This is a genomic window from Thermanaerothrix solaris, assembly GCF_032334255.1.
GTDB lineage: Bacteria > Chloroflexota > Anaerolineae > Anaerolineales > Anaerolineaceae > Thermanaerothrix > Thermanaerothrix solaris.
The window spans coordinates 517,121-572,319 of the sequence record NZ_JAUHMF010000002.1 but is presented as its reverse complement, the minus strand read 5'-3'; the positions used below and the strand labels follow the sequence as shown (position 1 = coordinate 572,319).

Genomic DNA, 55,199 nt, shown 5'->3' with positions numbered 1-55,199 from the left:
AAGCCCTGCTGACAAAGCGCGGGATTGATAATTCCCGCCCCAATTTAGACGGCATGGCCTTCAACCTCACCCCACCGGCCGGCGGCCAGCCTGCCGAGCGCATCTTTGCCCGCTTTTCCGGCGCCATCTACAACCGCTGGGATTACGACCCCACCAGCGGGCGTTACCAGCGCTATGTGGATAAAGAAAACGACGTGGATCAGCGCAATGAGGTCTATGAACTATTGACCGATGCACTGACCAACCAGCCCATCCAGGCCGACAACGTGGTTATCCTCTTCGTGCGTTACGAAGAGGTGGATCCCCGCCCAGAGGTTGAGGTACTGGACTTCAAACTTCTCGGCACCGGCACTGCCTACCTGGTGCGGGATGGGCAAATCTACAAAGTCAACTGGCAGCGCCTGCGTGAAGAGGATGTGCTAACCCTGGTGGACGATGCCGGCCAACCGGTGCCCTTTAAGCCCGGCCAGACCTGGTTTGAGGTGATGGGGCTGACCACCCGCGTCCAGAACGAAGGGGCTACCTGGCGCTTTACCTTTGGCCGCGACTGGTAACCCTGTATAAGCCCCGGCCGCCAACGGCTTGACAGCCCCCTGTTTTTATGGGATACTGACCTTAATGCAGGGCCCGCCCTGCATTCGGAAATGCCATCCCAAACGAGAGGAGGTGATGTCGAGCAATGGACAGTAGTCGTCAACCTAGGGCTGCGGCATCCCTCCTCATGATCGTTTAAGGGAGCCGCAGCCCGCCCCCCGGCAGACCGCCCACCCTGGGCGGTTTGCCTTTTAAAGGCGGCGCACTGCCTCGACCGTCAACCAGAACAGCCGTTCACGATCGCTACCGCGCCGGTACCATTCGCGTTCATCCCAGCCCTCCGGGATAACCAGATCACCCCCATAGAGCACCTGCCCCAAAGGGACCCCGCGGAAGCGGGCCACGGCCATCAACGCCGCTGCTTCCATCTCGACCACCACACAACCCTCATCCACCCGCCGCGCCCGCCGTGCCACCGTCTCCCGATACAACCCATCGGTTGTCCAGGTTTTACCCAGGCGATAGGGTACCTTGTGGTATTCCAGCGCTGCAACCAGCGCCGCCACCGCCTGCGGATCGGCTATCACTTCGCGCGCAGGGGGTAAATAGTGATACGATGTGCCTTCATCCCGCACCGCTGCTGTCACGACGATCACGTGCCCGGCGGTGATCTTCGGGGTGAGCGCACCACAGCCCCCACACGCCATCACCTTGCGCACGCCCAGAGCAAGGATCTCTTCCAGAAAGCCCGCTGCCAGCGGAGCTCCAACCCCCGGGTGAAGCACTAACACCGGTTCGTTCTCTTCCTCTTCGAGCAGGTAGAGGGGGTTTGGGCCGATCTCGGATTTCAATTGACCGATGACGCGCAACCGCCCCCGCGCGCGTAGCCCCTCCAATACCTCTTGGAAAAAGCACAACACCGCCCGCTTCGGAACCGGCGCTGCGGGCAAAGGGGGTTGAGGTTCTAAAATGGCGCGCGGATCGGGATCATACTCTAAAATCGGCCAGGAAGTGGGGCTTTCTGACATGCCATTCCTCCTTCAAGGGGTTTCCGGCAACTCCGGGACAACCCACACAATTCCCTCCAGGCCGGCAAAGCGCTGCCGCATCACCGCCAGGGCTTGGGGATTGTTATCTATTAAGATAAAGCGCCGCCCCAATTCCAGACACGCCGCACCGGTGGTGCCGCTACCGGCGAAGAAATCCAGCACCAGGTCGCCCGGGTTCGATGAGGCCTGAAGGATACGCCGCAGGATGCCCAACGGCTTCTGAGTGGGATAACCGGTGCGTTCACGGCCGTTGGTCGGCACGATGGTATGCCACCAGGTATCGGTGGGAAACTTGCCACGCGCCGCCTTCTGCGGCCCCACCAACCCCGGCGCCATATACGGAATGCGCTCCACCGCCTCGTAGTTGAAGGTATAGTGCCTGGGATCTTTGGCATAAAAAAGGATGTTATCGTGCTTGGGTGGCCATTTGCGCCGCGTCCGAGCGCCGTAATCGTAAGCCCAGATGATTTCATTGAGAAAGCATTCCCGCCCGAAGATGCTGTCCAGCAAAACTTTACAGTAGTGCACCTCGCGGTAGTCAATGTGAAAGTACAGGCTGCCGTGCGGTTTGAGCAGGCGATACGCTTCGCGCAGGCGCGGCTCCAGAAAAGCCAGGTAGTCATCGAAGATATCGGCATAAGCCTGGTGACCCAGTTTAACCGTCAGGTAGCGCCGCCCCCCGAACCCTACCCGGTCACCGCTCTCCGCTTGAATAGTGCGCAGGCGCGGGCGTGCCTGTACCCGCCCGGTGTTGAAAGGGGGATCAATGTAAATGAGATCTACCGATTCGGCGGGTAAGGACTGCAATATCGGCAGGTTATCCCCAAAATACACCCAACCGCGCGGCGCTGCATCAGCCGTCATTCCGATCCTTACTCCCCGATAATCTTGACCAGCACCCGCTTCGGGCGGCGGCCATCGAATTCGCCGTAGAAAATCTGCTCCCAGGGCCCGAAATCCAATTTACCATTGGTAATCGCCACCACCACCTCGCGTCCCATCACCTGGCGCTTGAGATGGGCATCGGCATTATCCTCACCGGTGTCATTATGGCGATACTGGGAAATCGGCTCATGTGGAGCAAGGTGTTCCAGCCAACGCTCAAAATCCTGGTGCAGGCCGGGCTCATCATCGTTGATGAACACCGAGGCCGTAATGTGCATGGCGTTCACCAGGACTAATCCCTCTTTGATCCCGCTCTCGCGCACGCAGGCTTCCACCTGTGGCGTGATGTTGATGAAAGCCCGCCGTGAAGGCACATTGAACCATAATTCCTTGCGATAACTTTTCATCGTCAACCCCTCAGTGGCAAAATCAACGGCGCAGACACGATCTGCGCCGTTGGATTTTAACATAACTTACGCGGATTGAGGCCCTATGCACCAGCAGCCGCCTCCTGTCCCAACAGGGCGTTCAAAACTGCCGGTAGCAACCCACCCTGACGATAATAGCGGATCTCATTGGCAGTATCCAAGCGCAAGAGGACATCAAAGTGCACCTCGCTGCCATCGGCGCGGCGCGCCCGCACCTGCACCCGCCCACCGGGATGCAGATTCTCGGCCAACCCCAGCAGGTCATAGGTTTCCTCGCCGCTCAAACCCAGGCTTGAGGCATTTTGCCCGGGCAAGAACTGCAATGGCAACACTCCCATGCCGGCCAGGTTGGCGCGGTGAATCCGCTCAAAGGATTCAGCAATCACCGCACGCACTCCTAACAGGCGCGTGCCCTTGGCCGCCCAATCGCGGCTGGAGCCGGTGCCGTATTCCTTACCCGCCAGGATGAGTAGAGGCACCCCCTCGGACTGGTACCGCATGGCCGCCTCATAGATGGTCATCTGCTCTCCGTCGGGAAAGTGACGGGTAAACCCGCCTTCCACCCCCGGCACGAGCAGATTCTTCAGGCGGATGTTGGCAAACGTGCCGCGCACCATCACCTCATGGTTGCCGCGCCGCGAGCCATATGAATTGAACTCCGAAGGCGGCACTCCCCGTTGGATCAGGTATTGCCCGGCGGGGGTATGCACCGGAATGCTGCCGGCCGGGGAAATGTGATCGGTTGTCACGGAATCGCCCAATACAGCCAGCACTCGTGCGCCGTGAATATCGGCCACCCAGGTCGCCGTCTCCGGCGGATCGTAGAACGGCGGGGGTTGCAGGTAGGTTGAACCCTCATCCCAGGCATAGAGCACCTCTTCCTTACTCTCAATGGCGTTCCACAGCGGGTTGGCGGCGTACAAATCGGCATAATCGCGGATAAACAACTCCGGCCGGATGGCTCGTTGGATGGTTTCAAACACTTCCTGGCTAGAAGGCCAAATCTCGCGCAGATAAACCGGCCGGCCTTGTGGATCGTACCCCAGCGGCTCGCGGGAGAGATCCCGCCCAATCTCGCCAGCCAGGGCATAGGCCACCACCAACGGTGGCGATGCCAGGTAATTGGCTCGGGTGTGCGGACTGATGCGCCCCTCAAAATTGCGGTTGCCCGAAAGCACCGCCACCGCTATCAGATTGTTATCTTTGATGGCATTGACAATCGGTTCAGGCAAGGGGCCCGCATTGCCAATGCAAGTCGTACAGCCAAAGCCAACCAGGTGGAAGCCCAACGCCTCTAATGGCTTGAGCAGACCGGCTGCGGCCAGGTAGTCAATCACTACCCGTGACCCCGGCGCCAGGCTGGTCTTGACGTAGGGCGGTGTGCGTAAACCACGTTCAACCGCTTTTTTTGCCAGCAGGCCAGCGGCGACCATGACAAAGGGGTTCGACGTGTTGGTGCACGACGTGATGGCCGCGATCACGACCGAGCCATGGCGCAGGGTTGCCGTCTGCCCATCCAATGCCACCGTGACCGCGGTCTCTTGCTCCGCCTCGGGTATGCCAAATCCGTTTGCCGTGCGTGGTGCCGTCAGCGCCTGGCGGAAGTTGGCTGGCACTTCGCTCAGGGCCACTCGATCCTGCGGACGGCGCGGTCCGGCCAGGCTGGGTTGCACCCGGCTCATGTCCAGTTCCAGCACCGCCGTGTAGGTAGGGGTAGGCGTTTCGGCCGTGCGGAAAAGATGCTGGGCTTGATAGTACGCTTCTACCAGGTTCACCAAGTCCTCGGGACGACCGGTGAAGCGTAGATAGTCCAACGTTTGCGTATCCACCGGGAAATAGAGCATGGTCGCGCCGCTTTCAGGTGCCATATTGGCAATCATCGCGCGGTCGGCCAGCGTCAGGTGATCCAAGCCGGGACCGAAGAACTCAACCACTTTATCCACCACGCCAAACTGCCGCAGCATCTGGATGATGGTCAAGGTCAAATCGGTCGGGGTCGTACCCTCCGGCAAGTGGCCGCTTAAGCGGAAGCCGATCACATCTGGGATCACAATTTCAATCGGCTCGCCCAGCATGGCGGCAATGGCTTCAATGCCCCCCACCCCCCAGCCGACCACGCCCAGGCCGTTGATCATCGTGGTATGCGAATCGGTACCTACCAGGGTATCCGGATAGGCCAGGGGTAGACCATTGGGACCTTCTGCGGTTAGGACACCCCGCGCCAGGTATTCCAGATTGACCTGGTGCACAATACCTGAGGCCGGGGGCACGATACGCAGGTTCTTGAAGGCACGCTGACACCAATGCAGGAACTCGTAGCGCTCACGGTTACGCTCGAATTCTTTTTCAGCGTTTAGACGGAAAGCATCCGGCGAGCCGTAGTAGTCCACCTGCACCGAATGGTCAATGACCAGATCCACCGGCACCCGCGGGTTGACACTGGCAGGATCACCACCCAGCCGTGCCACGGCGGCGCGCATGCCGGCCAAATCGTTCAGCACCGGTACGCCGGTAAAATCCTGCATCACCACCCGGCCGGGGAAGAACGGCATGCTGGGACGTTGCTCGGCCTGAGGTTGCCAGGCAATGAGATGAACCAGGTCTTGGGGCTCTGCCCGTCCCTGAGCCACGTGCCGTGTCACGCCCTCTAGAAAGACGCGCATGACAAAGGGCAACTGCGCCAACCGTTCCGGGCTGAGCCCGGGCAAGGCGGTAAGAGGATAATAGTGATAGGTCTGTGCTCCCACGGTCAGTGTTGCTAACGAAGGTAAAGCCATCATCCGTTCACCTCTCAACAATCATGAAGGACTCACACCTTTGGCTCTTGAGATTCTCGGATCGCCGTTACCAGCGCCCGCGTAAATTCGGATGTTTTCAGCAATGTCGCGCCTTCGGTCAGATGATACAAATCCTGCGTCAACTGGCGCGCCGCGATCACCCGTTCCAACGCACCGATTACCAGGTCCGCTGCTTCGTGCCAGCCAATATAACGCAGCAGCATCTCACCCGAAAGGATGAGCGAGGTCGGGTTGACCAGGTCCTTTCCGGCCAAAGTGGGTGCTGTACCGTGGGTAGCTTCAAAGATCGCAACGCCGGTCTCTTCGTTGTAATTCGCACCCGGGGCGATTCCCAAGCCACCCACCAGCGCCGCCAAAGCATCGGAGAGGTAATCTCCGCTTAAGTTAGGAGTTGCCAGTACATCAAACTCGTGCGGGCGGGTGATCGCAATCTCAAAGGCAGCATCGGTAATTACCTCTTTCACCCACAACTTACCCGCCGCCAGCGCCGCCTGACGTTCTTGGTTGGCGGTTTCTTCATCGTAGGCCAGGCGGGTGCGTTCCCACTGGCGCTGGGTGTAAACACGATCACCAAATTCACGTTCGGCCAGGTCGTAGCCCCAATTCCGAAACGCCCCTTCGGTCATCTTCATGATGTTGCCCTTGTGCACCAGGGTGACGCTGCGGCGACCATTGGCCAGCGCCCAACGGATCGCCGCACGCACCAAGCGCTCGGTGCCGCGGCGCGAAATCGGCTTAAGGCTGAACGCCGTGCTTTCCGGGAAGAGCAGGCGGGTATAGGCTTCAGGATAATGTGTCTGTAACCAGGTTTGAAAGGCGCGGTTGATCTCGCTCTCGGCCGGGAATTCAATTTCTGCATACAAGTCTTCGGTGTTCTCACGAAAGACCACCATATTGACCTTCTCGGGGTGGCGCACCGGTGAGGGCACCCCGGGCAGCCAGCGCACGGGACGCTGGCAGACATAGAGATCCAGTGTGCGCCGCAGTGCCACCGTCACCGAACGCACGCCCTCGCCGATGGGGGTCGCTAGTGGGCCCTTCACACCGACCTTATAAGTCTCAAACGCGCGCAGGGTCTCTTCCGGCAGCCATACCCCAAAGCGCTGAAACGCTTTCTGGCCGGCAAACACCTCATACCATTGGATCTGGCGGCGGCCACCATAGGCGGCTTCAACCGCTGCATCCAGTACGGCACGCGTCGCCCGCCAGATCTCCGGGCCCGAGCCATCGCCCTCGATGAAAGGTAAAATCGGGCGGTCGGGCACGTGAAAGCGCCCATCTATACGGGTGATGGGTTCACCTTGAGCCGGGGGAAGGGGATAATCGTAAGCCATGCCCAAATTATAGCGCGAAAGTGGAGCATTTGGGTCGTAATGAAAGAAAGCCCATCTTTTCGATTGAGTGGTAAAATGTCTGGCAAATGCTGGTTATAAGGAACGGAGGTGACTCTCATGAATGCGGAAAAAGGCACATTCAAAGTCAAGGTTGGGCTGGCGCAGATGCTCAAAGGGGGAGTCATCATGGATGTAGTTACACCGGAACAGGCGCGCATCGCCGAAGACGCCGGTGCGGTGGCAGTGATGGCGTTAGAACGGGTCCCAGCGGATATCCGCGCCCAGGGTGGAGTTGCCCGCATGAGCGACCCGGAATTAATCTTAAAGATCATGGATGCGGTGAGCATCCCAGTCATGGCCAAAGTGCGCATTGGGCACTTTGTCGAGGCCCAGATCCTGGAAGCCATCGGCGTGGATTATATTGACGAATCCGAGGTGCTCACACCCGCCGATGAAGAGCATCATATCAATAAGCATGCCTTCAAAGTCCCCTTCGTATGCGGCGCACGCGACCTGGGCGAAGCTTTACGGCGCATTGGGGAAGGCGCAGCGATGATCCGCACCAAGGGCGAAGCCGGCACGGGTGACGTGGTGGAAGCCGTACGCCATGCTCGGCGCATCTTGGGGCAGATTCGCCATCTGCAGAGCCTGCCCGAGGAAGAGGTCATGGCCTATGCCAAGGAAATCGGCGCCCCCTACGAATTGGTTATGGAAACCCGCCGTCTGGGCCGTTTACCGGTGGTTAACTTCGCTGCCGGCGGTATCGCCACCCCTGCCGATGCCGCGCTAATGATGCAACTGGGCATGGATGGTGTTTTCGTCGGTTCGGGCATCTTCAAATCAGGCGACCCGGCCAAACGGGCCGCTGCCATCGTCAAAGCCGTGACCCACTACAACGACCCGCACATCCTGGCTGAGGTCAGCCGCAACCTGGGCGAACCCATGGTCGGGCGCACCGTTGCCAGCCTGGCCGAGCGCGAACTGATGGCCGGGCGTGGCTGGTAACGTTGCCGGGAGGTAACCATGAATATCGGCATTTTGGCCCTTCAAGGGGATTTCATCGAGCACCAACAGGTTCTGGAACGCCTGGGGGTAAGCACGCGCCAAGTGCGCCTGCCGGCCCACCTGGAAGGGCTGAATGGTTTGATTATCCCCGGCGGCGAATCCACGACGATCGGCAAACTGGCGACCGAATTCGGACTGATGGAGCCGCTACGCGCCTTTGCCCTCAGCCACTCCGTATGGGGCACCTGCGCCGGCGCCATCTTTCTCTCCAAAGATGCACGCCGTCCTCAACCGCTGCTCGGCCTGATGGATATCGAGGTGCAGCGCAATGCCTTCGGGCGGCAAGTTGAAAGTTTTGAGATTGATCTCGAGGTGCCTGCCCTGCGCCGGGTCAGCGATGATGTGCGCCCCTTCCATGCCGTGTTTATTCGTGCCCCGTTAATTGAGCGCGTTGGGCCAGAGGTGGAAATCCTGGCGACCCTGCCAGATGGACGGATTGTCGCCGCCCGCCAGGGGCATTGGCTGGCCACATCATTCCACCCCGAACTAACGGATGATGCCCGTTTTCACCGCTTATTCCTGCAAATGGCGGCTGAAACTGCTCGTTTACCCCTGGACACGGCATTGTCCCATTGAATAGGACAAAAATTACCTTAAAAAATTCTGTCAGCGGTTGACAAAGACCGCATCCTTTGCTATAAAAAGGTCATGTTATTCCAGGCCGAAGCCAAGCGTCAACCAAAGCCACAACCCCCTTCCCACGGAAGGGCAGGTGCCGTTTGGCTGAAGCCATAACCAATGAGTTCAAACGTAGCGCAGCAAGCCCTTCCGTAGCCAAAGGAAGGGCTTTTATATTTATGAATTGTCTGGAGGAGACAGAACATGAAAACGTTGCGCGTTAGTATTATGGTCCTGGCCTTGGCCGCCCTTTTATTGGCTGCCTGCGCTCCCGCCGCCACACCTTCCCCAACCCCAGCCCCATCCCCTACCTCTGCCCCGGCACAGCCTGAGCCTACCGCAACCACTGCCGCGGCTCAACCCGAGGGCTGTCTGGGTAGTGCTGAAACGGCTCTGGTGGATCTGAACTGCCGCAAGATCACCATCGCGGTTGAAAATGCCTATCCCCCCTTCAACTACATTGCCACCGACACCGGCCAACCTGGCGGTTGGGATTACGACGTCTGGCGGGAGATTTGTACCTTGCTCCACTGTACCCCGGTCTTTGTTGAGGCCGCCTGGGATGGCCTGATTCAAGCCGTCTCGTTGGGACAGTATGACGTCGCTGCCGACGGCATCACCATCACCGAGGATCGCAAGCAGGTAGTGGATTTCTCTGACGGTTATCTGCAAATCCAGCAGCGTTTATTGGTACGCAAAGGCGAAAATCGTTTCGATAGCCTGGAATCTTTCGTTGCCAATGACAGTTTGATCCTGGGCACCCAAATTGCGACCACCAATTACGAGACCGCCGCCAAATACCTGCCCGAAACCCGCATCAAGGGTTTTGAACAGTTCCCCTTTGCCGTCCAGGCTCTGCTTTCAGGGGATGTGGACGCGGTGATCATGGACGAGGTGATTGGATTAGGCTATGTGGGCGAAAATGCCGACCAACTCGAACTGATCGGTCCGCCCATCTCCAGCGATGAACTGGGGTTTGCTTTCCCTAAAGGCAGCGATCTGGTCGAACCGGTGAACAAAGCCATTGCCGCGCTCAAAGCCAGTGGCAAACTCGAGGAGTACAACCTCAAATACTTTGGCCCCGATTTCAAACAACCCTGATGATGCCCTTACCCTGCCGCCTGCTAGGCCCGCAGGCGGCAGGCCCTAATGGTGACGGAGGTTACCATGCTTAATCGCCTCTCCCTCAAATGGTTTGAAGCCATCTTCGGCGTATCGTGGCCCCGCCTGCGCGTGGGTGCCCGTCTCAAAGCCATCCCCTGGTGGTTGATTGCCATCGCGTTCATCGCCGTTTACACAGCCCTGACGATCTACAACCGCCCGACCTACCGCCAGGCATTTGACTTTATAAAAGTAGGGCTAAGCATTACCCTGACCACCACCCTCTTCGCATTTGCCATTGCCGTAGTCTTGGGTCTAATTACCGGTCTGGGGCGCCTTTCCAACAACGTGTTACTCAAGAACGCCGCCACGCTCTATATTGAAATTGTGCGCGGCATCCCCATGCTGGTATTGATTTTCTACATTGCGCTGGTCGGCATGCCAGGAGTGGTCAGCGGGCTGAATCAGTTGGGACATTGGTTGATCGGTCTGGGGATAACCAGCCTGGGCAGCTCGTTAAGTGGGTTGGAAAACAACGCCGTTTCGATGGGCGTGCGTGCCATTGTCGCCCTTTCTATCACCTACGGTGCCTTCTTAGCCGAGGTCTTTCGCGCCGGCATTCAATCCATTCCCAAAGGGCAAATGGAAGCTGCGCGTTCATTGGGGATGACCTACGGACAGGCGATGCGCTTCGTCATCCTTCCCCAGGCCATTCGTAACATCCTGCCGGCACTGGGTAACGATTTTATCTCCATGCTTAAAGATTCCTCCCTGGTTTCGGTGCTGGCCGTGCGCGATATTACCCAGGTAACACGCCTCTACGCCGCCCGTTCCTTCCAGTACCAAGAAGCCTATACCACCCTGGCGGTCATGTACCTCACCATGACCATGGTGCTCTCGTTCATCGTCAAGGGAATTGAAAAGCGTCTGCACCGCGTTTGAGCGTTTTTGCACAAATAGGATGATTTTGGTTGACTTTTACTTGGGGTCTCTCTATAATGTGTTTAAGTCAATGGGACAGTGTCCCTCTCTTCGGGACGCCCAATGACGAGGAGGGTGATCCGTGTTACCGGAAAAAGTGCAACTCTTGGAACGCATCGCCTGTATCCTGGATTGCTTTAACGCCGAATCGCGCCAAATGGGCGTGCGACAGGTCGCGCGTAAGATCAACCTCTCCGTCAGCACGACCGGCCGGCTAATGCAAGCGATGCGTGAGATGGGGCTACTGGTGCAGGACCCCACCACCTCCCTCTATGGCATTGGACCGCGCGTTCTTTCTTGGGCCGATGCCTATCTGGCCAACTTAGATGTGCGCACACTTGCTCTTCCTCACTTGCAAGCCCTACACCGCGAAACGATGGAAACCATCAGCCTCTACATCCTGGATGGGGATGCGCGCATTTGCGTCGAACGCCTGGAAAGCCCCCACAGCCTGCGCCTGGTAGCACCTCTGGGGCAACGCCTACCCCTCTACGCCGGGTCCGCCGGGAAGGTGCTGCTGGCTTTCTTGCCCCGCGCCGAGCAAGAAGCCCTGCTAGAACAGATGGATTTGCAACCTCTTACCCCCTATACCATTACCGACCGCGGTGTTCTTTTACGCGAACTGGAAACGATCCGCGCTCAGGGTTATGCCATCAGCCACGGGGAATGGATTGCCGAAGCCAACGGGGTTTCGGTGCCTATCTTTGACCGTAACCATACCATCCATGCTGCCATTACTATTTCCGGCCCAGCCCAACGCCTGACCGATGAGAAAATTGCCACTTTTTTGCCTCAACTGCTGGCCGTCGCCCGTGAGATTTCATTGGAGATGGGTTGGCGTCCTCTGACTACCATGACCTCCCTAACTGCCGAGGAAACGTATGCACGTACTCTCGAACGCTAACTTTTCTGCCCTGTCCTTGCTATCCCCCTATCCTTTTACCCGGAGGAGTAACGCATGAGCCATCGCATGAAAGAACGCCTGGCCTATCATCTTAACGAACAACGCCAGCGCATTGAGTATCTCAAAAAACATTACGGCCAGTTTAAAGTCAGTGAGGTCACGTTGGACCAAATCTTCAACGGGATCCGCGGCGTCACCTTGCTGATTACCGATACCTCGTATGTGGATCCACACCAGGGCATCCGCATCCGCGATTTCACCATCCCCGAACTACTGCGCGTCCTGCCTAAAGCCCCCGATTCAGCCTTTCCCCTCGCCGGTGGGTTGTATTACCTGCTGATGACCGGCGAGGTGCCCGATGAGGCCGAGGCCTGGGAGGTCGAAGCCACCTGGAAGGAACGCATGACCGTGCCAGAGCACGTCTTTCGGGTGATTGATGCCATGCCCCGCGAAACCCACCCTATGACCTTGCTTTCACAGGCCATCCTGGCGCTGCAAACCGAATCCATCTTCGCCAAACGCTACGAGGAAGGCATCTCCAAGCCGGCCTTCTGGGGCTATTACCTCGAGGATAGCCTAAACCTCACTGCCAAACTCCCCGTCCTGGCGGCTTACATATACAACCGTAAATACCGCCACGGGGCTTACATCCCCCCCCACCCTGATTTGGACTGGAGCGCTAACTTCGCCTACATGATCGAACGCAGCGACGATCCCATCTTCGTAGAACTGATGCGCCTCTACTTTGTGCTCCATTCCGATCACGAAGGTGGCAACGTCACCGCCTACTCAGCCAACGTGGTCTCATCCTCGCTGGCGGATATCTACTTTACCGCCTCCGCCGGGATCAACGGCCTGGCCGGCCCGCTGCACGGGCTGGCCAACCAGGAATGCACCCGCTGGCTGTTGAAGGTGTTGCATCACTTTGGCGGGTTGCCCAGCGAAGAGCAACTGGAAGACTACGTGCGCGAACAACTGGACAAGGGCATGACCATTCCGGGCTACGGTCACGCTGTCCTGCGCACCGTGGATCCGCGCTTCACCGCGTTGGCCAACCTGGCCGAAACCTACTTCCCGCAGGACCAACTTTATCGCCTGGTTAAGCGCGTTTATGCTGTTGTTCCGCGCGTCCTTTCCTCGCTGGGCAAGGTCAAGAACCCCTGGCCAAACGTGGATGCGATTAGCGGCGCCCTGCTCTATCACTTTGGCTTGCGCCAATTGGATTTCTACACCGTGCTCTTCGGCATCAGCCGTATGTTGGGCGTGACGGCCCAAACGGTATGGTCACGTGGGCTATATAAGCCCCTCGAGCGCCCCAAGTCCATCACCAGTCAGATGCTGGAGGCCATGATTGCACAGGCTGACGAAACCGCGCCCGCACCGCTGGCGTCGGCACCGGTCGCTTAAACCAAAGACTAGGCTCCACCTGGTGTGTAGAGCGAGGGATCGGTCGGCGTCTGACCGGAGGGATCCCAGACATAGACCCAATCGCCCTCACGTGCCCATTCAAAGAGCCAGTGGGCATCGCCGAGGGACATATTGACACAACCGTGCGTCTGGGGAAAGCCGAACCAGGCGCGCCAGTAAGCCCCATGCAGTGCCCGCGCCTGGTCAAAGTACATCGTCCAGGGCACGTCTTCCAGGTAGTAATAATCCGAACGGTCGGCGGCGAAAGCGCCGCTCATCGTCTCAGTCGGTTTCTTCTTGTAAATTTGGAACAGACCGGGGCGGGTGTAAAAAGGCTCACCTCCACTGGCAATCAGGGTGGCAAAAATCAGTTGTCCCCGATTATAGACCGCCAGCGTTTGATCATACAGGTTGACCTCGATCCAGCGGTCGCCCTCCACACCGGGAGGTGGGGTCGGGTTGACGCGCACTTGACGAATAAAGGTACGTTCAATCCATTGATCCGGCCCGATCAGGTACCAATCCATATTGCCCACTCGCTGTACAGTGTAGATCGGCACAACCTGATAGCGCCTGAGCACTAGGCCAGTTTTGGGGGCATCATATCCCGGGGCCGAGCGCACCTCGGCCGGACCGGCCAGATCTACAATCCAACCAAAGTCATGGTTCGGGGTGGCATGAAAGATCAACCCCTGGAAGGTGGAATAGGCAATCGGCGAAGCGCGCAGCCATTCCCCGGAGCGCAGACGCACATAGGGCTTGCCGTTTACGCGTTGCACCTCCACAAAAGAGACGTAACGCAGCGGCCCGGGATCAATAAACCGCACCGGATTCTGCCCGGCCACGGCATCATCCAGCGAGGCATACAGCGGGGCCGGCTCTTCTGCCGGCAGGTTAATGCGTGCAATCAGCACCGGGCTATCGTTCAGCGCTGGATCGGGTGTGGAAGCGGGCAACGGACGCGGGGGTAAGGTCAGCCCCAGACGCGCCCAGGCCGTCAAGCGCTGTGAAGGCCCCAGCGGCAGGCAATCGCCAGGATCGCTAAGGTAAACCCCGGGCAAGCACAGCGGCAGCCCGCTGTATGACTCGCGCCAAGGCGGGGCATCCGTTTGGGCTTGGACAGCACGACTCACCCCCAGTGCCAGCAACAGCCCCGCTCCAATTCCCACAACCAAAACCCAGGCTTTTCGCATCCTCAGACACCTTTTTCGACCGGCATGGGTGGATTATACCTGTGTGGAAGACAGGGGGTCAAGACAAGACCGGTAGCCACAATTTTATTAAAGACCACCAGCCGATAATCAAGATACCCCTTTCTCACTCAAAAAGCCACAGATGAGATTTTGTTCCCAGAGACCATGCGAGTAAAAAAGGTTACACTGCTATAATTTACATAGTCACTTGAACTGAGCCAAAATTTCAGACATCCTACCCATAATCCAGCAGGTTCCCCCATGCCTTCCTCCCTTCCCCTCCCCACCTTGATCGAAAATTACCTCGATGAGCGCAACAGCGCCCTGATCTACCAAACCCTGGCCGAGCGCGAGAACGATGAACGCTTGCGCGAGATTTTCCGCCGCATGGCCGAGACCGAACTGCGCCACGCCGATACCTGGGCAGAGCGCATCCGCGCCGCCGGGGGTCAGGTGCCCGAATTTCACCCGCCTTTGCGCACGCGTATCTTGCTCTGGCTAGCACGGCGCTTTGGCCCCTCACTCGTCCTACCCTCACTGCAAGCTATGGAACGCGGCGGTGCCAGTGGTTACGCCCAGCAGGGTGCCCCAGCAGCAATGAGCCGCCAGGAACAGGGGCACGCCCTCGTCCTGGGGCAACTTGCCCGCCTTGCCCGCGGCGGGCTTTCGGGCAGTGCACTGGCGCAACTAGAGGGCCGCCACCGCGCCACCGGCGGCAACGCCCTGCGCGCTGCTGTCCTTGGTGCCAACGATGGCCTGGTCTCCAACCTCAGCCTGGTGATGGGGGTGGCTGGCGCCGCGCTGGATAACCGTACCGTGCTCATCACCGGGCTGGCCGGGCTACTCGCCGGCGCCATCTCCATGGCTCTGGGCGAGTGGCTCTCAGTGCAAAGCGCACGCGAACTCTACGGCCACCAGATCAGGATTGAAGCCGAAGAAATTGAACAAGCGCCAGAAGAAGAAGCGGAAGAACTGGCTCTCATCTACGAGGCGCGTGGGCTTGAACCCGCGCAAGCCAAGGCCCTGGCGGCGCAAATCCTGGCCGATCCGCAAAACGCGCTGGATACGCTGGCCCGCGAAGAACTCGGCGTGGACCCCGAAGAACTGGGTGGCTCGGCCTGGGAAGCCGCATTAACATCGTTCATCCTCTTCGCCCTCGGGGCGATTTTCCCGGTGTTGCCCTTTGCCTTTTTCAGTGGCTTCAGCGCCGTTATCGCCAGCATCCTTTTCAGCATCCTGGCCCTCTTCGGCCTGGGCGCTGTGATCACCCTCTTCACCGGGCGCAGCGTACTCTACTCCGGCCTGCGCATGGTCATCTTCGGTCTGCTGGCCGCCGCGGTCACCTTTGGCATCGGCCGGTTGATCGGGGTGGGTATTGCCGGTTAGCGGCGCGGCTTCAGCACCAGGCGAATCGGCGTGCCGGTAAAAGGATATTCGCGCCGGATGCAGTTTTCAAGGTAGCGCAAGTAGGTAAAGTGTGCCAGTTTAGGATCATTAACGTAGATCAAAAAGGTCGGCGGATCAGTGCGCACCTGCGTGCCGTAGTAAATGCGCAGGCTTTTACCCGTGCGTGAGGTCGGCGTATGCGCGTCTTGCGCCGCCTGTAAAATGCGGTTGAGATGCGCCGTGGGTAAGTGTGCCAGGCGTTCTTCCTGTACTTTGAGCGCCAGCGGGAGCACCTGATCCACCCGCTGACCGGTCTTGGCCGAGATAAACAGGATGGGCACGTAATCCATGAAGTTCAATTCCTGGCGAATGCGCTGGGTGTACTCCTGCATCGTCTGGGAGTCTTTGGTCACCGCGTCCCACTTATTGACCAGCACCACCACGCTCTTGTTGGCGTCCAGAATGTAGCCAGCGATGTGGGCATCTTGTGCGGTGACCCCGGCGGTGGCATCAATCATCAGTAAAGCCACGTCACAGCGTTCAATTGCGCGTAGCGTGCGCAGAACGCTATACTTCTCCACCCCTGGTTCAATCCGTCCACGGCGGCGAATGCCGGCAGTATCAATCAATACAATGGGAATCCCCTGATACTCGATAGGCGTATCAATTGCATCGCGGGTTGTGCCAGCAATTGGGCTGACGATCGCCCGCTCCTCACCCACCAGGCGGTTGAGCAGGCTGGATTTACCCACGTTAGGCCGCCCAACGATAGCAATCTTGACCGCTTCCTCCTCCTCGGCTTCCACTGCTGCCGGAAAGCGCGCCACCACCTCATCCAACAAATCGCCAATCCCCAGGCCGTGCAGTGCCGAGACCGGATACGGTTCACCCAACCCCAATTCATAGAATTGCGCCGCCTGCTGACGCAAACTCTCGTTATCGGCTTTATTCACCACCAACAGCACCGGCGGCTGAGGCTGCCCCCCCACCATCCGCTGTTTGCGGCGAATCAGATTAGCCACCTCTTGGTCCGCCGGGGTTACGCCGTCATTGGCATCCACCAGGAACAACACCACGTCTGCGTCCTCAATGGCCATTTCAGCCTGTGCCCGGATTTGATCAATATATTCCGCCGAACCTACAGAAAGCGGGCGCTCTCCCCCCACCCGTGGATCAATCCCGCCCGTATCCACAACCAGGAAGGGATGACCGGTCCACTCGGCTTCGGCGATCAGACGATCGCGCGTGGTGCCGGGGGTGCCATCCACAATCGCCAAGGGTTCACCCACCAGGCGGTTGAACAAGGTGCTCTTGCCCACATTGGGGCGACCAACCAACGCAACCAGGGGTTTAGACATACGACCTTCCTTGCATCAGGGTCTGCGGGTCGAGGTAGCGGCGGTGGAACGTGTGATCACCACTTCCACCGTCTCCGGCTGGATGGATTCTACCCGAAGATCGCTCAATAAAATCTCCACCACAGGTGTCACTTGGTGTGTCCCCGGCGGTAGGTCTTGCACATTGACGACCACGCGAACGTCGCCCGGTTGTAACCGATCCAGTAGTGCCACCGGGCCACTGAGGATCACCGTCAGCGCCTCCGGAGAGACCGTGGCCGCATAACCCGGCGCCAGACCGCTGACCTCGACCCGTAAATTGGGCAGGGTCACGCTACTCTCGATGGCCGCCACCCCCACCCGCACGAGCACCTGAGTCTGATCACCGACCACCGAAATCCCGGGCGGCAAGTTGAGCGGCACCAGCACGTCTAAGTCATCTTTGGCGTTCGTAATATCCACCGGGACAGTCTCAATATAGCCGGGCAGGTCGGTCACACTTTGGGGATCTTCTGAGAATACGGTAATCACGGGGGGGAAGACGGCAATGTTGGTCAAGCGATAACCGCTGGCCACCTGCCCTTGCAGCACCACCTTGACCACGACATTGCGGTAACCGAAGCGTTGACGAATAGAAACCGAGACCGTTACTCGATCCGGTACTAAGGTCAAACCGCTAACCAGGTTGCCATTGGCATCCAAGGCTTGCAAGGCCAGGGTGCGCGTCAGGCTCTCGCTGGCACCGCTGATATCCAACACGGCTTCGACCTCAGCCACCTTTTGAACCTGCGATTGCGGGCCGCTCACGATCACCGTCGTGCGGTTCAACTGCGGTGGATCGGCGCTATAACCGGCAGCCGGCGTACCGTTCACCACCAGTTTGACCGGCATCTCACGGTTCTCCAACCGTTCTAAGTTAACGGTGACCGTCTTCGGGGTGTACGAAACCACGCGTACCGGGCGCAGGCCGATTTGAATCTGCACCGGTACGGCATAAGTGCCCGGCGCCAGCCCGGTTAAATCCACCACCGCGCGCACGGCATCGGGTTCATTGATCAGAGAGTTCCACAGTGAGCGCGGCGCCCGCAAAGTCAGAGTCACACTGTTTAAGTCCTCGGGACTGAGAATCAGATTCGGATCTTTGCCCACCACCGTAATCGGAATAGGACGGGGGTATACCGCCTCCTCGTTGGGATCATTGGCCGTCACTGCCGAGACCCACACCGCCAGCGCCAGCAGAAAGGCGGTTATAAACGCCGGAACCATTCGCCAGGCACGCCGTAACCAACCCCAAATCATCCCTCAATCCTCCTTTTTGGGCCGCGTGGGGGTGGGCTGTCGCGCCGCACGGATTAAATCCAGCAAACTGCGCGAGGTCTGGATTGGCGGCTGGTAGAAGGCCATCAGGATGTTTTCCAGTCGTTCTGCATCCAGACGACGGATGATCCGCCCCCCATGGGCGACCGAAATCGCCCCGGTTTCCTCGGAGACCACTACCGCCACCGCATCGGTCGCTTCAGATGTCCCCAAAGCCGCGCGATGGCGCAAGCCCATCTGCCGTTCCGGCGAATGGTTGAGAATGCCGCTGGATGAAAGAGGCATCACACACGCTGCCGCCACAATGCGCTGGTTGGCGATGATCACCGCGCCATCGTGTAACGGGGTATTGGGGTAAAAAATCTGTAACAGCAACTCGGCGGTCACCTCCGCATTGAGGGTGACACCCGTGCGAGCATATTCTTCCAGGCTATCCCCACGCTGAAAGACAATCAACGCCCCATGTTGCCGCGCCGAGAGCCGCGCACAGGCGCTCACCACCGCACGGATGGTGCGCTGAACGGCTTCGGTCGTGCTCGGTGCCCGCCACAGCCAGCCCTGCGCGCTACCGGCACGCCCCAATCGCTCCAACCCACGCCGAATCTCCGGCGCAAAAATCACCGGGATCGCCAGCACGAGGGTGGGCAGGGCAGTGCGGATCAGCCAGGAAAATGCCGGTAAATCTATGAGGCTGGTTACCAGACTGAGCGACACAATGAGCAAGAGGATCCCTCGCAGCAATACCAACGCCTGAGTATCGCGCAACAGCATCAGGATCCCGAAAAACACCATGGTCACCAGGAACAGATCCAGCGCGCTCAACCAGTTAAAGCGCTGGAAGATAAAAAGCAATTCACCTAAGATATCCGGCACGGCAACCTTTTTCCTTGCTCATCGGTCTCTTTGAGACGCTAAATTGGACGTAAAATGCGTTCCTGACGTAACTTCTTAAACAGCAACACCGTCCCCGGCGGCATTGATTCGCGGGCCGCTTCCTGCCAGGCCAGCGCCTCCAACTGCTCCGGCGTGGTGATCTTATACCCTAATTCACGCCAAATGAGTTCCTGTCGCGCCAGTTCCGGCGCTACAAATACCAGTGATGCCTCGCACTGCAAATCCTTCGAGGCGCGCTCCATCTCTTGGATCAGTAAGGTAAGCGCTGATTTTAGGGGCAGGGTCGGCTCAAGCAAGATATCAGTGGTGCGCGCCACCAGGTTCTCCACCTGCCATCCGATCACGCCCTGCAAGGTGGTATTATTGCGTAACAGTAAAAACGCCTTTTCACCAAAGGCAGCCATAATATCCTCTGCGGTGAGCAGGGGTGCTTTTGGACGCAACCGATTGATCAATGCCGCAATCTGAGCTGCGTCCCGCGGCCGTCCCCGCACCACCGTCAGTGCCAGCCGTTCACTGCTCATCACATCCGCTGCCGGTGCCGTGGCCTCAGCCACCGGCACCAGGCGCTGCCATGCCACCACCACCTGCTTCCAAGTCTCTTCAAAGGTACCGGCGTTGCGGATGATCACATCGGCCAGGGCCATTTTCTGCTCTTGGGGAGGCTGTGCCGCCATCCGCTGACGCGCCTCGGCTTCTGTCAGTCCGCGAGTACGCATGAGGCGGGCCAATTGCACCTCAGGTGGCGCATAGACCACCCACAAACTGTCACAAGCCCGATGCAGATTCGCCTCGACTAACTTGATCGCTTCAATCACCGCGACGGGTTGGCTGGCACGACGCACCAGAAAATCAATCGCCTGCGCCACCAGCGGATGAACAATGCGCTCCAGATCGGCCAACGCGACCGGATCATTGAAGACAATCTTTCCCAAGCGACGGCGATCAATTTCGCCATCTGGCCCCAGGATATAACGGCCAAAAAGATCCACCACCGGTTGGTAGCCCGGTGCCCCGCGGGCTATCGCACGATGTGCCAGTGCATCGGCATCAATCCCATAGGCACCCAAGTGCTCTAGCATCCGCCGTACGACGCTCTTCCCGGTTGCAATATTACCGGTCAACCCAATGACGTACTTACCCGGCCATTGACTCACGGCCTACTCTAGCCTCCCAGAACCAACGCGGTCGTTCTGCCTAAGTCGGACAGCCCGAGACCACGGCCCCCCTTTTCCGACCACCTTCATGCCTGATTTTAGCCTTGCCTGGGCAGAATGTCAAAGATTAATGACAAAACTGTTAAGGGAAAACCATGAAGATGGATACAATAATTATGGAGGCGATTATGTCCGATCAATCTCACAAGCCCACCCCCACCCACCCCCTCGCGCGCTTATTTCGCTCTTTCAATCGGTTTATGGTTCTGTTGTGGCGACTGGGGCTAGGGCCGTGGTTCAATTTCTGGCCAACGTTGAGCGGGCGCATCCTCGTCCTGGTCCATAGCGGTCGTCGAAGTGGAAAACGCTATTACACCCCGCTCAACTACGCCCTGCGTAATGGCGAAATCTACTGCGTCGCCGGCTTTGGCCCGACCTGCGATTGGTACCGCAACCTTATAGCCAACCCACAGGTAGAACTGTGGCTACCGGATGGCTGGTGGGTTGGCCTGGCCGAGGAGATTCTGGAACCCGAACTCCGTTGGGAGGCGCTCAAAGCCGTCCTGGCATCCAGTGGCCCGGCGGCATCTCTCTTTGGGGTTAGTCCGCGCCTGGAAGAAAATCTTTTACGCCAGCGCACGGCTTCCTACCGCGTCATCCGCCTGCGCCGGGTCGCTCCCCGCACCGGGGCAAATGGCCCGGGCGATCTGGCCTGGGTTTGGCCGCTGATCACGCTGTGGGTTTGGCTGCGCGGGCGCCGCGGCCGTCGTCGCCCGAAGCGCTGATTGCGGACATTGTGTCCGTTCCTAAGACCGTCCGAACCTCAGCCAACAGGTGCGGATAAAGCCCCGGGTTAGCCGCCAGCAGGTTGCAAGGCAGAACCAATGGATTCGGCTCGCCCGTCAGGCGAGTCACGACGACTCCCGCCTCTTCCGCAATCACCATGGCAGCAGCGATATCCCAAGGGGCAACGCCCATCTCCCAGTACCCGTCCAGCCGGCCCGCCGCCACATAACATAAATCCAATGCCGCTGAACCCAAGCGGCGAACGCCCTGACTGCGGCGGGCAAAATGGGCATAGAGATCCAGGTTATCCGGCTCACGCCCGCTCATATCGTAGGGAAAGCCAGTAACCAGCAGACTGCGAATGAGTTCTGTGGTCTCCGAAGGATGAATAGGACGGCCGTTTAAGAATGCCCCCGCTCCGCGCATAGCATAAAAGCATTCATCACGGCTGGGGTCATACACCACCCCCACCTGAGGAACCCCCTCGTGTACAAATGCCACCGAGACGGCGAAAATCGGCAACCCATGGGCGTAATTGACCGTCCCATCCAGTGGGTCAATATACCAGCAGGTGTCATCTCCCTTCCCAAGGGTGCCGCTCTCTTCAGTGATGATGGTATGTTCGGGAAAAGCCGCGCGAATGCGCTGAATCAACAACGCCTCAGAAGCCCGATCCATCTCGGTCACTGGATCAGTCAGGCCCTTGTAGCGAATATCGTGAGCCCGTCCTAGCCCCTGCATCAAGAGATGCCCGGCTTCGCGCGCCCAGGCGATGACTTCTTCCACGTTCGGAAGCCTTGACATGAGCCACCTCTAATTTTTCGGGATTAAGATGAACTGGCGCCGGAGAAGCGCGCCTGTTCATCCAAAATGCGATGAAGTTGTTCCAATTCGCGTTGGATTTCCTCACGATCTTCCAGCGTGCGCGCTTTCAAGAGTTCAAAGGCGGCACGTTGTTCTTCCGGCAAGGTTTGCAGCAGGCGTTCAATGCGCGCAATTTGAGTCTGTTTGTGGCGCAATTTGTATTCCAGACGCTCGCGGTAGCCGCGGTAGAAGTCCAGATCATCCAGAGGCGGTGGCGCGGCGGCCAAATCCTGGGTTAGCACCTCGGCAACGGTGAGCAAGAAATCCTCGGTATCAATGGGTTTTTCGATGAACCGCACCGCCCCCAGGCTCATGGCAAACGCCTTGTCCTCAGGGGTAACGTACGTGGCTGAGATAAAGATCACCGGAATGTGGGTCGTGCGTGGATCTTTGCGCAGCGCATGTACCAGCGCAAACCCATCCATTTTAGGCATCAGGATATCGGTCACAATCAACGCCGGATGCTCGCGAGTCAAAAAATCCAATGCCTCCTGACCGTTGGATACCGTCACGACCGGATAGCCCTTGAAGTGCAGGGTGACTTCGAGCAGTTCCCGCACGTTGGGGTTATCTTCAACGATCAGAATCGGACCGTAGGGGATGTTCATGTCTCTGATTTTAGCCGCCTTTAGCCCTTACGGCAAGAACTTCCTTTCGCACAAACCTTACAGTTTTGCAATGCATCGCAATGATCGGAGAATTTCGGTATAAATACTACACACGGACTTGTGCAATCCCACCCGCTTATGTGATAATAGCATCGTCAATATCCCAAAGACCAAAGTGCAAAGCCTGTTGTGCCTTTCGATCCCCCCTTCCTACCCCACCCTTCCTCTGAAACCCCGCTCGAGATCACCCAGCACTGGGAATCGCGACGGCGTAATTTCTACCTGATCGCCAGCTTGGCCGGTCTGCCCTCCATTTTGGCCGTCTGGCTACAACATCGCGCGGATAATCCTTTTATTGCCCTCGCCTATCCCTTCTTGATCCTGGCCGGCATTTTTTGGAGTGCTGCTCTGCTTTGGAAGCGTATCCCCTTGGCCTGGATCGAGCGCTCTGTTCTCACAGCGGTAAGTCTGTTGTTCCTGGGCAAACTGATCTATCTGTGGTTCCTTGTGCCTGATCCGGCCCACGTTTGGAACGAAGTGGAAGCGGTCTACTGGGTTATTGCCATCTTGCTCATTATTAGCCATATTGCGCTCGATCGTCGTGCTGCCCTAGGATTTAGTATCGCGCTATTGCTCCTCACCACCCTTTCGGGGGCCTGGCGCTTCTGGCATGGCCCGGCCACCCTGGGCGTGGAATTCATCCGCCTTGAGGTACGCCTGGTAGCCATTTCATTCCTGTTGTTTGTCCTTGCCCGCACCAAGGATGACTTTAGCCGTACCCTAGCCGCGGCTAATCAGATGCACCAGATAGCCCACACCGACAGCCTGACTCATCTGCCCAACCGGCGTGGGTTAACCCAAAGGTTGGAGGACTATCTAGCACGCCGACGGCCCTTTACCATTATCCTAGCCGATGTGGATCGCTTCAAGTTGATCAATGACACGTTCGGCCATGAAATTGGTGATATTATCCTGCGCGAGGTGGGGGAATGTCTGCAGCGTCAGATTCGGGCTGAGGACGTCCTCGGACGTTGGGGGGGTGAGGAATTTCTGATCTTGGCAACCGAAGAGGAGGCTCAAAGCGCCCTACATTTAGCCCAGCGGCTGTGTGAAGCGATCGAAACATATGGCTTTGATCAGAATATTCCCGTAACAGCATCCTTTGGGGTTACCCTGAGCCGCGAGCACGATACCTTTGTAAGCGTGATCAAACGCGCTGACCTGGCGCTCTACCGCGCCAAAAACAATGGGCGCAATCGAGTGGAGTGGGAAGCCCCTTAGCCTTTGACGTAAGAGAGTTTTTCGCAGATGCGTCCCTCCTTGATGCGGTAGATATCCACGCCACGCACGTGTCCCGACTTGCCCTCTGCATCCACCCACGTGTAGCGCCAGCGCATCACACAGCGAAATCCCATACCAAAAATTTCTTCTATTTCCATGTGAGCCTGCGGTGACTGGCGAAAGAAGTCTTCCCAGAAGCGGGTAACCGCCTCTTTTCCGCGATACGTCGTACCATCGGGAGCGGGATGGGTGTTTTCAAACACCACATCCTCGCTCATCAACGCCATCATGGCATTCACGTCATGGCGATTGAACGCCTCATTGAAAGCCAACACCAACCGTGTCGCCGCCTCTATTTTGTCCATTCGCATGGAAGATCCTCCCGCAAATTGATCCAGAGACAATCCACTCAAGAGTAATAAAACTTCGCGGAGATGGACACTGGAATGCAGCAATATTATAGAACCACCCTTGAACTCCTAGCGAAAGCCTTTATAAAACATTGCCCTCTTCACGGTGTACCACGCAACTGTGCCAGCAGACTCTCAGCCTCTGCCGCACAGGCTTCCCATTCCGCCGAGGGCACGAGGAGCAAAACACTTTCACTTTCGAGATATTCGAGCCCTTTCAGGTGATATACCAGGAACTGCACCTGTCCTGCCGCATCGGTGAATGTCCGGCTTAGCACTTGGCGTTCGCCCAGCCTCACCGTAGTCTCCGCAATCCGCCAATCCTCGGGCACACCACGACCAATGTTTTGAGCCAAAATGCACTCCGGCGACCCCTGCCATATCAGGTAATTGTGTGCTTCATCAAACTTCCAGCGTGCCGTGTCATAGACCACGCTCACCGAAGGTGCTACTTGCCACACCGCGGTTACTGCGGTAAGTATTGTTAAAAGGGTGTGTGGAGTAACTTTTATTGAAGGGAGTTCAATCATCGTCGGTGATACCGTAGGTTGAAGGGTTGGCATTACAGGGATACAACTGTTGACCAACACCGATACACCGATCAAGGATAATCCAAGCAACAATCGAGACATTGTCTACCCGCCAACAAAAAAATAATAGAGTACCATTGTCCATATGCCCATAGACGGATCAACAGACATTTTTGTTTCCACTGTAAACCAATTGCAATGTTAAAAACCTTGTCAATCTGGCATAAACGTCTTACAATTTAGGCTTGTCTTAGGGTTTTTGGGTGTGCTTTCTTTAAGGAGGTGAGCGTATGCCGGTCTATACCTATCGGTGCGATAACTGCGGCGTCCAATTCGAACGCAATCAACGTTTTTCAGATCCGCCCCTGGCGTGGTGCCCCGAGTGCGGGAAGAAATCCCTGCATAAGGTCTATGCACCAGTGGGCATCATCTTCAAGGGCTCGGGCTTCTACGCTACCGATCACCGTTCACCCTCCGGGGCGAGCCGCTCGTCCTCACATCACAGCGAGAGCAAGAGCACCGAAAGCACAACCGAAGGGAGCAAAACCAGCAATACCACCAACTCCGATTAATCGGCTTTCGTTCCAGGTTTTTGCTTCAAGTGTTTCCATCAAACCCGGGCTAACCCGGGTTTTTCATTCCCTGACGCGGGGCCTGATTTTAGGGTAAAATCATCTGCGGTTGGAGGATAAGACTCATGGCATCGAAATCGCGCTCGGGTAAACTCACCCGGAAAGAAGCTGAACAACGCCGACAGCGTATCCAGCAGTACATCTTTGCCGCCCTGGCCGTGATGATCATCCTGGCAATGATCATTACCGCCGTGGTGCAATTCTAAAACAGGCGCGCCAAGAAGCCGCCTTCCATTTCAGTCCAGGGGCGCTTTCATCATGTCATTCCTCAAACGCTGGCAATTCTGGCTCGGGCTTATCATCAGCCTGGTTTTCTTAACCTTAGCCCTGCGCAACCTGCACCTGCCCCTGGTGTGGGAGGCGATGAAAGACGCCCAATACGTGTGGATATTGCCGGGCGTGGCAGTATATTTCTTAGGGGTGTGGGTGCGCGCTTGGCGCTGGCACTATCTTTTGCGCCCGCTCAAGCCCATCCCCACCCGCGTCATGTTCCCCATCGTAGCCATCGGCTACATGGGGAATAACATTTATCCTGCCCGCGCCGGTGAAGTCTTGCGGGCCGCGGTGCTCAAACAACGCGAAGGGGTCCCCATCTCAGCCTCGCTGGCCACCATCATTGTGGAACGCATCTATGACGGTGTAGTTATGCTGGCGTTTGTGTTCCTCAACCTGGGTGAACTGGCGCGCCTAACCCACGGCTCGGGCGTGGTGGGTAACCTGAGCATTCGCGATGTTGCACTCTGGGGCACGGCGATTTTCGTCGGGGCACTGCTCGCCTTTTTGTTAGCGGCGATGTTCCCACGCCCCGCAGAACGCCTGCTCACCTGGCTGGTACAGCACCTGCTCCCCGCCCGCCTGCGCGAACGGGTGCTAGATCTGGCGCTGCGATTTCTCAGTGGCTTAGAAGCCCTGCGCTCTCCATTGGAAGCGTTGATGATCTTCATTACTACCGTGATTATCTGGTTGCTGGAAACCGGCAAATATTGGTTTGTCATGCACGCTTTTTCCTTTGAGGTCTCGTTCTTTGCCTTGATGCTCATGAACGGCATCGTCAATCTGGCCACAACCCTGCCTTCTGCCCCGGGGTACGTAGGCACGTTTGATGCTCCCGGCATTGCACTGCTGATCGCTTATGGCGTGCCGGGAGAGGTTGCCGCGGGTTATACTTTGGTGTTGCATGCGGCCCTGTGGCTTCCGATTACAGCGCTCGGTTTTTATTATTACCTGCGTCAACCCCTGCGTTGGGGCAAGGAGGTGGAACAAATGCGCCGCGAGGCGCCAACCACCTTGTGATCATCACATAAAACGAGGGAGAACTCATGAAAATTGCGATCATCGGAGCAGGCTTTGGTGGGCTAGCCGCCGCTTACGATTTGCGTAAGGCAGGACATGACGTCACCATCTTTGAAGCGGCTGACTACGTCGGTGGGCTTTCGGCGGGATTCAAAGCCCCCCATTGGTCCTGGTCGGTGGAGCGTTTCTATCACCACTGGTTTCAAAGCGACCGCGACATGCTGGGCTTGATCCGTGAATTAGGCTGGCAGGACAAGGTCATCTTCCCACGCCCGAAAACCGTGGTCTTTTATAACGAGCGTTTCTACCCTCTGGATTCCCCGCTTGCGGCGCTGCTCTTTCCCGGGTTCACCTGGCTGGATAAAGCCCGCTTTGGCCTCGTCACCGCTTACCTGCGCTACCTGGCCCCATGGCAGCCGCTGGAAAAGTACACCGCCGACGCCTGGCTGCGCAAGTATTATGGCGCGCGGCTCTACGGCATTCTTTATGAACCGCTTTTAGTCGGTAAGTTCGGCCCGCATTATACCGAGGTTAACATGGCCTGGTTTTGGGCGCGTCTCAAAGCCCGCACCACCCGCCTGGGCACGTTTGAAGGTGGCTTCCAGGCCTTTGCCGATGCTTTTGCCGCGTATCTGCAACAACGTGGGGTGACCCTTCGTCTGAGCACCCCAGTCGAGCAAATTCGCCCTCATGCCGACGGAGGGATAAGGTTAACCTTGCCCGGAGGTGTACAGGAAGACTTTGCTGCCTGCCTGGTCACCACCAGCCCCGCCCTCTTAGCCCGCCTGGCACCCGACTTACCGGGCAATTACTTAGACGGATTATTGCGCCTGAAGAGCATGGGGGCAGTCGCTCTCGTATTGGCGCTGCGGCACCGCCTCTCGGAAGAGGGTTACTACTGGTTTAACCTACCTAAAAGCGCGGGGTTCCCCTTCTTGGCATTGGTGGAACACACCAATTTTGTTTCCCCAGAGCACTTCGGCGGCGATCACATCGTCTATTGTGGCGATTACCTTGACCCGGATCATGAGTACTTTCACCTGAGCCAGGAGGATCTGCTGGCGCGCTTCCTGCCGGCGCTCACCCGCTTCAACCCCCGTTTCTCACCGGATTGGGTGCGCGAAGCCTGGTTGTTCCGCACCCCTTATGCCCAACCCATCCCACTGATCAACCACAGCCGCAATATCCCCGCCATCCGCACCCCTTTGCGCGGCTTGTATTTTGCCAGCATGAGCCAGGTTTACCCCTGGGATCGGGGCACGAATTATGCGGTCCAAATTGCGCGTCAGGCTGCTCGGTTGATGCTGAGCGATTTATCTGCCTGACCTACCCCCTGGCGAAAACACAAAGCGGGTTTCCCCTCGCTGAGGGTTAACCCGCTTTTGAGTTGAACCCGGCAGTGACGACTTAGACGATCTCGACCACAGCGCCGGCAGCTTCGAGTTTGGCCTTGGCGTCCTGGGCGACCTCTTTGCTGACACCGGTGAGCACCTTGGCACCCGCGGTCTCGGCCATCTGCTTGGCTTCTACCAGACCCAGGTTGGTCAATTGGCGGATGACCTTGATCGTTTCGATCTTCTTGGGGCCGGCGTCCTTGATCACCACATCGAACTCGGTCTTTTCCTCAACCGGTTCGGCGGCAGCAGCGGCACCCGCAGCCGGGACAGCCGCAACCGCGGCGACCGGCGCAGCAGCAGAAACGCCCCACTTCTCTTCCAATTTCTTGACCAGTTCGGCCGCTTCGAGGACGGTCAGTTGGCTCAGTTCTTCAACCAGTTTTTCCAGATCAGCCATGGTTAAACATCTCCTTTAGTTTCTAGTTGTTTTAAGATTGCGACACCCTAAAACGTCATCAGGTTAGTGGTAATCCGTTTTGCCGGTTAGACCTCCGTGACCACGAACGAGAGGGCTTCCGGATATGACGACACGATTAAGCCGCTGCGGGTTGGGCTTCCTTTTCGGAGTAGGCCTTGACCACAGAGGCCAGCGCACGGGCCGGCTCGGCCAGAGTGCGTACCAGGCGCGCTGCCGGAGCCGAGATGACGCCCAGCAATTGCGCCCGCATGACCGGTAGCGGTGGTAGATCAGCCAGCGCTTTGACCTGCTCGGCGGTAATGCGCCGTGGGCCCAGGTATCCGCCTTTGAGGGCAAAGATTTCCGAGTTGCGCGTGGCTTCGTTCAACACCTTTGCCAGCGCCGGCGCGTCCTGGAAGGCAAAGCCCACCAGCGACGAACCCTCAAACAGGCCATCGGTGGGATAACCCACTTCTTGGAGCGCCAGTTTGACCAGGGTGTTTTTAACCACGTGCAGTTCCCCGCCCGCCTCGCGCACTTTAACACGCAGAGCGTCAATCTCCTTCATGTTCATCTTGGTGAACGAAAGGACGACCATCGCCTGGCTGGCTTTGATCCACTCGACGTAGCGCGCCACCATTTGGGTCTTTTCTTTCCTTGTAAAGGCCAATGAATGTCACCTCCTTTCCACAAAAAATAAGGTCTTTGCCTGCAGGCGCCGGGCAAAGACCTCGAATCTACCGTAAAGGTAGTTTTCTTCTCCTTGGTCTTCACCTCGGCGGGATATTAAGCCCCTACGGGGCACCTGCTTTCTACGGTGAAGAAAATTTTCACTTGTTAATCACAGATCGCGACCGTAAATTCTCGCGCTCCTGTGCCTAACCTCACTCCTTAACCACCATAGATTGGGCCTGAATTGGATCCACCCGGATGCCGGGCCCCATGGTTGTCGTCACGGTGACGCGCTTAATGTAGGTCCCTTTGGCCGCAGCAGGCTTGGCTTTCTTGATGGCGTCCATTAACGCGGCCATGTTGGCGTAGAGTTTATCCACATCAAACGAGACCTTGCCAATCGGGACGTGAATGTTAGCGGTTTTATCCATGCGGAACTCCACACGCCCCGCTTTAGCCTCACGAATCACGCGCGGCAGGTCATCCGCTGGCACCACCGTACCGGCCTTCGGGTTCGGCATCAGGCCGCGCGGACCGAGCACGCGCCCCAGGCGCCCAACCTTGCTCATCATATCCGGGGTAGCAATGGCAACGTCAAAGTCGGTCCAGCCGTTCTGGATCTTGGTGATCCACTCATCACTATCTGCCACATAATCAGCACCGGCCTGTTGCGCAATGGCCGCCGCCTCACCTTGGGCAAAGACCAACACACGCACCGTCTTGCCCAGGCCATGGGGGAGCACCACCACATCGCGCACTTGCTGATCGGCCTGACGCGGATCCAGGCCCATGCGCAAGTGCACTTCTACCGTGCCATCAAAGTTGGTAATGGAGGTTTCCTTTGCCAGTTTCAGCGCCTCTTCCGGCGAATAAGCGCGACCGGCATCTACTTTTGCTTTTGCTGCTAGGTATTTCTTTCCGTGCTTTGCCATAGTCTCTCCTCGTGGTCCTGACGGGCGAACGCCCTCCCACCTAAGATTAGTCAACGACAACAATGCCCATATTGCGGGCTGTGCCTTCGATTTGGCGCATGGCGTCCTCGAGATCCACGGCATTCATGTCTTTCATTTTGATCTCGGCGATCTCGCGGATCTGGGCGCGGGTGACCTTGCCCACCTTTTGCCGATTGGGCGCCGGAGAGCCCTTCTCAATTCCGGCGGCTTTTTTCAGCAACACCGAGGCCGGCGGTGATTTGAGCACGAAGGTGAATGACCCATCGGTGTAGATGCTAATTTCCGCCGGAATGACCTCACCCGCACGATTCTGCGTGCGCGCGTTGTATTCCTTGCAGAACGCCATAATGTTGATCCCATGCCCGGCCAGGGCAGGGCCAACCGGCGGGGCTGGATTCGCCTTTCCCGCCACCAATTGCAACCGTACGACTGCTTTAAGTTTCTTCGCCACTGTTACCTACTCCTTTCGTGGTTTTAGCGGGTGTTTGAGGGATCACCCTCCCACTAAAAACGGGCTGGCGCCCGTTAATTATGCTTTCTCCACTTGCAAAAAGTCCAACTCCACCGGCGTTTCCCGTCCAAAGAAGTTGACCATCACGCGTACCTTGTTGCGCTCCTGGTCAATATCAGCCACCGTGCCACGGAAGTCATTGAACGGCCCATCAATGATGCGCACACGCTCGCCAACCTTGAAAGTGACTTTGACCCGTGGTGCCTCCGCCTCCATGCGCTTGAGAATTTGCGCCACTTCTTCCGGACGTAAGGGCGTAGGCTGGTTACCCATGCCCACAAAGCCGGTCACGCCGGGCGTATTGCGCACCACAAACCAGGACTCATCGTCCAGGATCATATTAACCAGGACATAACCCGGAAACACGTGGCGTTCCACCACGCGGCGCTTGCCATCCTTGACCTCGATTTCTTCTTGGGTGGGGACGATGACCTCAAAAATCTTGTCTTTCATCCCCATGGTTTCAATACGTTGCTCCAGGTTGTGGCGCACCTTGTTTTCGTACCCCGAGTAGCAATGGATGACATACCAGGCGCGCTCCTTGTTGGTCTGCTCCAGGGGCTCATACCCCTCCAACGTGGAAGCGCTACCGGTTTCCATCTTTGCCGCGGCGTCGGAAGCCACCGCAGGCGCACTTTCCTGCGCCTTACGTCGCGAAGTTTTTCGCTTCTTCTCGCTCGTTTCGCCTTCTGGCACCATCATCACCTACACTCTCACCCAATAACGCATCAACTCAGAATCAACCGAATTAACCACGAGAACAGGAAATCCAACAACCCCAAGGCCACACTCATGGCGAACATGGTTACCAACACAATCTTGGTCAACCGCCAGGCTTCCTCAGGCGTCGGCCAGGTCACCTTGCGGAGTTCACCCATTGTTTCACGCCACCAACGCACTATAGCATTTGGCTGCTTGGGCTTCTCGGCAGAGCGCGTCTTCTCCGCGGTCTTAGGCTTTTCCGCCCCTTTGGGTTTCTCAACCGGTTTTGCCTTTTCGACCGCCTTTGGCTTTTCCGCCACCGCAGCCTGGGGTTTGGTATTGGGCTTGGATTTCACCGTTTGTTTCGCCACACCATACTCCTTGTTTTCAGGGCAGACGCCGTCCCTTTACCGACGGCGTCCCCTTCCTTGAGGCAGGCCAGGCAGGACTCGAACCCACAACCTCCTGTTTTGGAGACAGGCGCTCTGCCAAATTGAGCTACTGGCCTGCATTGCGTTACATTATTATAACTCAAAAAATGAGTTATAACGCGCCTGAATCCTACTTCGTCTCGCGGTGCAAGGTATGCTTGCGACAGCGGGGACAGTATTTCTTGATTTCCAGGCGCCCGGGATCATTGCGGCGGTTCTTCTCAGTCGTGTAATTGCGTTCCTTACAATCGGTGCACGCCAGCGTGATCACCAGGCGAATATCTTTCTTTTTAGATGCCATACCTTCTCACCTCGTTCAGCCCCTACGGGCAAATCACAGACATTAATCCAGAATCTTGGTGATGACGCCGGCACCCACGGTCAAGCCACCTTCGCGGATCGCAAACTTCGACCCTTGCTCCAGCGCTACCGGCACGATCAACTCCACTTCCATGTTCACGTTGTCGCCCGGCATCACCATCTCTACCCCTTCCGGTAACTTGATCGTCCCCGTCACGTCCATCGTCCGAATGTAAAACTGCGGCCGATACCCACTGAAGAACGGCTTGTGCCGCCCTCCCTCTTCCTTCCGCAGCACGTACACTTCCGCCATGAACCGCTTGTGCGGCGTGATGCTCCCAGGCTTCGCTACCACCATCCCACGTTCCACATCCGTCCGCTCAATCCCGCGCAGCAACAACCCTACATTGTCGCCCGCAATCCCTTCATCCAGCGTCTTGTGGAACATCTCCACCCCCGTCACCACCGAACTCAAACTCCGATCCCGCAACCCAACAATCTCCACCGGGTCCCCTACTTTCACCCGTCCTCGCTCTATCCGCCCCGTTACCACCGTCCCGCGCCCTTTGATCGAGAACACATCCTCAATCGGCATCATGAACGGCTTGTCCACATCCCGCTGCGGCTCCGGGAAGTAACTGTCCATCGTGTCCAACAATTCTTTGATGCACGCATACTCCGGCGCATTCGGATCCTTCGACGGACTCTCCAACGCCTTCAACGCACTCCCTCGGATGATCGGCGTCTCATCCCCAGGATACCCATACTCCTTCAGCATCTCCCGCAACTCTAATTCCACTAACTCCAATAATTCCGGATCATCCATCTGGTCTATCTTGTTCAAAAATACAATGATATACGGCACTTCTACCTGCCGCGCCAGCAGCACATGCTCCCGCGTCTGCGGCATCGGCCCTTCCGGCGCCGCTACCACCAGGATCGCCCCATCTACCTGCGCCGCCCCCGTGATCATGTTCTTGATGTAGTCTCGGTGCCCAGGCATGTCCACATGCGCATAGTGCCGCTTCTCACTCTCATATTCGACATGCGCAATGTTGATCGTGATCCCGCGCGCTTTCTCCTCCGGCGCATTATCAATCTGATCGTACGCCTTGAACTCCGCGCGCCCTAATAGGTTACAATACTTCGTGATCGCCGCCGTCAGGGTCGTCTTCCCATGATCTATGTGACCCATCGTCCCTACATTCATGTGCGGCTTCGTCCGCTCAAACTTTTGCTTAGCCATGTCTTTTCTCCTTGACTCCTCTTTTTTAGTCTCAAAAGAAGGTTGCGGAGACTATCGGCAAAAAGAGCCCTCAATGGGACTTGAACCCATGACCCCGCCCTTACCAAGGGCGTGCTCTACCGTCTGAGCTATGAGGGCTTGCCGTTCTCCAGATGACCCGCCTTGCGCCGGTGCGCTTGCGAGCAGGTGGGCGGTGAAGGATTCGAACCTCCGAAGGCGTGACGCCAACTGATTTACAGTCAGTCCCCTTTGGCCACTTGGGTAACCGCCCACATAGGTGAGCCGTTGCCGGCTCGCAGGCAAGGTTAGCGTTACCAACCCCGCCTGCCAGCCCACAACTGAGCCGACGATGGGACTTGAACCCATAACCTACCACTTACAAGGCGGTTGCTCTGCCGGTTGAGCTACGTCGGCACCTTCTCATGAGTTGTTAAGTTTCAGTTCTAGCGGTTTTTATTATACCAAAGCCCTAGAACGATGACAAGATAGCCCTCTTGAGGCTTTTCATGATGCGGGCAGAGTTTATCAGAACACCCCTGAATCGTCAAGGCTTCGCGTTCGTTCACCATGGCTTTCTCAAGGTTGTGAATGTGAACGCAAGGGCTGGGCAAAGGAAGTGGTGGCATATAATATGCTGATGGTCGCCGGCTAAGAATCAAGGAGCAAGCGGGTGAGGGGACACAGCAGGAAAGTTTGTTATAATGAATGCCAAGTGGAGGACATATAGTCATCCGGCAAATTACAACGGATATAACAGAAAGGAGGGGGTCTCAGTTAAAACACAGGATTCTAATTACAACCTGGATGGGATGAATTATCAGCCTCATGGTTATGCAAAAAACATTCTCATCATGCAGGAGATAGCAATGAAGTACCCGGAGAAGAGCAAAATCCAAGATATCTGCAAAAATCGAAAAATTGAGGAATTGGTTCATTTTTCACAAATCGAAAACTTACACAGTATCATAACACGTGGTTTACTAACAAGGGACGAATTAAGAAAAAGGGGAATCGAGTATAAGTACAATGATAATCTCAGACTCGATAATCGCCTGAATACGGTTTCATTGAGTATCAGTTTTCCAAATTACAAAATGTTTTATAAATACCGAAATCAGAAAAAAGTGGATTGGGTGGTGGTCTCATTGAAGCCAGATATTTTGTGGGAACTTGATTGTGCATTTCTTCCTACAAATGCCGCTTCTTCTGAAGTAAAAAAAACGCCTATAGAACAGTATAAGAAACCAGAAGCCCTTGAATATTTGTTCAATGATTATTATGGAGATAAGAGGCGTTACCTTGAACTTCCATATAATTACACCACGAATCCTCAAGCAGAGATTTTGGTATTTGGTGACATTGCGCCTTCTTACATCAGAAAAGTATATTTCGAGAATGATGAAGTCCTGAATAATTGGCTTAGGCAATATGGAAATAGTTTTCAGATTGATTTTGATACTGATGATGAGTGCTTCGAAATTAAAATTGAGGATAACTGCTTTGAATTTAAAGTTTCTAATAAATATTTTAAACCAAGAGAGGATTATTCTTTGTGGACGAAAGAGTTAGATAAAATGATCCCGGCTATGGAAGAGCCTGAATTTGAAAATCCTTTTCAGTGGATATGGAAAAACCTGATTTTGAAATTCCTTTTTAGGAGAACCGATGGCAAAACGTCCTGTATTTATCCCCAACGAAAATAAACCGCCCTTTGTTATAGAGAAAGAGATTGAATTCGAATGGATTCCGGGTCAGGCATTATCTCAAGTGCAAAAATGCATCCAATCTTTCCATGCTGCTTTGCAAAAAGAAGGCATTGAGCCAGTATTGGAAATTTCATCAAAATCACCTTCTCCGTTAGGGGTCAGGTTAAGTGCATTTAACTTGAAACTCAAACCCCTAGGAAATCTTGAAATGTCCGTGGAGAGTGCCTTTCAGGGAAGTAAAGTCTTTGAAGGGGGAGGGCCATTTCAAGACCTTTATTTGGCTCCGAGTAAGGTCGCCAAAAAAGATCCACGCCTTTCGAGCAATGGGAAATTAATTGGGTTCAGGTTCTTGGAAGAAGACTTTCCAGCGGAACCCCTCACTGCTTTTTATGACTGGTTGTACCTCAATGCTTTGTACAAGAACCAGAGTCTTGCAAGAGAACTGCTTAATTACAAGGGATTTACTGATATTGCTTTTAATCCCAAAAAATCGTTAAATTGTCAAGCTCGATCTGCCGCACTGTACGTGGCTCTTTACAAAAACAAGGAAATTGAGAAAGTAATCCAAGATAAAGATTATTATCTTAAATTGATCAGTAATCAGGCGGAAATCCAATAAAAAAACAAACCGATAAAAACAATGAACAAGCCACACAACTAAATCTTCCTTTTCCAGAAAACGAGAATGCGAATATAGTCCATGACAATTAGCAATTTAGAACGTGTTGGTAAAGGGTTTCATGTCCTGCGCACCGGTCTGTGTCCATATACTATATAAGAAAAAGCAGTTAAAAACTTCCACAAGGAACACTGGTGGAGTGACCATGGCTTTCTCAAAGTTGTGAATGTCTGGAGACAAGCGAGGCGAAAGCCTGGTCGAGGTGTCCCTCAAACCAGCGACGAGCCCAGGCTGCGTTGTCAACACCGGCTCGCTTGATCAACGCCAGGACAACCTTATGGATGGTCGCCAGAATTCGGCCTGCAGCACCTTTCGTCATCCGAACAGCGTCTTCCCGAAAGGTCACACCCCGCCGATAATGTAAGCCGGTTTCAATCAGCCAGTGTCGTCGTCTGACTTGCATCACCCGGCTCGAATCCCATAAAGCCGTCACCGCCATCAGCCGCGAACTGCTGCTCCAAGCCAAAGAGATCGCCGAGGCGATGGGGTTCACCGTCCTGCACATGTATGTGGATAGCCTGTTCGTCCAGCGGCCAGAAACTCACCATCCCGACGATTTCGCACCCCTGCTGGCCGCCATTGAGCAGCAAACCGCCATCCCGGTAACGCTCGAGGGCGTCTATCGCTGGATCGCCTTCCCCCCGGCGCGTCAGCATCCGCGCCAGCCAGTGCCCAATCGCTACTTCGGCGTCTTTTCCGATGGTCGGATCAAGGCGCGCGGGATCGCCCTGCGCCGCCACGATACCCCGCCCTTCGTCGCCCAGGTCCAGGAAACCCTGATCCGCTACCTGGCGCAGGCCGAGCACCCCGCCCTCCAAGTCACGGCAGCCCGAGCCTGGGTTGATCAGCAACTCCATCGGTTGTGGCAGCACCGGGTGCCAGTGGACGACCTGCGCGTGGCGGTGAAACTGCAGCGGCTCCCTACCGATTATGTCCGCCCCAGCCCCGCGGCACAGGCAGCCCAACATCTGGCCGCCCGTGGCGTTACCGTCCACCCCGGTATGCGCCTCACCTTCTGGTTCACCCGTGGCGGCGTGAGTGTGACACCCCCACCCCCAGAAGACCTGGATCTGGAACCCTATGCGCGCTGGGTGCAGCGCGCTGCCGCTGAGGTTTTGGACGTGATGACCTCGATCGAAGCTTCCCCGTTCCCCTCGGCCTGAGGTTACCGATCTGGAGCACAAGCCGCGTGTAGATCCCCTATCCAGCGCGATCAACCTGCGCCTGGTGTTTCTGCCAAGGGTCGTGACCCGCACCGCGAAGTACCCCCTCTCAATCTCCTCAGCCTGCCATGTATAGACCACATCAAGCCAAATTCTGGGGGATGACCTTTGTGGCGCGGAAATGGCCGAAAAACCCAACGCCGAATGCCATTTCCGCTAATTACCCTCAATTCTCATAATCGCGGGTAATTACATCAACCGGTCTACTTTTTGCGGGTGGCTTCGGCCACGGGAATGCGGGATTTATAACTTTGACCCAATCCACAAGGACTTATCGCCGTTTGTTCAGCGCCCCCGGCGGGGCTCGAACCCGCAACCTCTGGATTCGAAGAATACAGGTCAGACTAACAAGTGATAAGCGTGCTCATTTTTCACCTAAAATACGTTCCCCATCAATCCACAAGGTCGGCTGAGGTAGTACAAAATCCTCATGCAGATCCGACTCAACCATGCCCCCCATATGCGCGTTATCTCCAACTGCGATATGCACTGTGCCTTTGATCTTCTCGGCTTCTAGGACATTATCCGGTCGTTTGGCGTTGGGGTTAGTGCCAATCCCCAATTCTGCGCAGTTGCGACGGTGAGATAGATGTGCATTTGAAAAGTTGAACAATTCGCGAAAAGAAGCCCCCACATCACCTCCCCCCTCCACCGAAATCACATAACCGGCATGAAATGTTAGCCTCATATTCTCTTTCAGGCCCGGATACCAGCCAGCCGGAACTACCAACACACCCTCAGCGGTGCCCTCTACCGGAGCAATATAGGCCTCACCTCCCGGTAGATTACCGAATGCGCCTGGTTCAAGAAGTAGGCCGGTATCTCCTTTTCCATTCCGTCCCTCAATACTAAAAGATAAATCTGTTCCATATGGCGTTGTAATGCGAACGCTGTGCCCCCTGGTTAGCATTTCGGCCAAGGCGAGTGATTCCTCTTGGATTTGAACATAATCGGCTGCCATCGGCCCATTAGGAGCAAACATTGCGGCGTCCACCCCCGGCATACTGGCGATCCGTGCCCCATTTTGACACGCATTTTCCCTTGCCCGGGTATGGGAAAGCGAATGTGTGGTCATCAATACCAACACATCATAGTTTAGGAATCGCTGAGCAGTTTCTTCGTCTGGCTCCCGTCCGCTCTGACCGGTTTGTTCGAAACAAATCAAATCTACGACCAGCGCCGGAAATGCCTTGCGCATCATCTGACAAATGGCACGGGTCATTCGTGCACGGTTAAGCATATCCTCCAGAACTTCCTCGGGCAACCTCTCCCAATCGCCTGGCGCAGGCACATCGGTGACAAATGCAATGCGTTCACCCTCGCGGACGCCCAAATTGACGTTGAGCATATTGATTGCAGCCTGACGGAGATGCTCAAACTCTTTCATGGCTCAATCCCTAATTCAGAGATGCGTTGTTCTAACGGCTTATAGGCAATGTCAAAACCAAAGTGCTTTGGCCCAAACAATTCTAAACCGCGCGGTGTACGCCATGGTTCGGGTGCCGGCAACCCTATCACCGAAACTCGCATCCCCTCATAGAAATACGGATTCAGGTTGGGCTCGAGTGTCTCATCGTTGAACAAACAGATCAAATCTGGCACAGTTACGTCAACCTTTCCATCCCGCCAGGAAATGATGTGTTCATTCTTAAACCAAATATGATATTGGCTGTCTTTGTATTGTCCTTCCCCTTGAAGATAGACATCACCAACCGTGAAACCCTCAATGGTATCGTAATGATGCTTTATGACCCTGCCCTTGAAAAGGACGAATCCACCACCCGCCGCGGCAACATACTCGGAGACCGGTTCTCCTTTTTCCTTCGCTTCGCGATATGCTTTTCCAATCTTCCACGCCTGGCTGATCGCACCGCGAATCACCGCGTGGCGTAATACCTTAGCCTGTGCAGGATGATCGGCCACGCCAATGCGGTTTTTGCTGACCACGGCCATTGCACGCACCATGGCCTCAGCGCGCAAATCATTCACCACCTTGGGTAAAATCGCCACATCACCAAACTGATTGGCACACGCCAGGGGATAAATGGGCAAATTGTAGATACAATAGGTTGAATGCTGCAACTCCGGCACAGACCTGCCAGCAGGATCCGCATCAATGATATAGCGATCCAGCAGCGCAGCCACATAGAAGGCCTCGGCAGTATTGCCACCCCCTAATTCCGTTGAAATGACCCCGTAAAACTCTTGGCCGAAATAATCTTCCAGGGCGCGGTAAGCCAGGTATGGTTCGGGCTCACTCAATCTTGGCAGATCAGCATATTGAGCCTCCAGTTCCGGTGTGCTGGGAGAGACGCTTCCACACATATAAGGTGTGGCGATCCAGGCATCATCGGGCACTTCGCTAAAATCCACCAACCGAAATCGCTTACCTTTGCTGAGAGCATCCTCAATCAACTCCAAGCCTTTCTGTAAAGACCCGCCCCCGCCGGTGCCGAGAATGGTGCATCCGTAGAGAATATCATATAAGTCCTGTCGAGAGAGTGTCTTCATGGGTGATAAGCCTCCTCAAATATTGTGATTTCTAACGGCCAATGAGTGGTTCGGCCAGTGGTTTCAATTCGGGATGAATAACAATCCCTTTATCCAGGATTTGCACCCCATCCAACCACACCGAAGAGTTCAGGCAGATTCCATCGCAATGAGACTTGGCTTGTATGCCATCCGGTGGAGCGTCCACCGGGCTCAAATAGCCCAACCCCCATTCGGTGCAACCCCAAATCCGTTCGTCTTCTAAGATATTTCCGCTCAGCCGAGCACCGGGATTGAATCCATAACAGCCGTGTGCCAAACGGAACATGTTGGGATCGTCAAAACTTTCTAACCAGCGGCGAAATTCTTCGGCCTGTGCCCCACCACTAATTTTGATGACTCGGCCTTTTTCCACTTCCAGCACCACTGGCTCCTTTAAGAGTCCACACGGCGGAGAAATGGTGCCATCGAAAACCAGTTTCCCGTTGATGGACTCAAAATCAGGAGTGAACGAAATCTGACCGCCTAAGAAATGCATCCCGGGGGTATCACACAAACCATCATCGCAACTGACTTTGCGTTCCTTGGGCAGTAATTTGAACCATAAATCATTTCCGGCTGGTGTAGTTATGCGCATTTCACGGGCATTTTGAGTCATCTCGGTAACCCGATGCATAAAGCGCGACAGGGCAACCGCATCCACACGCCCGATCAATCTCACCATCATATCCACCGTCATCTCGACAAGGCACATGTAGCGCAAGCGTGAGTTATGCGCCATCGCACGTTCAAAAGGCGTGGAATATAAGAGCCACTGCTTGTTGAATTCTACCCATGCATCTGCTTGAGCAAGTGCCGCAGTAAGCGGTTCAATGGGTAACATGGGGTCAGCTGCCTTGCCCACTCCCAGCGGCGAAGCCAGCACAATCACCATGGGGATCGCCCCAACGGTGTGAGCTGCGGCGGCCACAGCATCCACAACCCGCATATCGCTTTGCGTATCGGCCGTAATCACAAGAGTTTCACCAGGCTTGAGGCGAAACATTTCTGCCACCAGAATATGTGCAGCACGTGCCAATTCATATTGAAAAAATTCGGTCATCGGGTCTCCTCCATGAATAAGTCTTGATCACTGGCTCAGGATTTTTTGATTTTCTTCCAGTAGATAGCAGGCCGCAACATGGCGCTCACCAACCACCAGCGCCCGTGGCTCCGCGGTGCTACAAATTGGCATCCGGTACGGGCAACGAGTATGAAACCGGCAGCCCGTTGGTGGATCAATTGCGCTCGGCACGTTTCCTTCCAGCGTTTGCAACTCGCTCAAGTCATTCATTTCCAGGGTTGGAATGGCATTGAACAAAGCCTGGGTGTAGGGATGGCGTGGATGATTGAACACCTCACTGGCCGGGCCCTGCTCGACAATTTTGCCCAGATACATGACCACAATCCGGTCGGACATGTAATGGACGACACTGAGATCATGTGAAACAAGGACGTAAGTTAGGCCCAAGCGCTGCTTTAATTGCATCAGCAAATCCAGAATTTGAGCCTGGGAAAGGATGTCTATTGAAGAGGTGGGTTCATCGAGAACGACCAGTTTGGGTTGTAAAGCCAGTGCACGAGCTATGGCAATCCTCTGGCGCTGCCCCCCTGAAAATTCATGCGGGTACTTATAAAGCGAATCACGAGGTAACCCTACCATCTCTAATAAATCTTTGACTTGCTCTGTAAGTTCGAGCATTGAAATGCGACGATGTACCGTCAAAGGTTCACCGACCACATCCCGCACCAGCATGCGCGGATTAAGCGACCAAAACGGATCCTGGAAAACAATTTGAATGTCCTTACGAATGGTGTCTCGAAGCTCTTTCTGGGAGAGATGGGTAATATCTATACCATCAAAAATAATGCGCCCTTCCGTGGGTTCTTCAAGGCGAAGCAATAAATTTACCAACGTCGTCTTACCACATCCCGACTCGCCTACAAGGCCGACCACTTCGCCCTTTTGGATTTCCAAATCCACCCCATCCACCGCCCGTACCCATTTTTTCGGACCCCAAAAAGCATCCGATCGCACGGGGAAATATTTCTTAAGACCCTCAATTTTGACCAATGGCTCGCTCATTGCCTAATCCCTCTTCACTAAGAAACACGCAGCCCTGTGTTGCTGATCTTCCACCGGTTCAAGCATTGGCTCTCCCTGCATGCATTGCTCCACTCCTATCGGACACCGTGAGTAAAACGGACAACCTTGCGGGGCTTCGGGCTTAATCTTGATATTGGCAAATCTTAACTTTTCTGATTTATCCCGCGGAATAGCCGATATCAATGTTTGGGTATAGGGGTGTTGGGGTTGACGGGTAACCAACGCACTTGGGCCTTCTTCTACGAGTTTGCCGCGATAAAGAATGCCCACATTTTTACAAAAAACATTGACCAAACTGACATTATTAGCAATGAACAGAACGCTGATTCGTAAACTCTTTTGTAATTCATCAATCAATTTCAAAATTCCGGCCTGGATGGTCACATCCAAGTTTCGGGTTGGCTCATCGGCAATAAGGAATTCCGCACCACAGGACAAAGCAATTGCAATAATGACTCGTTGGCGCTGACCTCCGCTCAATTCATGGGGGTATTTTCTGAGCACGTTCTTTGCATCGGGTAGTTTGACCATGTCCAGCAGTTCTACTGCGCGGCGGGTTCGGGCCGCCCCCTTCAGCCCTTGATGCTGTTCAATGACCCGTTCGATTTGCTGACCAATGGTAAACACCGGATTGAGGGTAGACATTGGATCTTGAAAAATCATGGCCAGACGCTTACCACGATACGCAGATGCCAGTTCCTGCTCGGATTTCTTGAGCAAATCGTCACCATCAAACCAAATTTCACCGCTGTGAATAATGCCAGCCGGTTTGGGCAACAAGCCCAGTATGGTCAACGCCAGTACCGTCTTACCGGCGCCGCTTTCTCCCACTAAACCATACGTTTCTCCACGCTCGATAGCCAAGTGCTCAATCTTGAGCACAGGGTGTATGCCCTCAAACGTTCTAAAACTTACGGCAAGGTTTCTGATTTCAAAATAGGCTGTCATGACACACCACCTAGAACTTGCGCGTGCGAGGATCAAGTACCTCACGAATACCATCGCCGATCAGGTTAAAAACCAGCACTGTAATAAATATGGCGATGCCGGGAAAAGTGCTGTACCACCAGGCATTGAGAAAATAAGTGCGGCTGGTTGAGATCAATAACCCCCACTCCGGGGTAGGCGGTTGCGCCCCTAACCCCAAAAAACTCAAAGCCGCAATGGTGAGGATGACCCCACCAATATCCATCGAGGCCTGAACAATCACCGGAGCCAGTGTGTTGGGAAGAATATGCCGAAAGATAATGCGTGACATAGGGGTGCCAATCGCCAAGGCCGCCCGCACAAACTGTCGTTCGCGAATGGAAACGGCTTGCCCGCGAATTATTCGCGTATACCATGGCCACCATGAAATGGCGATAGCCAACATAGCATTGCTCAAACTGGGTCCTAAAAAGGCGGCAATGGCTATCGCCAGCAAGAGCGGGGGAAAAGAAAGGAAGATATCCGTAATCCGCATGATAATTTCATCGGCCCAGCCACCCAAACCACCTGCTATCGCTCCCAATGGAACGCCGATCAATAAGGCTAACCCAACGGCAATGAGTGCTGTTTGAAGGGAAATGCGGGTGCCAAAGATGATACGCGAAAACAAATCTCGCCCCAATTCATCTGTTCCCATAATGTAACGGCTAGAAGGGGGTAATAATTTATCCTGAGGATTGGTTTCACTGATGGCATGTGAGGGGTAAGGGGCAATCCATGGTGCAAAAATCGCCACCAGCACTAACAAAGCAATAATGATCAACGAGATGCGCTGCAAGACATTGCGGTTAAGGAGATAAAACGACAGTTTTAATTCCCGCCAAGTGGGTTGAAGTGATTTATAGGTATCCACAAACCAGTTAACCATGCCTCCGCCTCCCCTTTTACGTCCTCACTCGCGGGTCGAGGGCTATGATAATATCGGCGATTAGGTTCAAAATAACATAGGAAAAGGCTGAAAAAATCGTAACGCCCATAATAGCGGGGTAGTCCAAACCAATCACAGCCGTTGCTACGTAACTCCCAATACCCGGCCAGGTAAAGATGGTCTCGGTAAGGAACGTATTCACCAATGTATACCCAATCGAGAGGGCAACCACAGTCGAAGTGGGGCCGATAGAATTCTTTAGCGCATATGACCAGAGGATAATGCGATCCCGCAACCCATATGACCGAGCGGCGGTAATGTAATCCTCGTTCAAAATCTCCAGCAATGCCGAGCGGGTCATACGGGCCACCAAGCCCACTGGATACAGACCAATGGTTATTCCAGGAAGAACTAAGTGCCAAAGCGCATCAAAAAAGATTACGAAGTTACCTGTAATCAGTGAATCAAAGATGAGAAATCCGGTAACATGCGGGATCTCCATGGTCAGTTTGATTTCGGTACTTAGTTGCCCCCCCATAGGGAACCAATGGAGCGTGCGGGCGAAGACCAGTTGTAGGATTAGGCCGATCCAAAACGTCGGCAGTGAAACTGCGCCGATTGAAAACAAACGGCTTAAGTGATCTACGAGGTGATCTTTTTGCTTGGCCGAAATAACCCCAAGCGGAATGCCGACGAAAACGGCCGCAAACGTTGAAATCAATACCAATTCAATCGTTGCGGGCAGGTTTTCCATTAGTTCCAAAGCCACCGGTCGGCGTGTACGCAAAGAATATCCCAGATTACCATGGAGCAAGTCCATTAAGTATTTCCCAAATTGAACGGTTAGGGGCTTATCCAAACCGAGTTCTAAACGGGCCTTAGCAATTTGCTCAGGGGTAGCACGTGGGCCGGCCCACTTTGCCGCCGGATCCGAAGGAATCACCCGCGCCACGAAGAAAGTAACCAGGGCTACCCCAAACATGACAATCACTCCAAGCATTAAACGGCGCAGAATAAACTTTCTCATTGACCTTCACCATTCCTTGGGTTTCGAGAGCGGCTAATGCCGCTTGCAGTAGACGCTCTTCCCCGGCTTAAATGGGCACAGAACAGAGGAGAACCGCCCCCTATTCTGTGCCCCATTTTAGGAGTAATACTCTATGCTCTCCGTGACTATTTCATAGTCAATTCATGGAAGAAGACCACTGTTGGGTAAGCCGGATTGAACTTAAACCCTTGCAGATTCTTCACCGTAACCCAAACATCTTCACGATCATAGATGAATAACGAGACTGCCTCGTCCAGCAGGATACGTTGCGCTTCAATAAACATTTGCTCGGCTTTGGCAAAATCGGTTGAGGTGATTTCGTTGGCCGTGTCAATCAGTTGGTCAAATTGCGGATTTTTGTAATATGCCAAATTAAAGAGCGGTTCATCCTCTGAATGGAACGTGCTGTAAAGCATCGAGTAGGGGCTGGGCATATCGGGCCACCAGTACATCATGAGAATATCCTGCCGGTTTTCCGGAGCACCTTTTGCCAGTTCCCATTGGCTATCCCAGGGCATACCGCGGATTTCAAGGTCAATGTTTAACTTTGCCAGTTCGGATTTATACAATTCTGCTGCACTCTTTTCGGCTTCATTGCCTGCCGTGTAAGTGAGTAACAGTTTAAAACCGCCCTCCCCATAACCGGCCTTTTGCAGATATTCGCGGGCCTTATCCAGGTTATATTCATAGCGAGGGAGTTTGTCGCTCCACCCCCACAATCCATACGGCACCATTCCATAAGATTGACGACCATAGCCTCCGATAGCCGTTTTGATGACCTGCTCATAAGGGAAGGCATACGATAGCGCACGGCGTACGTCCACATTATCGAGGGGTGCTTTTTGGGTGTTGAACATCGCAATGAGGTTCTGGAATGAGGGTTCAACGTACACCGTCACATTTGGATTATTCTTGAGGGCTTCAATGTCTGTATAGGGTAATTCAACCGTAATGGTCGCTTCACCGGTTTCAATCATCTGCCGCCGCGTCGCAGGCTCGGCCACTTTTCTGAAGATCACGACATCAAAACTGTTCTCCTGCCATCCTCCCCAATAGTCAGCATATTTTTCAAGGATGACTTCATCCCCCCACTTCGAACTCTTGAGCATATAAGGGCCGGTGCCACAGCCTTTGGCTTCATCAATCCAGGTGTTATCTTCTTTAACACACTTCTTAGAGTAGATGAAGGCAGCATAACCGGTTGAAGCGATCAAATCAAGCGGTGCCTTGTAGGATAGTTTAAATTCCACCGTTTGAGGATCTACAACGTTGATCGCATTCACAGCTGACCAGATGTAAGACGCACCGGCACCCAATTGCATGGTCCGCTCAATGGAGTACTTGACATCCTCGGCAGTTAATGGATCGCCATTTTGGAATTTTACCCCTTGGCGCAATTTGAACGTCCACGTAAGTCCATCATCTGAAATCGTGTAAGACTCCGCAAGAAGGGGGATAATCTTTTTATTGATAGCATCATAGCGCAACAATTGTTCGTACATATTGTTGTGCACATGGATGCCGTTGGAGTATTCAATGGCCGGATCCCAACTTGTAAGTGGCTCGCTATTTAGAGCGTAAACGGCAAATTTCAGAGGCTTTTGGTTTGAGGCCGCACCCCCACCCCCACACGCAGACAACAAGATGCCAAGCAAGGCCAAAACTGTGATTAAAACAAACCGCCTTTTCATTTCTCCTCCTTTGGAATGAACAGGATTTAAAAATGGCTCTACTCGGGTTACCTTGGTAATAGCCAATACTGACCTGATATTACCTTAGGGAACTAACGTAAAATTTTGAAACCAGAGGGGGTAAGGAGAACCTGTAAATGCTTGCATTAAAACAAAAAGAGATTAAAAAGTCAATCCTCCGCGTTCTATCAAATAAAATGTTACCGAGGTATGATCGTTCACTCAAAAGAAAATGTTACCGGAGTGAACGAGATGGCCGAAACCGATCCAATGACCGTAGATGAGCGTCGCAAGTACTTACACAAGATACGGCTGCGGTACTGGCGGGCGGAAGGGCGCAAAGAGCGCAGCCGTCTGCTGGATGAAGCCCAGGCCGTGACCGGCCTGCACCGCAAATCGCTGATCCGTTTGCTGAATGGGGAGCTAGGACGCAAGCGGCGTAAGCGGGAGCGCGGCAAGAGGTATGGGCCGGAGGTAGATGCGGCGATTGCGGTGATCGCTCGCAGTCTGGATTATCCCTGTGCCGAACGTCTGCAACCGAACCTGGTCTGGATGGCCAGGCACTTGCAAGCGCACGGTGAATTGCTCCTGAGCGAGACAACGCTGGAATTGCTGGGAAAGATCAGCATTTCCAGTGTGCGGCGGCGCTTGCCGGCTTCGCAACGGGCTGCCCAGCGCCTGGCGCATCGGGTGGGACGCCCGGCCCCGACTTCCAGCGTGAAGTCGTTCATCCCGATGCGGCGCATTGCCTGGGAGGAACGTCAGCCCGGGCACCTGGAAGTCGACCTGGTGCACCACTGCGGCTTAAGCTCCCAGGGACAATACGTCCACACCCTGCAACTGGTGGACGTGGCCAGTGGCTGGAGTGAGTGTGTGGCAGTGCTGGGACGCTCCTGGCTGGTCATGCAAGACGGCTTTGAGCGCATTCGCCAGCGTTTACCCTTCGCAATCCGCGAATTGCACCCGGATAACGGCAGCGAGTTCCTGAACGCCCATCTCCTGCGGTACTGGAAGGACAGAGTGAAAGCAGACGTTTCGCGCAGCCGTCCCTTTCACAAGAACGACAATCGCTTTGTGGAAGAAAACAACTTCTCGCTGGTGCGCGCCTATGTCGGCTATGGTCGGCTGGACACGGTGGAACAGACCCATTTGCTCAACCAACTCTATGACAAACTCTGGCTATACCATAACTTCTTCCAGCCCGTCCTGCGCCTGCAAGAAAAACGTATCCGCTCCGAACAAACGCCTGCCAAAGTCAAACGCATGTACGCTCCTGCCATCCCGCCTCTCGAACGGCTCATCCAGGCCGGTGCACTCTCCCCGGAGAAACAGGCGGCCTGCCTGGCCCTGCGTGAGCAAACCAATCCCATGCGCTTGCGTGAAGAGATCCAGGCGCTGGTTGACCGCCTCGCCCACCTGCCCTGTGCTCCAGAGGGTCAGGTGGAGGATGTCCGCCTGACCTTACAACAGCCAGAGCATTCACATGTCTGATCGGCTGGTCGTTGGCTATCAGCGCTTGTGTGGCACCCCCGAAGGCCAACTGGCCAGATTGTTCTTTGACATTCAGCTTTTCCATCCCACCTTCCCTGAAAGGAGTGGCCGCTTGGGTAACATTATCTTTTGGCAGAACAATAGCCGTTCGGTAACATTATCTTTTGGCTTGACACGTCCTCTGACCGCTCATTTCCCCCCCGAAATAGAGCAACAAAAACGACCAGCTCCCTCACAGCTCAAAATCTACGGTTACGTATTCGGTGTTATTCTCAACCAATTATACTTTTTTACCTTATGTTATACTTCACACATGGATTAACCCACCGTTCCAACTCCTTTCTTTTTACACCGATTTACTCTAATAAACCTCAGTAGCCACCCATCGGCCATACATTATGAATACCTTAGAAGCCATTCACTATCGCCGTAGTATCCGTGCATTCACACCTGACCCCATAAGCGATGACGACTTAATTACACTCATTCAAGCAGGTGCTGCGGCTCCCAGTGCCGGTAATGCCCAACGGTGGGTCTTCATTGCCGTACGCAACCCCAAGCGTCTGTTAGCCGTTCAATCCCTTGCACCTGGAATCATATCGAAGCCGGCAGCGGTCATCGTATTGTGTGCAGATTTTCGCCAGGACGACGGTTCTCGAGAGGCCATCCGCGAAGCGATTGGCTACGACTTAGGCGCGGCACTGCAAAATATCTTGCTGGCTGCTACTGAGTTGGGACTAGGGGGATGTCCAGTCGGCTCATTTAATGCCCAAGGGTTGGCCCACCTCCTCAATCTTCCTGCCGGAATAGAGCCAAAATTACTGATCGCCATCGGTAAACCCAAATTCATTCCCCAGAAACCGCCCAAAAAGCCCTTGGAAGATATTTTCTTTGAAGAGACCTATCAGGTTGGATCATGAATGCAGAACATTTGCAAGAAGAGTTTTTTCACTTAATCGCTTACATGATCACCAGTGCGCGCGGTTTATATGAAGAGCCCGCCGATTACGGGGTTTTCCGATTGCTGGATTCGGCCGGGAGACTATTGGGTATCCTACAAAACCAAGGACTGCTTACCGACCGATTCCTGCTAGACCTTAAGCAGAAGATAGACGCCGAACGAGAAAACAGCATGGACAACGAACGTCAACGGCGGTTATTAGACGAGTGGATACTTGCCATCAGCGAGGAAATGCGGCGGCGGTTGGATTAACACTTTCCCGGAGGGATGAAAATGCCAGCGAGGACCTTAACCAGTCTCCAAGATTGTCAGGATTTTATCACCGGTTTGAAACTGCTCGGAACGGGTGGTGGTGGTTCGCCTGCCTCTGGTATGGAAATGCTTACACAGGCGCTCAACGAAGGACTCACCCTCGGTTGGATAGACGCATCAGATTTACCTGACAACGGATACAGTTGTACGACGTTCGGCTCGGGCTCAATATCAGAGGACACCCCCGGTAACCTGGAAGAAATTTATGCCTTGGGCAAAAAACGCAACATCCCCGTACGCTACGCCTACCGCGCCCCGGAGATTGCCGTGCGAGAGTTAGAAGCCTATGCGGGGGTCAAGATTGGTGCGATTGTACCGGTGGAACTCGGCGCCTCTAATACTCCCGCGCCTTTAGTGACCGCGGCCCGATTGGGACTCCCTCTGGTGGATGGAGACTACAGCGGGCGCGCCGTACCTCAGGATATGCAAACCACCTATTTTTTGAAGGGCATCCCGACCCATCCCGCTGCGATCGTGGACTGGTGGGGTAACATTCTCATCCTAAAAGAGGCCGTTAACATTGAGATGGGAGAACGCATTGGCAAAATGTTGGGAATGGCTGCCTTTGGCGTCGTGTATTTTGCCAATCTCTTACTCTCCGCCGAACAAACCCGTGATACCATCGTGCCCGGCACTCTCACGCAAGCCTTGGAATTAGGACAGGCCGTTCATCGTGCCATCAAAGCCGGCCAGGACCCAATAGCCGAGATCATCCGCGTGCTGAAGGGATGGCTACTCTTCCAGGGTATTGTCACCGGCAAAGAATGGCAAGACAGGGAAGGTGTGATGATAGGCACAACGCTTATCGAAGGGAAGGGACCATTCAGTGGAAAACGGATGAGGGTTTGGTTCCTAAACGAGAATCATGTGTGTTGGCTGGATGACCAACCCTATGTGTTCAGCCCTGATTTGATTATATTGGCCAACCCCCAAACTGGTGAAGGCTACACCAATACCGAAATCAAAGCAGGCGACCCTGTGGTCGTACTCGGCGCCAAGGCACACCCCATCTTTCGAACAGAATTAGCCCTGCAATACTTCGGCCCTCGCTATTGGGGGTTCGATTTTGACTATGTACCAATAGAAGAGGTCATACGTTAGAAAACCGAGAAATTCAAATGAATGATTGAAGATCATGTATCCATCACGAAAACGCATCAGGTTCATCGCATCGGAGTAACCCCTTTAACTCCAACATACTAACGGGTTCAACCCAAAAGGTACGCATCAATCTTATCAGGGGGAGCAGGATAAAGATTCGCTTCCATTCAGAAAATCCATCTAACGCAGAACCCGAAGTAGGGGCAGGAGCCGCTTTTTTTATGCTGAGAACTGAAAAAACTTCTGCTACCCGAAAATCCCTGGGCAGCGAATTATCCCCAATCCTAAACCCATTTCAGACCCCTTTTGGGGGAAGAACGATGAAAATGGACGTCAAATCTTCAAATGACTTGTCGTTTCAGACAATGGATAACCAATTTTCCGACCTAATGGTTTAACTTTTGACACTAACATTTGACAATATGATATAATTTTATGAAGACACACTAGTAGGGAGGCTTCCTCATGGTTTCTCTTCCTGAACTTATCGCCCAAATGGGGCGCAGATTGTTCGAACGACGACTTACCGATATGTCGGGCGGAAACATTAGCGCCCGCGAAGGCAATACTCTCTACATCACACCCAAGTTCAGCGGGAGTCGCCACCACTGGCAACTTTCTCCTGAGGATATCCTAAGCGGTCCTCTTGATCCCACCTATTGGCAGCAACAACCTCTCTTTTCGCGGGAAGGTAAAGCCCACCTGGCAATCTACGAAACCTTCCCTGAAGCCCAAGCCGTTATTCATGCGCACCCTTTTCATGTGCTTCCCTTTTGTATGATGTCTCGTCCCATCCCTCCGGTGCTAGAAAATACCCAGAAATTTGGCATTATCGAAGTTGTCCCCCCTGCCCCGGCCCATAGCCAGGAATTGGCTAATAATATTGTGGCAGGTTTGCGAGGTAAAGAAGAACGCATTCGCCAGCAAGCCGCCGCTGTGCTCATCCCATACCACGGAATCATTGTCGCCGCCAAGGACCTATGGGCAGCGATTGATGCCGTGGAGCGAATTGATTGGAATGCCTGGTGTATCCTGGCCGGCAAATGGCTGGATTAGATAGTTTTTCTAAAGGAAACATCCATGTACTTAACTGTTACGCCCAACTCTGCTTTGGATCGAGTGTATTTTATTGATGCTTTTATTCCCGGCACCCGAATGGTGGCAACGAAAAGCGTCGAAAGTGTAGGGGGAAAAGGGCTGGATGCTTCCGTAGCCTTGAGGGGCTTAAATCTAGAAACCTTAGCCCTGGGGTTTGTAGCGGGGAACAATGGACACGCACTGGTTAATCTTCTAGATAACTATGGAATTCACCATGATCTCATATGGGTGGAGGGGGAAACCCGCTTAGCCATGGTGATCGTGGAACAAAGCCATCATCGGCATAGCCATATCATGAGTGGGGGGTATACTGTTCCAGCATCCGCCCAAGAAGAACTTTTCAGCCGCTTCGAACGCTCTCTCGACCCAGTCCGGTGGATTATCCTGGCAGGCTCTCTGCCCCAAGGCATCCCCCCTGACTTTTATGCACGATTAACCCTTGCCGCCAAGCGCTCAGGGAAACCGGTGCTGATTGATTGTCCTGGTGAACCCGCCCGCCAATCCCTATCGGCCTCGCCTACGATCCTCAAGATGAATTGGCAGGAGTTCAATCAAACCTTTCGGGTGTCTCCAGACTCTTTGGACACACTGGCATTACAAGCCTCTGAGATTCGATCTTCGATGAATTTACCATCCCTGGTTGTAACCTGTGGTGAGGAAGGCATACTCGCCATAACCCCCCAAATGTCTCTACTCGCCAAAGCCCCGAGGCAGGAAGCCGTCAATGCTGCCGGCGCAGGCGATGCCACCTCGGCAGCATTAGCATGGCGACTTTCGCTCGGCGATCCATGGCCAGAGGCACTGCGATGGGCTGCTGCCACCGGTGCAGCGGCCGTCCTGACCGAGAAAACCGGCGAGTGTCATTTTGAGGATGTCGTAAGACTTTTACCCTCGGTCCAAGTTCGTGAAATTAGTCCATCAAAATTGTGAAACTTTCTTAGGAGATACCACCATGCTTACCCCTATTGACTACCCCATTAGCCTAGATTTTGACGCGGAGAATGGCACCTTCGAGCCGTGTCCTCAGGTAACCCCTCGCCACCTCAGCGATCTCAAAGAAATGTTCAGCGATCAATCAACTGTTGCGCAAATCTTGCGTGAAAATGACCCTCTTATTTATGAGATACGCTATTATCCTTTCACCACCACGAAATCAGATATGGCGTTGGCCGTCACGCGCATTTTTCCAGGTACCATAGGAAATGAATTTTATATGACGAAGGGACACAAGCACCAACGGGAAGACCAGCCCGAGGTATACTATTGTGTAAGAGGTGAGGGTTTTCTGCTTTTAGATACCTTAGAAGGGGAGTTTCGCGCAATTCCGTGGCGGGCTGGCGTCATTACCCACATTCCTCCCATGTGGGCGCATCGCGTGGTCAATACCGGCAATGATTTACTTGTCTTTATCGGTGTGTTTCATTTGAGTGCAGGACATGATTATGACATTGTCGCGCGTAAGGGTTTTGCGTACCGTGTTCTTTCCAGAAATGGAAAACCTGAACTTATAAAACAGGATTGATCCGGTTTGTTAGATCCAAATATGCTCGAGGGCATCCCCATGGCTCACGAAACGGTTTATTGTATCGGGATTGATATTGGGGGCACCAAGATATCCCTCGGAGTCTTTGATTCCAATGGCCTCTTATATGGACAAATCCAGAACGTACCCGTTCCTTTTGATGAAAAAAAGGTTGCCGACCCCAACCGCATGATAAATTTGATTACGCCCTTTATCGAGGATGCCCAAAATCACTATTCTCCCCTCATTGGTATTGGTCTCAGCATATGTGGCAATGTTGATAAACACACCGGAGAGGCAGTCTTAACGCCCAATCTGCACTGGCGAAATGTGCCGTTCGGTGCCATGGTCCAACGAGCCTTCCACTTGCCCGTGTTCGCGGGTACTGACGTACGAGCCGCGACCTTGGCGGAGCGCTTGTGGGGAGTTGCAAGAAACGCCCGCTTCTTCGCCTGGTGCACCGTGGGAACCGGTTATGGGGGTTATCTTTTTCTGGATGGCAAACTCTACGATGGCTACCATGGGTTTGCTGGTCCGTTTGGGCACATCACGTGGGACGAAGAAGGCTATCCTTGTGGCTGTGGCCGTCGCGGCTGCTTTGAAACGTTTGTCGCTGGACCCGCAATTGCCCGGGCAGGTCAGGCAGCAGTTGATGCCGGTCATAGCCCTCTGATGGCATCGCTCAGTCAAGGGGGACGCGTGACGACACAAGTGGTTATTCAGGCCTATTACCAGAACGACGCCGCTGCCGTGAGCATCATCGAGCAAGTGGCTCGCCTCATCGCGATTAACCTCTCAGGGTTGGTCAATGCCCTCGATTTAGAAATGATTGTCTTGGGTGGAGGGGTAATTCAGGCCTGCCCCAAATTGCTGGATCGAATTGATCACCATATCCGATACCACCTTATGTCTGATGAAGCACGACGCGACCTGCGCCTGGAACAAGAAACGTTTGTCAATTCTGCGCTCTACGGTGCAGCTGCCGATGTTTTTGTCCGCAGTGGAGTAATCCACGAAGCATTAGGCGCCTAGGTGGAAGAGCCCTTGATGGAAGACAAAAAACCAATCCATCGTCCCGATTTGTTGGCAACTCTTGTCGAGGTTGCCCATCTTTACTATGAAGAAAATCTTTCTCAACAGGAAATTGCCGATCGCCTAAATGTTTCGCGCTCGTTAATCGCGCTCTATCTCAAGAAAGCCCGAGAACAAGGCATTGTTCAAATTACCATTCGTGATCCTCAAAACGTTTTCCAAAATCTCGCGCTTCAACTGCAAGAACGCTATCATTTGCGCTACGCTGAAGTAGTATCCAGTGCCCACCTTTCGAATGTCTTGACACGTCGCGCATTGGGCAATGCCGTAGCGCAATACCTCGATCGCGTTTTGCAAGACGGTGACATCCTGGGCTTGGACTGGGGACGCACGATTATGGAAGTGGTTAACCTTTTGGCCCCCAGCCGTCCACGCCAAATTGAAATTGTTCCCTTGCTGGGAGAGAGTAGTTCTACTGGAAGTTATACCCAACTCAACCAGATTGTGTTACAGGCGGCACGCGCCTTCAATGCGACGCCGTACTTTCTCTTAGTTCCTCTACTGGTGGGATCAAAAGCCCTGCGCGACGCCCTCATGGCAGATATCACCACTCAAGAGGTTATTTCCCGCTGGAACCGCTTAACCTATGCGTGTGTGGGAATTGGTCCCATCCCCTTGATCGAAGGCCAAGTGGTTTATATTGGGCAGGAAAACCTCTCGGAATTAATACGACAAAAAGCCGTAGGAAACGTCTGTGCCCACTACTTTGATCAGGATGGGCATGTGTTGTCTCAGGAATTTAAAGACCGCTTGATTGGGATCAGCGTAGAGCAATTGAAAGGCACCAAAAATGTCATCGCCGCTGCGGGCGGTGTTGAAAAAGGGCGTGCCGTTGCGGCTGCATTACGCACCGGCTTAATTACCCATCTTTTTGTGGATGAAGCTCTGGCTCGCTTACTTCTGGACAAGTCATAACCCAACCCACTATTGGAGGAAACGATGGAATTGGAAAATAAAGTCGCCATTATTACCGGAGCAAGTGGCGGCATTGGTCAGTGCATTGCAGTAGAATTGGCCAGCGCCGGGGTAAGAACCATGTTAGTGGGGCGTTCCGAGCAGAAGCTGGAAGCCGTGGCTAAAGAAATAACCGCAAAGGGAGGCGTCGCAACCTGGTATGCCGCAGATATTCGAGAGGCCTCCGCTGTAAATAACATGGTCAATGAAACCCTCAAGCGTTTTGGTCAGATTGACATCTTGGTCAACTCTGCGTTTTGGGGGCCACCTGCCAGCCTGGAAGACACCACAGAAGAGTTTTGGGATCAAACTCTGGATACTACGCTCAAAGCCGCTTTTCTTTGCGCCCGCGCTGTTGTTCCCCAGATGAAACGACAAGGATACGGACGCATTATTAATATCGGTTCACGAGCAGGAAAAGTTGGCGAG

At 54.7% G+C, this 55,199-nt stretch carries 60 protein-coding genes, 4 tRNA genes and 1 other annotated feature (2 of these 65 running past the window's edge); of the genes, 28 read left to right on the top strand and 36 right to left on the bottom strand.

All coding sequences use genetic code 11. The features are described 5' to 3' along the window. A protein-coding gene (locus QYE77_RS10835; protein WP_315625422.1) for a DUF3048 domain-containing protein crosses the window boundary here: on the top strand, positions 1–554 show its 3' end. It extends 667 nt beyond the left edge of the window; the window shows 554 of its 1,221 coding nt (coding positions 668–1,221); the start codon falls outside the window, past its left edge; its stop codon occupies positions 552–554. Positions 555–785: 231 nt separating this feature from the next. Here QYE77_RS10835 and QYE77_RS10830 read toward each other — a convergent pair whose 3' ends face one another. From QYE77_RS10830 to icd, 5 genes are all read right to left on the bottom strand, one after another. After that, on the bottom strand, positions 786–1,562 hold the full coding sequence (locus tag QYE77_RS10830; RefSeq protein WP_315625421.1) for a nucleoside phosphorylase: 777 nt from the start codon (positions 1,560–1,562) through the stop codon (positions 786–788). A gap of 12 nt (positions 1,563–1,574) precedes the next feature. Further along, on the bottom strand, positions 1,575–2,447 hold the full coding sequence (locus tag QYE77_RS10825) for a DNA-methyltransferase (RefSeq protein WP_315625420.1): 873 nt from the start codon (positions 2,445–2,447) through the stop codon (positions 1,575–1,577). Positions 2,448–2,455: 8 nt separating this feature from the next. Continuing rightward, positions 2,456–2,875 (bottom strand): secondary thiamine-phosphate synthase enzyme YjbQ, encoded by a 420-nt coding sequence (locus QYE77_RS10820; protein WP_315625419.1) that lies wholly within the window; start codon positions 2,873–2,875, stop codon positions 2,456–2,458. A gap of 83 nt (positions 2,876–2,958) precedes the next feature. Continuing rightward, positions 2,959–5,676 carry an aconitate hydratase AcnA gene (gene acnA, locus QYE77_RS10815; protein ID WP_315625418.1) on the bottom strand — a complete coding sequence of 906 codons (2,718 nt, stop codon included), beginning with the start codon at positions 5,674–5,676 and terminating at the stop codon, positions 2,959–2,961. 29 nt (positions 5,677–5,705) lie between these two features. Beyond that, positions 5,706–7,028, bottom strand: coding sequence for an NADP-dependent isocitrate dehydrogenase (icd, locus tag QYE77_RS10810; RefSeq protein WP_315625417.1), 1,323 nt, complete (start codon positions 7,026–7,028; stop codon positions 5,706–5,708). A gap of 117 nt (positions 7,029–7,145) precedes the next feature. Here icd and pdxS point away from each other — a divergent pair, with 117 nt between their 5' ends. The 6 genes from pdxS (at position 7,146) to QYE77_RS10780 (ending at position 13,104) form a co-directional block, all read left to right on the top strand. Next, positions 7,146–8,033 carry a pyridoxal 5'-phosphate synthase lyase subunit PdxS gene (pdxS, locus tag QYE77_RS10805; protein WP_315625416.1) on the top strand — a complete coding sequence of 296 codons (888 nt, stop codon included), beginning with the start codon at positions 7,146–7,148 and terminating at the stop codon, positions 8,031–8,033. Between the two features lie 18 nt (positions 8,034–8,051). Beyond that, positions 8,052–8,669, top strand: coding sequence for a pyridoxal 5'-phosphate synthase glutaminase subunit PdxT (gene pdxT / locus QYE77_RS10800; RefSeq protein ID WP_315625415.1), 618 nt, complete (start codon positions 8,052–8,054; stop codon positions 8,667–8,669). A gap of 246 nt (positions 8,670–8,915) precedes the next feature. Continuing rightward, positions 8,916–9,812 (top strand): substrate-binding periplasmic protein, encoded by an 897-nt coding sequence (locus QYE77_RS10795; RefSeq protein WP_315625414.1) that lies wholly within the window; start codon positions 8,916–8,918, stop codon positions 9,810–9,812. A 48-nt stretch (positions 9,813–9,860) separates the two neighbouring features. Further along, the gene (locus tag QYE77_RS10790) at positions 9,861–10,754 is read left to right on the top strand and encodes an amino acid ABC transporter permease (protein ID WP_315625413.1); all 894 of its coding nucleotides are present in this window, start codon (positions 9,861–9,863) and stop codon (positions 10,752–10,754) included. A 121-nt stretch (positions 10,755–10,875) separates the two neighbouring features. Next, the gene (locus tag QYE77_RS10785; protein ID WP_315625412.1) at positions 10,876–11,697 is read left to right on the top strand and encodes an IclR family transcriptional regulator; all 822 of its coding nucleotides are present in this window, start codon (positions 10,876–10,878) and stop codon (positions 11,695–11,697) included. A gap of 54 nt (positions 11,698–11,751) precedes the next feature. Continuing rightward, positions 11,752–13,104: a citrate (Si)-synthase gene (locus QYE77_RS10780; protein WP_315625411.1), complete on the top strand. Its 1,353-nt coding sequence runs from the start codon at positions 11,752–11,754 to the stop codon at positions 13,102–13,104. Between the two features lie 8 nt (positions 13,105–13,112). Here QYE77_RS10780 and QYE77_RS10775 read toward each other — a convergent pair whose 3' ends face one another. Then, positions 13,113–14,297, bottom strand: a complete 1,185-nt coding sequence (locus QYE77_RS10775; protein ID WP_315625410.1) for a L,D-transpeptidase — start codon at positions 14,295–14,297, stop codon at positions 13,113–13,115. A 261-nt stretch (positions 14,298–14,558) separates the two neighbouring features. On the opposite strand from QYE77_RS10775, the gene QYE77_RS10770 reads away from it, so the two are divergent. Beyond that, the gene (locus QYE77_RS10770; RefSeq protein WP_315625409.1) at positions 14,559–15,683 is read left to right on the top strand and encodes a VIT1/CCC1 family protein; all 1,125 of its coding nucleotides are present in this window, start codon (positions 14,559–14,561) and stop codon (positions 15,681–15,683) included. Here QYE77_RS10770 and der read toward each other — a convergent pair. From der to coaE, 4 genes are read right to left on the bottom strand one after another with little or no spacing between them, the layout of a single operon-like run. Then, positions 15,680–17,041: a ribosome biogenesis GTPase Der gene (gene der / locus QYE77_RS10765; RefSeq protein WP_315625408.1), complete on the bottom strand. Its 1,362-nt coding sequence runs from the start codon at positions 17,039–17,041 to the stop codon at positions 15,680–15,682. The two genes, QYE77_RS10770 and der, sit on opposite strands and share 4 nt — an antisense overlap. A gap of 15 nt (positions 17,042–17,056) precedes the next feature. Beyond that, positions 17,057–18,319, bottom strand: coding sequence for a CdaR family protein (locus QYE77_RS10760; protein ID WP_315625407.1), 1,263 nt, complete (start codon positions 18,317–18,319; stop codon positions 17,057–17,059). A gap of 3 nt (positions 18,320–18,322) precedes the next feature. Beyond that, a complete protein-coding gene (cdaA, locus tag QYE77_RS10755) occupies positions 18,323–19,210 on the bottom strand; it encodes a diadenylate cyclase CdaA (protein ID WP_315625406.1) in 888 nt (295 codons plus the stop codon). Positions 19,211–19,248: 38 nt separating this feature from the next. Beyond that, a complete protein-coding gene (coaE, locus tag QYE77_RS10750) occupies positions 19,249–20,388 on the bottom strand; it encodes a dephospho-CoA kinase (RefSeq protein WP_315625405.1) in 1,140 nt (379 codons plus the stop codon). A gap of 188 nt (positions 20,389–20,576) precedes the next feature. Between coaE and QYE77_RS10745 the strand changes: the two genes are divergently transcribed. Further along, on the top strand, positions 20,577–21,173 hold the full coding sequence (locus QYE77_RS10745) for a nitroreductase family deazaflavin-dependent oxidoreductase (RefSeq protein WP_315625404.1): 597 nt from the start codon (positions 20,577–20,579) through the stop codon (positions 21,171–21,173). On the opposite strand, the gene QYE77_RS10740 is transcribed toward QYE77_RS10745, so the two are convergent. Next, positions 21,118–21,978, bottom strand: a complete 861-nt coding sequence (locus QYE77_RS10740; RefSeq protein ID WP_315625403.1) for an inositol monophosphatase family protein — start codon at positions 21,976–21,978, stop codon at positions 21,118–21,120. The genes QYE77_RS10745 and QYE77_RS10740 overlap by 56 nt on opposite strands. A 23-nt stretch (positions 21,979–22,001) precedes the next feature. Beyond that, entirely contained in the window at positions 22,002–22,646 is a 645-nt protein-coding gene (locus QYE77_RS10735; RefSeq protein ID WP_315625402.1) for a response regulator, read from the bottom strand. Between the two features lie 189 nt (positions 22,647–22,835). On the opposite strand from QYE77_RS10735, the gene QYE77_RS10730 reads away from it, so the two are divergent. Then, a complete protein-coding gene (locus QYE77_RS10730; protein ID WP_315625401.1) occupies positions 22,836–23,927 on the top strand; it encodes a GGDEF domain-containing protein in 1,092 nt (363 codons plus the stop codon). Here QYE77_RS10730 and QYE77_RS10725 read toward each other — a convergent pair. After that, positions 23,924–24,298 (bottom strand): nuclear transport factor 2 family protein, encoded by a 375-nt coding sequence (locus QYE77_RS10725; protein ID WP_315625399.1) that lies wholly within the window; start codon positions 24,296–24,298, stop codon positions 23,924–23,926. The genes QYE77_RS10730 and QYE77_RS10725 overlap by 4 nt on opposite strands. Positions 24,299–24,438: 140 nt before the next feature. Next, complete coding sequence (locus QYE77_RS10720) at positions 24,439–24,969, bottom strand: hypothetical protein (protein ID WP_315625398.1); 531 nt, start codon at positions 24,967–24,969, stop codon at positions 24,439–24,441. Positions 24,970–25,157: 188 nt separating this feature from the next. On the opposite strand from QYE77_RS10720, the gene QYE77_RS10715 reads away from it, so the two are divergent. The 4 genes from QYE77_RS10715 (at position 25,158) to QYE77_RS10700 (ending at position 28,117) form a co-directional block, all read left to right on the top strand. Next, complete coding sequence (locus QYE77_RS10715; RefSeq protein ID WP_315625397.1) at positions 25,158–25,439, top strand: FmdB family zinc ribbon protein; 282 nt, start codon at positions 25,158–25,160, stop codon at positions 25,437–25,439. Between the two features lie 125 nt (positions 25,440–25,564). Beyond that, positions 25,565–25,705 (top strand): hypothetical protein, encoded by a 141-nt coding sequence (locus QYE77_RS10710; protein WP_315625396.1) that lies wholly within the window; start codon positions 25,565–25,567, stop codon positions 25,703–25,705. Between the two features lie 52 nt (positions 25,706–25,757). Further along, positions 25,758–26,792 (top strand): lysylphosphatidylglycerol synthase transmembrane domain-containing protein, encoded by a 1,035-nt coding sequence (locus tag QYE77_RS10705; RefSeq protein ID WP_315625395.1) that lies wholly within the window; start codon positions 25,758–25,760, stop codon positions 26,790–26,792. 26 nt (positions 26,793–26,818) lie between these two features. Further along, entirely contained in the window at positions 26,819–28,117 is a 1,299-nt protein-coding gene (locus tag QYE77_RS10700) for an NAD(P)/FAD-dependent oxidoreductase (RefSeq protein WP_315625394.1), read from the top strand. A gap of 82 nt (positions 28,118–28,199) precedes the next feature. Here the strand turns inward: QYE77_RS10700 and rplL are convergent, their stop codons facing one another. The 13 genes from rplL to QYE77_RS10635 all read right to left on the bottom strand — a co-directional run bounded on the left by rplL (position 28,200) and on the right by QYE77_RS10635 (position 33,970). Further along, positions 28,200–28,586 carry a 50S ribosomal protein L7/L12 gene (gene rplL, locus QYE77_RS10695; protein ID WP_315625393.1) on the bottom strand — a complete coding sequence of 129 codons (387 nt, stop codon included), beginning with the start codon at positions 28,584–28,586 and terminating at the stop codon, positions 28,200–28,202. A gap of 136 nt (positions 28,587–28,722) precedes the next feature. Beyond that, on the bottom strand, positions 28,723–29,256 hold the full coding sequence (gene rplJ / locus QYE77_RS10690) for a 50S ribosomal protein L10 (protein WP_315625392.1): 534 nt from the start codon (positions 29,254–29,256) through the stop codon (positions 28,723–28,725). A gap of 15 nt (positions 29,257–29,271) precedes the next feature. Next, positions 29,272–29,422 (bottom strand) — a sequence feature (ribosomal protein L10 leader region). Positions 29,423–29,470: 48 nt separating this feature from the next. Then, positions 29,471–30,190 carry a 50S ribosomal protein L1 gene (gene rplA, locus QYE77_RS10685; RefSeq protein ID WP_315625391.1) on the bottom strand — a complete coding sequence of 240 codons (720 nt, stop codon included), beginning with the start codon at positions 30,188–30,190 and terminating at the stop codon, positions 29,471–29,473. 46 nt (positions 30,191–30,236) lie between these two features. Then, a complete protein-coding gene (rplK, locus tag QYE77_RS10680) occupies positions 30,237–30,662 on the bottom strand; it encodes a 50S ribosomal protein L11 (RefSeq protein ID WP_315625390.1) in 426 nt (141 codons plus the stop codon). 78 nt (positions 30,663–30,740) lie between these two features. Then, entirely contained in the window at positions 30,741–31,322 is a 582-nt protein-coding gene (gene nusG, locus QYE77_RS10675; protein ID WP_399390587.1) for a transcription termination/antitermination protein NusG, read from the bottom strand. Between the two features lie 128 nt (positions 31,323–31,450). Further along, entirely contained in the window at positions 31,451–31,795 is a 345-nt protein-coding gene (gene secE, locus QYE77_RS10670; RefSeq protein ID WP_315625388.1) for a preprotein translocase subunit SecE, read from the bottom strand. Positions 31,796–31,858: 63 nt separating this feature from the next. Further along, positions 31,859–31,932 (bottom strand) — tRNA-Trp (locus tag QYE77_RS10665). A 53-nt stretch (positions 31,933–31,985) separates the two neighbouring features. Continuing rightward, on the bottom strand, positions 31,986–32,156 hold the full coding sequence (rpmG, locus tag QYE77_RS10660) for a 50S ribosomal protein L33 (protein WP_054520124.1): 171 nt from the start codon (positions 32,154–32,156) through the stop codon (positions 31,986–31,988). Positions 32,157–32,198: 42 nt separating this feature from the next. After that, positions 32,199–33,401 (bottom strand): elongation factor Tu, encoded by a 1,203-nt coding sequence (tuf, locus tag QYE77_RS10655; RefSeq protein WP_315624386.1) that lies wholly within the window; start codon positions 33,399–33,401, stop codon positions 32,199–32,201. Positions 33,402–33,466: 65 nt separating this feature from the next. Next, a tRNA-Thr gene (locus QYE77_RS10650) sits at positions 33,467–33,539 on the bottom strand. Between the two features lie 49 nt (positions 33,540–33,588). After that, positions 33,589–33,672, bottom strand: a tRNA-Tyr gene (locus tag QYE77_RS10645). A gap of 70 nt (positions 33,673–33,742) precedes the next feature. Beyond that, positions 33,743–33,815: transfer RNA gene (locus QYE77_RS10640), tRNA-Thr, on the bottom strand. 29 nt (positions 33,816–33,844) lie between these two features. Then, entirely contained in the window at positions 33,845–33,970 is a 126-nt protein-coding gene (locus QYE77_RS10635) for a hypothetical protein (protein WP_315625387.1), read from the bottom strand. 132 nt (positions 33,971–34,102) lie between these two features. On the opposite strand from QYE77_RS10635, the gene QYE77_RS10630 reads away from it, so the two are divergent. Both QYE77_RS10630 and QYE77_RS10625 read left to right on the top strand, forming a co-directional pair. Continuing rightward, positions 34,103–35,104: a DarT ssDNA thymidine ADP-ribosyltransferase family protein gene (locus tag QYE77_RS10630; protein WP_315625386.1), complete on the top strand. Its 1,002-nt coding sequence runs from the start codon at positions 34,103–34,105 to the stop codon at positions 35,102–35,104. Then, positions 35,067–35,726: a DarT1-associated NADAR antitoxin family protein gene (locus QYE77_RS10625; RefSeq protein WP_315625385.1), complete on the top strand. Its 660-nt coding sequence runs from the start codon at positions 35,067–35,069 to the stop codon at positions 35,724–35,726. The genes QYE77_RS10630 and QYE77_RS10625 overlap by 38 nt, the downstream gene beginning before the upstream one ends. A gap of 214 nt (positions 35,727–35,940) precedes the next feature. Here QYE77_RS10625 and QYE77_RS10620 read toward each other — a convergent pair whose 3' ends face one another. Continuing rightward, positions 35,941–36,279, bottom strand: coding sequence for a hypothetical protein (locus QYE77_RS10620; protein WP_315625384.1), 339 nt, complete (start codon positions 36,277–36,279; stop codon positions 35,941–35,943). Between QYE77_RS10620 and QYE77_RS10615 the strand changes: the two genes are divergently transcribed. Further along, entirely contained in the window at positions 36,269–36,949 is a 681-nt protein-coding gene (locus QYE77_RS10615; protein ID WP_315625383.1) for a DNA polymerase domain-containing protein, read from the top strand. The two genes, QYE77_RS10620 and QYE77_RS10615, sit on opposite strands and share 11 nt — an antisense overlap. A gap of 424 nt (positions 36,950–37,373) precedes the next feature. Here QYE77_RS10615 and QYE77_RS10610 read toward each other — a convergent pair whose 3' ends face one another. The 8 genes from QYE77_RS10610 to QYE77_RS10575 all read right to left on the bottom strand — a co-directional run bounded on the left by QYE77_RS10610 (position 37,374) and on the right by QYE77_RS10575 (position 46,305). Further along, positions 37,374–38,396 carry an aminopeptidase gene (locus QYE77_RS10610; protein WP_315625382.1) on the bottom strand — a complete coding sequence of 341 codons (1,023 nt, stop codon included), beginning with the start codon at positions 38,394–38,396 and terminating at the stop codon, positions 37,374–37,376. Further along, positions 38,393–39,520: a DUF917 domain-containing protein gene (locus tag QYE77_RS10605; RefSeq protein ID WP_315625381.1), complete on the bottom strand. Its 1,128-nt coding sequence runs from the start codon at positions 39,518–39,520 to the stop codon at positions 38,393–38,395. The genes QYE77_RS10610 and QYE77_RS10605 overlap by 4 nt, the downstream gene beginning before the upstream one ends. A gap of 31 nt (positions 39,521–39,551) precedes the next feature. After that, complete coding sequence (locus QYE77_RS10600) at positions 39,552–40,601, bottom strand: M29 family metallopeptidase (protein WP_315625380.1); 1,050 nt, start codon at positions 40,599–40,601, stop codon at positions 39,552–39,554. Between the two features lie 27 nt (positions 40,602–40,628). Beyond that, positions 40,629–41,624: an ABC transporter ATP-binding protein gene (locus QYE77_RS10595; RefSeq protein WP_315625379.1), complete on the bottom strand. Its 996-nt coding sequence runs from the start codon at positions 41,622–41,624 to the stop codon at positions 40,629–40,631. Between the two features lie 3 nt (positions 41,625–41,627). Continuing rightward, complete coding sequence (locus QYE77_RS10590) at positions 41,628–42,593, bottom strand: ABC transporter ATP-binding protein (protein WP_315625378.1); 966 nt, start codon at positions 42,591–42,593, stop codon at positions 41,628–41,630. Positions 42,594–42,603: 10 nt separating this feature from the next. Continuing rightward, a complete protein-coding gene (gene nikC, locus QYE77_RS10585; protein ID WP_315625377.1) occupies positions 42,604–43,500 on the bottom strand; it encodes a nickel transporter permease in 897 nt (298 codons plus the stop codon). 16 nt (positions 43,501–43,516) lie between these two features. After that, complete coding sequence (locus QYE77_RS10580) at positions 43,517–44,527, bottom strand: ABC transporter permease (RefSeq protein WP_315625376.1); 1,011 nt, start codon at positions 44,525–44,527, stop codon at positions 43,517–43,519. A 146-nt stretch (positions 44,528–44,673) separates the two neighbouring features. Beyond that, positions 44,674–46,305: an ABC transporter substrate-binding protein gene (locus QYE77_RS10575; protein ID WP_315625375.1), complete on the bottom strand. Its 1,632-nt coding sequence runs from the start codon at positions 46,303–46,305 to the stop codon at positions 44,674–44,676. 144 nt (positions 46,306–46,449) lie between these two features. On the opposite strand from QYE77_RS10575, the gene QYE77_RS10570 reads away from it, so the two are divergent. The 11 genes from QYE77_RS10570 to QYE77_RS10520 form a co-directional block, all read left to right on the top strand. Next, entirely contained in the window at positions 46,450–47,730 is a 1,281-nt protein-coding gene (locus QYE77_RS10570) for a hypothetical protein (protein ID WP_315623221.1), read from the top strand. Continuing rightward, positions 47,723–48,052 (top strand): hypothetical protein, encoded by a 330-nt coding sequence (locus QYE77_RS10565; protein WP_315625374.1) that lies wholly within the window; start codon positions 47,723–47,725, stop codon positions 48,050–48,052. Before QYE77_RS10570 ends, QYE77_RS10565 begins: the two co-directional genes overlap by 8 nt. Positions 48,053–48,128: 76 nt before the next feature. Beyond that, the gene (locus tag QYE77_RS10560; RefSeq protein ID WP_315625373.1) at positions 48,129–48,650 is read left to right on the top strand and encodes a nitroreductase family protein; all 522 of its coding nucleotides are present in this window, start codon (positions 48,129–48,131) and stop codon (positions 48,648–48,650) included. Then, a complete protein-coding gene (locus tag QYE77_RS10555; RefSeq protein WP_315625372.1) occupies positions 48,647–48,943 on the top strand; it encodes a DUF6092 family protein in 297 nt (98 codons plus the stop codon). Before QYE77_RS10560 ends, QYE77_RS10555 begins: the two co-directional genes overlap by 4 nt. Positions 48,944–48,964: 21 nt before the next feature. Beyond that, positions 48,965–50,104, top strand: a complete 1,140-nt coding sequence (locus QYE77_RS10550) for a DUF917 domain-containing protein (RefSeq protein ID WP_315625371.1) — start codon at positions 48,965–48,967, stop codon at positions 50,102–50,104. A gap of 465 nt (positions 50,105–50,569) precedes the next feature. After that, positions 50,570–51,160, top strand: coding sequence for a class II aldolase/adducin family protein (locus QYE77_RS10545; protein ID WP_315625370.1), 591 nt, complete (start codon positions 50,570–50,572; stop codon positions 51,158–51,160). A gap of 24 nt (positions 51,161–51,184) precedes the next feature. Continuing rightward, on the top strand, positions 51,185–52,132 hold the full coding sequence (locus QYE77_RS10540; protein WP_315625369.1) for a 1-phosphofructokinase family hexose kinase: 948 nt from the start codon (positions 51,185–51,187) through the stop codon (positions 52,130–52,132). Between the two features lie 22 nt (positions 52,133–52,154). Beyond that, positions 52,155–52,724, top strand: coding sequence for a glucose-6-phosphate isomerase family protein (locus QYE77_RS10535; RefSeq protein ID WP_315625368.1), 570 nt, complete (start codon positions 52,155–52,157; stop codon positions 52,722–52,724). Positions 52,725–52,763: 39 nt separating this feature from the next. Further along, positions 52,764–53,756 (top strand): ROK family protein, encoded by a 993-nt coding sequence (locus QYE77_RS10530; protein ID WP_315625367.1) that lies wholly within the window; start codon positions 52,764–52,766, stop codon positions 53,754–53,756. 15 nt (positions 53,757–53,771) lie between these two features. Next, positions 53,772–54,731 (top strand): sugar-binding transcriptional regulator, encoded by a 960-nt coding sequence (locus QYE77_RS10525; RefSeq protein WP_315625366.1) that lies wholly within the window; start codon positions 53,772–53,774, stop codon positions 54,729–54,731. 24 nt (positions 54,732–54,755) lie between these two features. Next, positions 54,756–55,199, top strand: the 5' portion of a protein-coding gene (locus tag QYE77_RS10520; protein WP_315625365.1) for an SDR family oxidoreductase. The gene runs 312 nt beyond the window's last position; only the first 444 of its 756 coding nucleotides appear in the window; its start codon is at positions 54,756–54,758; its stop codon lies beyond the right edge, outside the window.

What these genes read in the sequence shown, in the direction of transcription:
- QYE77_RS10740 (WP_315625403.1), bottom strand. Translation starts at nt 21,978, where the DNA reads ATGTCAAGGCTTCCGAACGTGGAAGAAGTCATCGCCTGGGCGCGCGAA.
- QYE77_RS10705 (WP_315625395.1), top strand. Translation starts at nt 25,758, where the DNA reads ATGTCATTCCTCAAACGCTGGCAATTCTGGCTCGGGCTTATCATCAGC.
- QYE77_RS10580 (WP_315625376.1), bottom strand. Translation starts at nt 44,527, where the DNA reads ATGAGAAAGTTTATTCTGCGCCGTTTAATGCTTGGAGTGATTGTCATG.
- QYE77_RS10595 (WP_315625379.1), bottom strand. Translation starts at nt 41,624, where the DNA reads ATGAGCGAGCCATTGGTCAAAATTGAGGGTCTTAAGAAATATTTCCCC.
- QYE77_RS10830 (WP_315625421.1), bottom strand. Translation starts at nt 1,562, where the DNA reads ATGTCAGAAAGCCCCACTTCCTGGCCGATTTTAGAGTATGATCCCGAT.
- rplL (WP_315625393.1), bottom strand. Translation starts at nt 28,586, where the DNA reads ATGGCTGATCTGGAAAAACTGGTTGAAGAACTGAGCCAACTGACCGTC.
- nusG (WP_399390587.1), bottom strand. Translation starts at nt 31,322, where the DNA reads ATGGAAACCGGTAGCGCTTCCACGTTGGAGGGGTATGAGCCCCTGGAG.
- rpmG (WP_054520124.1), bottom strand. Translation starts at nt 32,156, where the DNA reads ATGGCATCTAAAAAGAAAGATATTCGCCTGGTGATCACGCTGGCGTGC.
- QYE77_RS10615 (WP_315625383.1), top strand. Translation starts at nt 36,269, where the DNA reads ATGGGGTTCACCGTCCTGCACATGTATGTGGATAGCCTGTTCGTCCAG.
- QYE77_RS10565 (WP_315625374.1), top strand. Translation starts at nt 47,723, where the DNA reads ATGTCTGATCGGCTGGTCGTTGGCTATCAGCGCTTGTGTGGCACCCCC.
- QYE77_RS10540 (WP_315625369.1), top strand. Translation starts at nt 51,185, where the DNA reads ATGTACTTAACTGTTACGCCCAACTCTGCTTTGGATCGAGTGTATTTT.
- acnA (WP_315625418.1), bottom strand. Translation starts at nt 5,676, where the DNA reads ATGATGGCTTTACCTTCGTTAGCAACACTGACCGTGGGAGCACAGACC.
- QYE77_RS10530 (WP_315625367.1), top strand. Translation starts at nt 52,764, where the DNA reads ATGGCTCACGAAACGGTTTATTGTATCGGGATTGATATTGGGGGCACC.
- QYE77_RS10630 (WP_315625386.1), top strand. Translation starts at nt 34,103, where the DNA reads ATGAATGCCAAGTGGAGGACATATAGTCATCCGGCAAATTACAACGGA.
- QYE77_RS10550 (WP_315625371.1), top strand. Translation starts at nt 48,965, where the DNA reads ATGCCAGCGAGGACCTTAACCAGTCTCCAAGATTGTCAGGATTTTATC.
- QYE77_RS10605 (WP_315625381.1), bottom strand. Translation starts at nt 39,520, where the DNA reads ATGAAGACACTCTCTCGACAGGACTTATATGATATTCTCTACGGATGC.
- QYE77_RS10560 (WP_315625373.1), top strand. Translation starts at nt 48,129, where the DNA reads ATGAATACCTTAGAAGCCATTCACTATCGCCGTAGTATCCGTGCATTC.
- QYE77_RS10825 (WP_315625420.1), bottom strand. Translation starts at nt 2,447, where the DNA reads ATGACGGCTGATGCAGCGCCGCGCGGTTGGGTGTATTTTGGGGATAAC.
- QYE77_RS10720 (WP_315625398.1), bottom strand. Translation starts at nt 24,969, where the DNA reads ATGTCTCGATTGTTGCTTGGATTATCCTTGATCGGTGTATCGGTGTTG.
- tuf (WP_315624386.1), bottom strand. Translation starts at nt 33,401, where the DNA reads ATGGCTAAGCAAAAGTTTGAGCGGACGAAGCCGCACATGAATGTAGGG.
- QYE77_RS10555 (WP_315625372.1), top strand. Translation starts at nt 48,647, where the DNA reads ATGAATGCAGAACATTTGCAAGAAGAGTTTTTTCACTTAATCGCTTAC.
- rplA (WP_315625391.1), bottom strand. Translation starts at nt 30,190, where the DNA reads ATGGCAAAGCACGGAAAGAAATACCTAGCAGCAAAAGCAAAAGTAGAT.
- QYE77_RS10795 (WP_315625414.1), top strand. Translation starts at nt 8,916, where the DNA reads ATGAAAACGTTGCGCGTTAGTATTATGGTCCTGGCCTTGGCCGCCCTT.
- pdxT (WP_315625415.1), top strand. Translation starts at nt 8,052, where the DNA reads ATGAATATCGGCATTTTGGCCCTTCAAGGGGATTTCATCGAGCACCAA.
- QYE77_RS10715 (WP_315625397.1), top strand. Translation starts at nt 25,158, where the DNA reads ATGCCGGTCTATACCTATCGGTGCGATAACTGCGGCGTCCAATTCGAA.
- QYE77_RS10610 (WP_315625382.1), bottom strand. Translation starts at nt 38,396, where the DNA reads ATGAAAGAGTTTGAGCATCTCCGTCAGGCTGCAATCAATATGCTCAAC.
- QYE77_RS10745 (WP_315625404.1), top strand. Translation starts at nt 20,577, where the DNA reads ATGTCCGATCAATCTCACAAGCCCACCCCCACCCACCCCCTCGCGCGC.
- QYE77_RS10700 (WP_315625394.1), top strand. Translation starts at nt 26,819, where the DNA reads ATGAAAATTGCGATCATCGGAGCAGGCTTTGGTGGGCTAGCCGCCGCT.
- QYE77_RS10770 (WP_315625409.1), top strand. Translation starts at nt 14,559, where the DNA reads ATGCCTTCCTCCCTTCCCCTCCCCACCTTGATCGAAAATTACCTCGAT.
- QYE77_RS10820 (WP_315625419.1), bottom strand. Translation starts at nt 2,875, where the DNA reads ATGAAAAGTTATCGCAAGGAATTATGGTTCAATGTGCCTTCACGGCGG.
- QYE77_RS10525 (WP_315625366.1), top strand. Translation starts at nt 53,772, where the DNA reads ATGGAAGACAAAAAACCAATCCATCGTCCCGATTTGTTGGCAACTCTT.
- icd (WP_315625417.1), bottom strand. Translation starts at nt 7,028, where the DNA reads ATGGCTTACGATTATCCCCTTCCCCCGGCTCAAGGTGAACCCATCACC.
- QYE77_RS10570 (WP_315623221.1), top strand. Translation starts at nt 46,450, where the DNA reads ATGATCGTTCACTCAAAAGAAAATGTTACCGGAGTGAACGAGATGGCC.
- QYE77_RS10635 (WP_315625387.1), bottom strand. Translation starts at nt 33,970, where the DNA reads ATGGTGAACGAACGCGAAGCCTTGACGATTCAGGGGTGTTCTGATAAA.
- QYE77_RS10545 (WP_315625370.1), top strand. Translation starts at nt 50,570, where the DNA reads ATGGTTTCTCTTCCTGAACTTATCGCCCAAATGGGGCGCAGATTGTTC.
- QYE77_RS10625 (WP_315625385.1), top strand. Translation starts at nt 35,067, where the DNA reads ATGGCAAAACGTCCTGTATTTATCCCCAACGAAAATAAACCGCCCTTT.
- QYE77_RS10535 (WP_315625368.1), top strand. Translation starts at nt 52,155, where the DNA reads ATGCTTACCCCTATTGACTACCCCATTAGCCTAGATTTTGACGCGGAG.
- QYE77_RS10725 (WP_315625399.1), bottom strand. Translation starts at nt 24,298, where the DNA reads ATGCGAATGGACAAAATAGAGGCGGCGACACGGTTGGTGTTGGCTTTC.
- QYE77_RS10790 (WP_315625413.1), top strand. Translation starts at nt 9,861, where the DNA reads ATGGTGACGGAGGTTACCATGCTTAATCGCCTCTCCCTCAAATGGTTT.
- QYE77_RS10710 (WP_315625396.1), top strand. Translation starts at nt 25,565, where the DNA reads ATGGCATCGAAATCGCGCTCGGGTAAACTCACCCGGAAAGAAGCTGAA.
- QYE77_RS10600 (WP_315625380.1), bottom strand. Translation starts at nt 40,601, where the DNA reads ATGACCGAATTTTTTCAATATGAATTGGCACGTGCTGCACATATTCTG.
- der (WP_315625408.1), bottom strand. Translation starts at nt 17,041, where the DNA reads ATGTCTAAACCCCTGGTTGCGTTGGTTGGTCGCCCCAATGTGGGCAAG.
- QYE77_RS10775 (WP_315625410.1), bottom strand. Translation starts at nt 14,297, where the DNA reads ATGCGAAAAGCCTGGGTTTTGGTTGTGGGAATTGGAGCGGGGCTGTTG.
- QYE77_RS10735 (WP_315625402.1), bottom strand. Translation starts at nt 22,646, where the DNA reads ATGAACATCCCCTACGGTCCGATTCTGATCGTTGAAGATAACCCCAAC.
- QYE77_RS10780 (WP_315625411.1), top strand. Translation starts at nt 11,752, where the DNA reads ATGAGCCATCGCATGAAAGAACGCCTGGCCTATCATCTTAACGAACAA.
- QYE77_RS10590 (WP_315625378.1), bottom strand. Translation starts at nt 42,593, where the DNA reads ATGACAGCCTATTTTGAAATCAGAAACCTTGCCGTAAGTTTTAGAACG.
- pdxS (WP_315625416.1), top strand. Translation starts at nt 7,146, where the DNA reads ATGAATGCGGAAAAAGGCACATTCAAAGTCAAGGTTGGGCTGGCGCAG.
- nikC (WP_315625377.1), bottom strand. Translation starts at nt 43,500, where the DNA reads ATGGTTAACTGGTTTGTGGATACCTATAAATCACTTCAACCCACTTGG.
- QYE77_RS10760 (WP_315625407.1), bottom strand. Translation starts at nt 18,319, where the DNA reads ATGATTTGGGGTTGGTTACGGCGTGCCTGGCGAATGGTTCCGGCGTTT.